This window comes from Histidinibacterium lentulum, from assembly GCF_003789055.1.
GTDB classification, from domain to species: Bacteria; Pseudomonadota; Alphaproteobacteria; order Rhodobacterales; family Rhodobacteraceae; genus Oceanicola; species Oceanicola lentulus.
The window spans coordinates 1-55,844 of sequence record NZ_ML119091.1 but is presented as its reverse complement, the minus strand read 5'-3'; the positions used below and the strand labels follow the sequence as shown (position 1 = coordinate 55,844).

The following is a 55,844-nucleotide window of genomic DNA, read 5'->3' as shown; positions in this document are numbered from 1 at the left end:
TCGAAGCCCCAGATCGTCACCTTGCCGGCGGTCTTCACCACCAGGCCCGCAAGGATGTTGATGAGCGTCGATTTCCCCGCTCCGTTCGGTCCCAGCAGGCCGAAGATCGACCCCTCCCGGATGGTCAGGTCCACGCCCTTCAGCGCCTCCTTGCCCGGGGAGCGTCCCGACGCCCGGTAGGTCTTTCTCAGCCCCTCGATCTCGATCGCATTGCCGGCCATGTCGCCCGCCCTTCCTGCCTGTGCCGCGCCTTGACAGCGTCCGCGCGGGGTGTAAGCCCGATGCCATCAGGCGGCAACCGCAGGGGATCGACCGAGATGTCAGAAGCCAAGACGCCAGAGATGCCCTACGAGGACGTGAGCCGCCTCTTCCCCGCCCCCGAGGAACAGGTGGTGACCGCCTGGCGCGTCCACTGCGACGGCGGCGAAGGCGCCCTCGGCCATCCCCGCGTCTGGATATCGATCCCCCGTGAATGGGGCTGGATCGACTGCGGCTATTGCGACAAGCGCTTCGTCCACGAGAGCGTGACCGCCAGGGGCTGAGCCCCCGGGGCCGGCGCGCCGCGCTCCCCGATCCCCGGCCGCGACAAGTCCACGCGGGGCGCGCGCCAGCCGCCCCGACCGTCAGGCGCATCCCCCCGCGGACACGCGCGTTCGTGCGTCGACCGCACGGCCGCCGCGCCGGCGGCCGGTCCCGACCGCAATCGCCCCGGGACCGCCTTCCCGCCGTGCTCCGGGCCTCTCCGGTCATCCCACCGCGCTTCCATGGACCTCCGGCCGGTAGCCGGCGCGAAGCACGGCCACCACCGGCGCGGGCGTCAGCACCGTCACCCTCCCCCGCGGCACGGCCCGCCCGTCCCCGTATCCGCCGAAGCTCCAGCGCAGCGCCCGCCCACGCCACAGCAGGAGGGCCTCCGCCCCCACCGCCACCATCGTCCCGTCCGGCAGCCCCTCCGCCTCCGCCGCATGGACCACCTGCTCCCGCGCCCGCGTGATCCGCGCGCGATGCAGCACGCCGTCGATGGTCCGCGGCATCGACAGCCCCTCCGCCGCGCCGCCATACACCGCTTCCCAGCAGGCCACGAACACCCGGTACCGCTCGCGGCGGCACTCCCCGCAAGGCCGGTGCCCCGCCGCCAGCGCCGTGGCCTCGTCGAGAAAGAACAGCTCCGTGTACCGCCCCGGCGCCATGATCTCGCGCCGGCGTCCCCGGTAGTCCAGCGCACAGGCCACCCAGTTCCGGTGCGCATGGGTCTTCCGCACGGTCTTCTCCCCGTCGTGGAGGACCCCCCGGTTTCCCATCAGCCCGCCCCGCGCCGGGACGGCATGGAACTCCCCGAAGGGATCGACCCGGTTCCGCAGGCTCATCGCGGTCTCCCCTCCGGCGCCTCGCGCGCCGTCATGACACGACCTTCCCATCCGGGACCAGATCGCGATGGCCACCCAGACGCTCCCCCGCGTCCCCGCCGTTCCGAGCTGAAACGGTCCCCGCGCGGACGAGGGACGGTTGCTCCCCCGCCAGCCCGCCGCCGGCGCCTCGTTTGACTCGACGTCGCGCCGGGTCCAGACTGACCCCGCCCAGCGACCCGTCCACAGCCGTGAAGGACCGCCACGATGCACAGGTCACAGCCCCCGTCCGCCGCCGTCGATCCCGCGCCCCGGTCCCGCCGCGGCCCGGCCGCCCGCCCGGGTGTCCTCCGACGCCGGGCGCGCCGCATGCTTCGGGCGACCGGCACGGCGGCACTCCTCGCGCTCCCCGCGGTTCCGTCCGCCGCCCAGGGCACGACCTTCACCGGATGCGACGGCCCCGATACGATCAGCTCGCTCGACCTCCAGGGAGACTGGCGCATCGACGAGGGCCACGCCGTCGTCAGCGGCGTGCCGTCCTCCGCCGGCGGGCAGGGCGTGCGCCTGCAGGCCACCGCCGGCGACCTCACCCTCGAGATCGACGGGCGCCGCATCGGCCTTCAGCAGACAGACGCCCCGCGGGAAGAGCTGCTCTGGCCAACGGGGCCCCGCGCCCCCGTTTCCGCCGAGCAACTCGAGATCGTGCTGGGATGCCGCATCGACGACCTGCCCCGGTGGGCCGAGCGGGGATCCGTCACCGCCGAAGGCCGCACCGCGGCGGTCTACTGGCGGGTCTTCGCGATCGAACCGGACTGGGTGATCCTGCAGTACGACCTCGCGGGACCGCCGTCCGCCGCCGGTTTCTTCTCCCTCGGACGATAGCCGCCACGCTCCGCGCCCCTCCGCCACTGGCCCGCCCCCGCGATCCGTGCCAGAACCGCGCGGGACCAGAGCGAGGAGGCCGGCATGGCATTCGGCAAGGGCTGTCACCTTCACCTGATCGACGGATCGGCCTTCATCTTCCGCGCCTACCACGCGCTCCCGCCGCTCACGCGCAAGTCCGACGGCCTCCCCGTGGGCGCTGTCTCGGGCTTCTGCAACATGCTCCAGCGCTACGTCGAGGGGAACGACGGCGGCGACTGCACCCATGTGGCGGTGATCTTCGACAAGGGCAGCCACACCTTCCGCAACGACCTCTACGATCTCTACAAGGCCAACCGCGACGAGATGCCCGAGGACCTGCGCCCGCAGATCCCCCTGACCCGCCGCGCGACCGAGGCCTTCAACATCGCCTGCAAGGAGATGGAGAACTACGAGGCCGACGACATGATCGCGACCCTCGCCCGCCAGGCCCGCGAGGCCGGCGGCCGCGTCACCATCATCTCCTCCGACAAGGACCTGATGCAGCTCGTCGGCGACGGCGTGGTGATGCTCGACGCGATGAAGAACAACCGCATCATCGACGCGGAGGGCGTGTTCGAGAAGTTCGGCGTCTACCCCTCCCGGGTCGTGGACGTGCAGGCCCTCGCAGGCGACAGCGTCGACAACGTCCCCGGCGCGCCCGGCATCGGCATCAAGACCGCCGCGCTCCTCATCAACGAATACGGCAGCCTCGAGGAGCTTCTCGACCGCGCCGCCGAGATAAGGCAGCCCAAACGCCGCGAGACCCTCATCGGGCACCGCGCGCAGATCGAGCTGTCCAAACGCCTCGTCACGCTCGACGACCGGGTCCCCCTCGAGTTCACCCTCGACGACCTCGAGGTCCGCGACCCCGATCCCGACACGCTGCTCGGTTTTCTCGCCGAGATGGAATTCCGCACCATCACCCGCCGCATCGCCGAACGGCTGGGGGTGGAGCCGCCGCTGGTCACGGAAACCGCCCCCGCCGCCGCCAGCCCCGGCGCGAGCGCGGGCGCAGGCACCGAGGTGCCGGAGGTCCCGGCCATCGACACGGCGCTCTACGAATGCATCACCGACGCCGCCACGCTCTCCCGCTGGATCGAGCGCATCCGCGAGTCCGGCCTCGTCGCCATCGACACCGAGACGACCGGACTCAACGAGATGACCTGCGAGCTCGTCGGCATCTCGCTGGCCACCGCGCCGGGAGAGGCCGCCTACATCCCGCTCGCCCACCGCGGCGAGGGCTCGGGCGATCTCTTCGGGGGTGACGCGCTCCTCCCCGGCCAGATGCCCCTCGACGCGGCGCTGGCGCTGCTGAAGCCCGTGCTGGCAGACCCCACGATCCTCAAGATCGGCCAGAACCTGAAATACGACCTCAAGGTCCTGTTCCGCTACGGCCTCGACGTCGCCCCCATCGACGACACGATGCTCCTGTCCTACGCGCTCAACTCGGGGCTCCACGGGCACGGCATGGATACCCTGGCCGAGCATTACCTCGGCCATGCCTGCACCCCCATCAAGTCGCTGATCGGCTCGGGCAAGAGCCAGATCACCTTCGACCGGGTGCCGATCGAGGCCGCCACCACCTACGCCGCCGAGGATGCCGAGGTGACCCTCCGCCTCTGGCAGACCTTCAAGCCGCAACTGCCCTGGAAACGCCTCGCCACCGTCTACGAGACGCTGGAGCGCCCCCTCGTCCCCGTGCTGGCGCAGATGGAGCGCGCGGGGATCGAGGTCGACCGCAATACGCTCAGCCGCATGTCCGGCGCCTTCGCCCAGAAGATGGCCGCCCTCGAGGAGGAGATCCACGCTCTCGCCGGCCGCCCCTTCAACGTGGGCTCCCCGAAACAGCTTGGCGAAATCCTCTTCGACGAGCTCTCCCTCACGATGCCCGACGGCAAGGCCCCGAAGAAAGGCAAGACCGGCGCCTACGGCACCGGCGCCGACGTGCTCGAGGATCTCGCCACGCTCCACGACCTGCCCCGCCGCATCCTCGACTGGCGCCAGGTCTCGAAGCTGAAATCGACCTATACCGACGCGCTGCAGGAACACATCAATCCCGAGACGGGCCGGGTGCACACGAGCTACTCCCAGGCCGGCGCCAACACGGGCCGCCTCGCCTCGACCGATCCGAACCTCCAGAACATCCCGGTCCGCACCGAGGAGGGCCGCCGCATCCGCGAGGCCTTCGTCGCGCCCCCGGGCCGCACCCTCGTCAGCCTCGACTATTCCCAGATCGAACTCCGCATCCTCGCCCATGTCGCCGGCATCGACGCCCTGAAACAGGCCTTCCGCGAGGGCCAGGACATCCACGCCGCCACCGCCTCGGAAATGTTCGGCGTGCCGCTGGCCGAGATGACCCCCGACATCCGCCGCCAGGCCAAGGCGATCAACTTCGGCGTGATCTACGGCATCTCGGGCTTCGGCCTCGCCCGCAACCTGCGCATCCCCCGCGACGAGGCCCAGGGCTTCATCGACCGCTATTTCGAGCGCTTCCCCGGCATCCGCGCCTACATGGACGACACGATCCGCTTCGCGAAGGATCGCCTCTATGTCGAGACCCTCTTCGGCCGCCGCATCCACACCCCCGAGATCGCCGCGAAAGGCCCCTCCGCCGGCTTCGCCCGCCGCGCCGCGATCAACGCGCCGATCCAGGGCACCGCGGCCGACGTGATCCGGCGGGCCATGATCCGCATGCCCGCCGCCATCGCGGACCTGCCCGCCACCATGCTGCTCCAGGTCCATGACGAACTCCTCTTCGAAGTGGACGAGGACGCCGCAGACACCCTCATCGCCCGCGCCCGCGAGGTGATGGAGGGCGCGGCCCTGCCCGCCGTCGCCTTCACCGTGCCCCTCGTGGTGGACGCGGGCCGCGGCCCGAACTGGGCCGCCGCGCACTGACCCCTGCCCCGGGGGCGCCTCGTGCCCCGCTTTTCTGGCCGGAAGTATCCCGGGGAGTCCCGGCCACGGGCCGGGACGGGGCGGAGCCCCTCCGCCCTTGACATCTCGCGCCCGCGACGCAATTAAGTTGCGCAAGATACCCGCCAAGCGGAACCATGTTACCCGATGGAGCGCGACATGCTCGACAACCAGCCCCGCGGCACGATCGTGATCGAGGATCTCGAGATCGGCATGACCCGCTCGCTCTCGAAAGAGGTCACCGACCGCGACATCGAGCTCTTCGCCGAGGTCTCCACCGACCGGAATCCGGTCCATCTCGACGACGACTACGCCCGCGACACGATCTTCGAGGGCCGAATCGCCCATGGCATGCTCACCGCGGGCCTCGTGTCGGCGGTGATCGGCGAGCAGCTTCCGGGCCACGGCACCGTCTATCTCGGCCAGTCCCTGAAATTCCTCGCCCCCGTCCGCCCCGGCGACCGGGTGACGGCCGAGGTGGAGGTCGTGGCCATCGACCATTCCCGCAGGCGCGTGACGCTCGACACCCGGTGCCTCGTCGACGGCAAGCCCGTCCTCAAAGGCGAGGCCCTCGTCCTCGCCCCCTCCGCCAAGTTCGACTGACCCCCGCGACGCCGCCCGAAGCCGTGACGCCGCCCGCAAGGGCGGAGGAGCGCGCCCCCGCTTGCGCTGCCCCGCGCCGCCCGCTACCCCCCGGCCCATGCGCATCGTCCGCGACATCGCCCATGTGGACCCCGCCGCGCGCGGGGCCTCGGCCGCCATCGGCAATTTCGACGGCGTGCACCTCGGCCACCGGGCGGTGATCGACACCGCCCGCGCCGCAGCCCGCGCGGCCTTCGCGCCCCTCGGCGTCATGACCTTCGAGCCCCACCCCCGCGAGGTCTTCAACCCCGGCGGCACCCCCTTCCGCCTGATGAACGCCGAGGCCCGCGCCCACCGGCTCGAGAAGCTCGGCGTCGAGGTGCTCTACGAACTCCCCTTCACCCGCGCCCTGTCGGACCTCGAGCCCGAGGCCTTCAGCCGCCGCATCCTCCACGAGGCGCTGGGTCTCGCCCATGTCGTCGTCGGCACCGATTTCTGCTTCGGCAAGGCCCGCGCCGGCACCGCCGCCGACCTGACCCGCCACGGCGACGCCCTGGGCTTCGGCGTGACCGTGGCGCCGCTTCTGTCGGTGGGGCCGGGACGCGTCTCCTCCACCGCGATCCGCGAGGCCCTGTCCGAGGGCCGCCCCCGCGACGCCGCCGCCATGCTCGGCCACTGGCACCGCATCGACGGGCCGGTGATCCAGGGCGACCAGCGCGGCCGCCTCCTCGGCTATCCCACCGCGAACCTCTCCATCGAGGGGCTGCACCCGCCGAAATTCGGCGTCTACGCGGTCAAGGCCGACGTGCTCTCCGGCCCCCACAAGGGCAGCTACGACGGCGCCGCCTCCATCGGCGTGCGCCCGACCTTCGGCGTCAACAGCGCCAATTGCGAGACCTTCCTCTTCGACTTCGCGGGCGATCTCTACGGCACGCACCTGTCGGTCGCGCTGGTGGAGTTCCTGCGCCCCGAGGAACGCTTCGACGGCGTCGAGGCGCTCATCGCCCAGATGGACGCCGACTGCCTGCGCGCCCGGGACATCCTTGCCCATGCCTAGGTCCCGCCCCCGGCCCGCGCCCGCCTTCGACCCGATCGACCGTACCGGCCTGCGCGACCGCTACTGGCGCGACACGCCGCTCTCGCGCATGTCCGGCAAGGAATGGGAGGCGCTCTGCGACGGTTGCGGCAAATGCTGCCTCAACAAGCTCGAGGACGACACCACCGGCGAGGTGGCGCTGACCCGGATCGCCTGCAAGCTCCTCGACGACACGTCCTGCCTCTGCGGCTCCTACGGCACCCGCCACAGCTTCGTGCCGGAATGCATCCGCCTGACGCCCTCCACCCTGCCCGATCACCTCTACTGGCTTCCCGCGACCTGCGCCTACCGCCTCGTCCACGAGGGCCGCGACCTCGCCTGGTGGCATCCGCTGGTATCGGGCGATCCCGAGACCGTGCACAGCTCGGGCACCTCCGTCCGCGGCCTCACCCTCTCCGAAGCCCTGGTCCCCGAAGAGGACTGGGAAGACCACATCATAGAGGACCTCTAGTGTTTTTCGCCTCCGACAATGCCGGCCCCGCCCATCCCGCGATCCTCTCGGCCATGACCGACGCCCTCGGCGGCTATGCCCTGGGGTATGGCGCCGACGACACGACCGCCGCCGTCGAGGCCCGCATCCGCGAGATCTTCGAGGCCCCCCGCGCCGCCGTGCGCCTCGTCTCCACCGGCACCGCGGCCAATGCGCTCCTCCTCGCCACGCTGGCGAACCCATGGGAGTCGATCTTCTGCACCCCCCAGGCCCATGTCTGGGAGGACGAGTGCAACGCCGTCGAGGCGATGACCGGTGGCGCCTCCATGGCCCATGTCGCGGCCGGGCCCGACGCCAGGATGACCCCCGACACGCTCCTCGACGCCATCGCGGGCCGCGGCGGCGCCGTCCACCGCGCCCAGCCCGGCCCGGTCACGATCACCTCCGTCACCGAACGCGGCACGCTCTACACGCCGGACGAGATCGCAGCGCTCTCGGATGTCGCCGCCACCCGCGGCATGAAGGTCCATCTCGACGGCGCCCGCTTCGCCAACGCGCTGGTGGCCCTGGGCTGCACGCCGGCAGAGATGACCTGGAAGGCCGGCGTCGACGCCGTCAGCTTCGGCGGCACCAAGAACGGCTGCCCGGCGGTCGAGGCCTGCATCCTCTTCGACCCCGATCCCGATTGGGAAATGCAGCTCCGGCGCAAGCGCGGCGGGCATCTCCTTTCCCGCCACCGCACCCTTTCGGGTCAGATGCAGGGCTATCTGGCAGGCGATCTCTGGCTCGACCTCGCCGCCCGCGCCAACGCCGCCGCCGCCCGCCTCGCCGCGGGCCTGCGCGCCCTCGGCCTCGGCGACACCGTCCTCGCAGAACCCGAGGCCAACATGATCTTCGTCTCCTGGCCCATGCGGCTCCATGACAGGCTCACCGCCGCCGGCGCCGTCTATTACGTCATGGGCCACAGCGACGATCCCGAGGCGCCCGTCATCGGCCGCTTCGTCTGCGACTGGGCCACCTCCGAGGAGGCCGTCGACACGTTCCTCGGGCACCTCCGCACGGCGCTCGAGACGAAAGCCGCCTGACGATCCGCGCCCGGGCCCGGTAGGCCGGGCGCGCGCCCGGCCTCTCCGCCGTCCTCAGGCCACCCCTTCGAGAACCCGGTTCGCCTGCACCGAGGGCCGCTCCTTCATGCGCTCGAAATGCGCGGCCACGTTGGGCGGCAGCTCCCAGCCCGCCACATCCACGGCCCAGTACTCGTTGTAGTAGAGCGCGGCGTCGGCGAGGGTCAGCCGCTCGCCCACCATCCATTCCCTGCCCGCGAGCTGCGCGTCCACCACCTCGAACGCCGCCATCATCGCGTCCCTGCCGCGCTGCTTCAACTGCTCCATCGCCTCGGGAATGTCGGAATAGGCATCCGGGCGGCGGTACATGCGCCAGGACAGCATGTGCACCGTCCCCACGACGTAATCGAGCGCCTCGATCGTCCGGATCATCCCCTCGGGATCGGTGGGCATCAGGTTCTTCTCGGGATGCTGCAGCGCCAGCCACATGGCGATGGCCGCGAACTCCGTCACCACGCTGCCGTCGTCGCGCACCAGCGCCGCCACCTTGCCCTTCGGGTTGAGTGCCAGGTAGTCCGGCGACTTCTGCTCCTTCTTCGAGAAATCCACGATCCGCAGATCGTACGGCGCGCCGATCTCCTCCATCAGCACATGAATGCCGATGGCACAGGTCTTCTTGGCGTAGCACAGGGTCGTCATGTCGGTTCACCTCTGGGTCGGTTTCCGGCGCTGGATGCTGCGGCGACGAAGAAGACAGGGGCTTGTCCCCGAGGGCATGGCCCGCGTCATCCCGTCGCCGGACCGGATGCCCCGGGTGCATCTCACGCGACGCGCGCCGGCCGCAAGCGTCTCCCCACAGGAAGTGAGGGGCTGATGCCCCCCGGCGCCAGGCCGGCACGGGCGCTCACTCCGCCTCCGGAAGCTCCACCTGTTCCACGTTCAGCGTGCCGTCGCCCTGCATGCAGAAGGACATCTCGGCCAATGTCCCGGTCACCCGGGCCTCGCGTCCCATGGCCTCCTGCGGGATCTCGCCGGCGAGCGACCAGACCGTGCCCTCGGCGGTGGTCAGGATCGGGCATTCGACGCCCCGCGAGATCGTCCCGGTCAGCACCCGCCCGCCATCCTCCTCCGGCGGGGCCCCGTCGTCGCCCGGAATGATCAGCTCCATGCCCGGCACGAGCTCCGGCGTCGGATCGAGGCCGTTCTCGGCGAGCAGCGCCGGAACCGACACGTCATGCAGCTCCGCGACCGACCGCACCGTGTCGCCCGGCCTCACCTCATGGCCGTTCGTCGCCGGTTCGCCGGGCCGCAAGCGCAGCACCGCGCCCGGCGACAGGCCCGAGGGGCTGGCGATCACGTTCAGCTCGTAGAGCTGCGCGAGCGGTACGCCGCAGGTGTCGGCGATATCCGCGAGCCGGTCCCCGGGCTTCACCCGGTAGGTGTCCCCGCAGACGCCCTCGGCGCCGGCGGGACCGGTCCCGATGACGAGGCACAGGCCGAGAAGGGGGGTCGCACGTCTCATGGCGGATCTCCTTTCCGGTCGAACGGCCCCGGCGCGCCCGCGTTCCGCCGCCTCAGAGCTTACCGGCCAGATGCCGGTCCAGATCGTCCAGCCGGTCGTGCCCCCAGAACCGCTGATCCGTCTCGGCCACGATGTAGAAGGGCGCGCCGAAGACTCCCCGCTCCACCGCCTCCTCCAGATTGCGCCCGTAGGCCTCCGCCCCCGCCAGCAGCCCCCGGTCCGCGAGTCCCGGATCGAACCCCGCCGCCCCGAGCACTTCCCGCACCACCGCGTCGTCCGCGATGTCCCGGTCCTCCTCCCAGACCGCCCGCAGAAAGCCCCGGACCAGTGCGCCAACGTCGCCGCCCCCCGCCGCCTGCGCCGCGATCACGGCATAGGACGACGGCGCCGGGTTCGTCGGAAAGTATGCGGGCCGGAGCTTCATCGGCACGCCGCGCTTCTTCGCGCCGCGTTCCAGCTCCTGCATCCGGTAGGCCTGCCGGTTCGGATGCCGCTCGGCCGGCGTGGTTCCCCCGGTGCGCGCGAACAGCGCCACGATGTCGAGCGGCCGATAGGTGACCTCCGCCCCGTGCCGCTCCGCGATCCGCTCCAGCTCGTCGCCGGCGAGATAGGTGAAGGGCGAGAAGGTGGAAAAGAAATAGTCGATCTGCGGCATCAGAACCCCCCTCGGCGTCGCATCCGGTGCGCCGCGGCTTGCGCGAACCTACGGTCGTGCTAGGCGGTGTCAACGGCGTCACCCCGCCGTCACACATCTCCGCTGCCGCCCCGGGAGACGCCCATGCCCAGCATCATCGAACCGAAGCTCATCTCCGGCAATGCCAACCTGCCGCTGGCACGCGCCGTCGCCCGGCGCATGTCGATGCACCGCGGCATGTCCGTGGGGCTGGTGGACGCCCGCGTCGAACGCTTCAACGACGGCGAGATCTTCGTCGAGGTCTTCGAGAACGTGCGCGGCGAGGACATGTTCATCGTCCAGCCCACGTCCCGGCCCGCCAACGACAACCTGATGGAGCTCCTGATCATCGCCGACGCGCTGCGCCGCTCCTCGGCGGCGCGCATCACTGCGGTGATTCCCTATTTCGGCTATGCCCGCCAGGACCGCCGCACCAAGGCCCGCACGCCGATCTCCGCGAAACTCGTGGCCAACCTGATCGCCGAGGCCGGGATCGAGCGGGTCCTGACCATGGATCTCCACGCCGCGCAGATCCAGGGCTTCTTCGACATCCCCGTGGACAACCTCTACGCCTCGCCGATCTTCGCCCTCGACATCCGCCACCACTTCGGGGACCTCTCCGACCTGATGATCGTCAGCCCCGACGTGGGCGGCGTCGCCCGCGCGCGGGAACTGGCCACCCGCATCCACGCCCCCCTCTCCATCGTCGACAAGCGCCGCGAGAAGCCGGGCGAGGTGGCCGAGATGACCGTGATCGGAGAGGTCGCCGGCAAGCGCTGCATCATCGTCGACGACATCTGCGACACCGCCGGAACGCTCTGCAAGGCCGCCGAGGTGCTCATGGCCGAGGGCGCGACCGAGGTGCATTCCTACATTTCCCACGGCGTGCTCTCCGGCCCCGCGGTGGACCGGATCTCGAAATCGGTCATGAAGAGCCTCGTCATCACCGATTCGATCGAACCCTCCGCGGCGGTCGTGGCCTGCCCGCAGATCCGCATCGTCCCCACCGCGCCGATGTTCGCCCAGGCGATCCTGAACATCTGGAACGGCACCTCCGTCTCGTCGCTGTTCGACCACGAGACGCTGGTGCCGATCTACGAGGGCATGTACCGGGCGGCCTGAGCACGACAGGCGCCGCCGCCCGGCGCACCGCTACATGTTTTCCGCGGCCCAGGCTTCCAGATCGGCCTCCACCTCGGCCGGGTCGAACCCGTTGGCCGCCTCGATGAACGCGTCGTTCAGGAACTCGGCGTTGTCGAACATCCGGTCGGTCTCCCCCGCGGCCATCAGGTCCTCCTGAAGGTTCGTCCAGATGTCCGAGCGCAGCTCGCCGTAGATGCCGTTGTCTGGCCGGTGCAGCGACAGGCCGAGGTCGAGCAGAAGCTGGCCCAGCTCCGGATTGACCCAGTCCTCCGGCACGGCCTGCGCCGCGATCGCCTGCACGATCTCCGGATCGGCCTCGCCCGCATAGACGCTCTTGGCCCAGGCCTCGAAGAACGCCTCCAGCAGCGGCCGCATCTCCTCGATCCGGTCCGTGCGCATGACGTAGGAGTTGGCCGGAAGATCGCCGATCTCCTCGGGCAGGATGTTGCGGATCGACAGCCCCTGCGACCTGAGCGACACGAGGTCCGACGGGCCCCCGACGATGGCGGAGACCTGCCCGCCGGCGAGCGAGTTCGACAGGAGTGGCGCGCTCTCGCCGAGCACCACGATCTGCACCTCGTCCGCCGCGACGCCGCCGATGTCGAGCGCGGTCAGCAGCAGCGCGCGGTCACTTTCGCCGACGATCCCGATGGAGGTCCCGGAAAGGTCCGCCACGCTCTGCGCCGCGCTGTCCTCGTTGACGAAGATGCCCTCGACGGCGCCGTGCATCACCTCGTAGACGACGTCTATGTCGAGCCCCCGCGCCTGCGCCTGGACCACCTGCGGCGCGTCGATGCTGGCGATGTCGACGGTGCCGTTCTCGATGAAGGAGGTCGCGGGCAGGTCGCCTCCGGGCACCAGCTCCAGGGTGATGCCCGCATCGGCGAAATAGCCCAGCGCCTCGCCGACGAGCACCGGATACCAGGACGCGGTGCGCGGCACCGGCGTCAGGACCCTGAGCGTCGTCATGTCCTGGGGCAGCGCGGGCCCCGCCACCGCGACCAGTGCCGCGGCCATCAGTCCGGTCTTCGTGATGGACATGAAATATCCTCCCTGTCCTGTTGCGCCCCCCGGTCCGGGCGGCGCCCGGCCTGCGGGAGCCTGTGCGGTCTAGTCCAGGACCGCCACGGCCTGGATCTCGATCAGCATCTCCGGCACCGCAAAGCCGGTCACGGTGATGGCCGCGCTCGCGGGAAAGTCGTCTCCGAAGATCTCGGTGCGGATCTCGGTCATCCGCGTGGTCTGGCGCACGTCGGTCAGAAAGACCGTCATCGTGACGATGTCCCGCAGCGTGCCTCCGGCCGGCGCGAGCGTCTTCTCGAGATTGCGGAAGCACTGCCGGCACTGGGCGTCGAAATCCCCCTTCAGCACCGTGCCGTCGTCGGACTTCAGGCCGCCATGCCCGGCCAGCCAGATCGTTTTCCGGGTATCGGTCGTCACCACCGCCGGCGAAAACGCCCGCCCCTGCTGCCAGTCGCCCTTTATGAAATCTCGCGCCACGTGAGTCTCCCCGCTAGGTATCCTGAAGCTAGCCGAGATTTCTCTCGACGCAAAGAAACTTTACATGGAGCGACACATGGATTCCGTGCCAGCCCGAGACTCGGTCAGCCACATCCTCGAGCAGTGGTCGGAGGTCCGCGACGACATCGACCTCCTGCCGATCGGCGTTCTGGCGCGGCTCCTGCGGCTGTCGGGCGGGCTGGTCCAGCAGGCCCGCGGCTGGCTCGACGCCGAGGGGCTGACCTGGGAATCCTTCAGCCTGATCGTGACCCTGCGCCGCCAGGGACCGCCCTTCGCCATGCGCCCGGCGGCGATCCTGGCCGAATCGCTCCTGACCTCGGGCGCCCTGACCGCCCGGATCGACCGGGTGGAGGGCCTCGGGCTCGTGCGGCGGCGCCCCGACCCGGGCGACCGACGCGGCGTCATCGTCGAGCTCACTCCCGAGGGGCTGGCCAGGGCCGATGCCGCGATCTCCCTGCACGCGGGCGAACTCCGGGCGCTCCTCGGCGGGATCGAGCCGGCCGAGCTCGAGCGGCTCGACGTCCTGCTCTCGCAGGCCCTCTCTGCGGTGGAGGCCGCGCGCGCGGCCGCGAACGGCGCCGCCACCTGACACGGCGCGGGGCGCGCGTCAGCCCGCCCCGTCCTCGCGCTCCGCTCCGGCCTGCTCCGCCGACCAGACGCCGGCCGCCTCCACCGCCACCGGCGAGGCGGTCGGCAGCACCCCGAGATAGCTCTCGGTCTCGGAGACCGGCACCGCGGCGCTCCGCGTCATGCGGTAGAGCGCATAGACCGCGATCGCCCCGAAGGTCCCGCCGAGCACCAGCCAGAAGGCGAAGGGGTCGAAGACCTGCATCCCCCAGCCCGCCATCAGCGGCCCGAGAATGGCCCCGAGCCCGAAGCAGAACACGAGCCCGCCCGAGGCCGCCGCCATGTCCTCCGCCGGCAGGTAGTCGTTCACATAGGCGAGAAAGAGCGCGTAGAGCGGCGTCGTCACCCCGCCCGCGAAGAAGGCCGCCGCCATCAGCGGCACCAGGCGGTCCCCCGCCATCCAGCCGCAAAGGCAGGAGCCCGCCCCCAGCGCCGCGGCGAGAAGGATCAGCCGCCGCCGGTCCATCTGGTCCGAGAGCCAGCCGACCGGATACTGCAGCACCAGCGCCCCCGCGAACAGCATTGCCACGAACAGCGCGATCTCCCCCGCGCTCATCCCGATCTGGCTGCCGAAGACCGCGCCCATCCCCGACTGCGTGGCGTAGACCCCGCCCAGAAGGAAGATCCCCGCCGTCCCCAGCGGCGAGGCGGCGAAAAGCGCGCCCAGCCCCATGGGCCGCGCCACCTCCACAGCGGGAACCGGCGTCACCGTCAGCAGGATGGGGGCGAAGGAGACCGAGACGAGGATCGACGCCGCGATGAACAGCACCGAGGTCCCCGCATCGCCCAGGGTCAGGAGCCCCTGCGCCCCGATGATGCCCAGCGTCTGCGCGATCATGTAGGCCGACAGCACCTTGCCCCGCGTCTCGTTGGTGGAGGCGTCGTTGAGCCAGCTCTCCGCGGTGACGTAGATCCCCGACATGCAGAATCCGACGAGGACGCGCAGCAGCGTCCAGGCCCAGGGCTCGGTCAGCAGCGGAAAGGCGATGAGCCCCGCCGACATGAAGCTGCCCAGCGCCGCGAAGACGCGCACATGCCCGACCCTGCGGATCAGCGCCGGCGAGTGGCGCGCGCCCGCGAGAAACCCCGCGAAATAGCCCGAGGTCACCACGGCAAGCTCCGCGGCCGAGAACCCCTCGATCCCCCCGCGCAGGCCGATCAGCGTGAAATGCAGGCCGTTGCCCAGCATGATCAGCACGATGCCGATGAGCAGGGCCCAGACCCCGGACAGAACCTTGACCATCCCGCACCACCCCCGCGCAGAGCCTCCCCCCGCCTCCCACGTCCGCCCCGTCGCCACCGTCGCCGCAGCGCCGCATCACCCGCCGTTTGCGACACGCGGCGCCCCGCCCCGGCCCGTCCGCCCCGGAGAGGCCGGACACTCCCTCCCCCCGCTTTTCTGGCCTGAAGTATCCTGGGGGGAGCGGCGAAAGCCCCGCTTTCGTCGCGGGGGGCAAAGCCCCCCGGATCGCCCCGGCGCAGCCGGGCGAAACCTAGGGTCGCCGCCCCAGGGTGTCCGCCATATGCGCGCGCCGCTCGCCCATGGGCCTGACCTTGCCCCGCGTCGTGTCGCGGCGGGACTGGTGCTCCATCTCCGCGTTCACAAGCGCCCCCAGAAGCACCACGAAGGCCGTCAGCCAGATGTAGAGCAGCAGGATCACCACCCCGGCGATGGCGCCGTAGGTGGGCTGGTAGCTGCCGAAGTTGCGCACGAAGGCCGAGAACAGCACCGATCCGCCCAGCCACAGCAGCGTCGCCAGCACGGCCCCCGGCGTGACCCAGCTCCAGCGCGGCGGGCGCCGGGCGGGAGCATAGCGGTAGAGCAGCCCCAGCGCGCCCACCGACAGGAGCGCCAGCACCGGCCACCGGCCCCAGGTGACGATGGTGTCGGTCCATCCCGAGAGCCCGAAGGCCCCCGCCGTCGCCGGCACCGCGACGGCAAGCGCCAGCGAGGCCAGCGCCATGGCCGTCAGCACCGCCGTGAGCCAGAGCGACACGAGGTTGCGCAGAAGGATGTTCCGCGTCTCCACCTCGGCATGGGCCATGTTGATCCCGCTCACCAGGTTGTCGATCCCCCGCGAGGCCCAGAAGAGCGACAGCGCAAGGCTGACGAGCACCGTCGCCGTGGCCTGGGCCGGCGCCTGCCCGGCGAGCGCCACCGCCTGCTCGCGCACCACCGAGAGCGGCTCCGCGGGCGCCAGCCCCTCCAGCGCGTCGAGCTGATCGACCACGAGCTCCGGCTCGAAGAACAGCCCGGCCAGCGCCGCCAGCGTCGCGATGGCCGGAAACAGCGCCAGCATCCCGAAAAAGGCCACGCCCGCCGCCACCAGCGGCACGAGATCCCGGTTCACCCGCGCCCCGGCGCGCAGCGAGATGTCCCGCCATCCGGCAAGGTCGATCCGGTGCGGCCGCCACGCCTCGCGGCCCCGACCCTCCGTCTCCAGCGTCTCCGGATCCGCAGGCGCGGCCGGATGCGCTCCCTCGGGATGGGGCGTGGCCCCCTCGCCGGGGCCGGGTCCTTCGCCGGGTCGGTCCTGCATCTCGCTCCCGCCTTGCTCGCCGTCAACGCACAGCCTCCGCTCCCGGTTCGACCGGCAGCACCCCCTGCGCCGAAACGGCCGGTTGAGCCGCACCCCCCGCCCCTGTAAGCCCGCCGCAACAACGGGGGCGCCATGTCGGCCGCACTGAAACTCGCCATCGGCAGCCTCGCCGTGGGGCTCGTCGTGCTGGGCCTGAAGACGCTGGCCTGGTGGCTGACGGGCTCCGTGGCGCTGCTGTCCGACGCCCTCGAAAGCACGGTCAACCTCGCCACCGCCTTCGCCGCCCTCGTGGCGATCCGCGTGGCGGCGCGTCCCGCCGACAGCAATCACCCCTTCGGCCACCACAAGGCGGAATTCTTCAGCGCCGCGCTCGAGGGCGCGATGATCATCGTCGCCGCCGTCTTCATCCTGCGCGAGGCCTGGGCCGGCCTCCTCGGCCCCCGCGCCCTCGAGGCGCCGCTCGAGGGCCTCCTGATCAACGGCGTGGCCACCGCGCTCAACGCCGCCTGGGCCACCGTCCTCCTGCGCCGCGGCCGCAGCCTCCGGTCCCCCGCGCTGGTGGCCGACGGCCGCCACCTCTGGACCGACGTGCTGACCTCCGTGGGCGTCGTGGCGGGCGTGCTGCTGGCCTGGGGCACCGGCTTGTGGATCCTCGATCCCCTGCTGGCCGCACTGGTGGCGCTGAACATCCTGTGGTCCGGCTGGCGCGTGATGACCTCCTCGCTCAGCGGGCTGATGGACGAGGCCGTCCCCGAGGAGACCCTCGCCCGCCTCCGCGAGATCATCGCCACCGAGGGCTCCGGCGCCGTCGAGGCCCACGACTTGCGCACCCGCCACGCGGGCTCCGCCACCTTCGTCGAATTCCACCTGGTCGTCCCCTCCGACATGACCGTCTTTCAGGCCCACGAGATCTGCGACCGCCTCGAGGCCGCCATCGCCCGCGCCATCCCCGGCGTCCGCGCGACGATCCATGTGGAGCCCGAGCACAAGTCCAAGCCCAAGGCCATCGTGGTGCTGGACTAGGATCTCGGCCGGCGCGCACCCCGCCCGACCAAAGTCACAGAGGCGCCCGGTTCCCGCCGACGCGCATCGACGGGCCGCGGACCGGCGATCCGACATCCGAGCGGCAGCGCTTTATTCCCAAAACCCGGCTCTGATGGCGCGTCGCCTCAGATAACCGAACCGGTCTTGCGGTCTCTGACGCCCTGGAGCCAAGGCTCAGATCTGACCCTCCCAGTACGTTTCCCCGCTCACCGGGTCGGTATAGGTGACGATCACGGTCCCCTTCGGATATTTCTCAAGCTCGTCCTCCCGCAGCGATCCGCCCATGCCGAACGTATCCCTCGCATCGTCCCATCTCAGCATGTATCTCCGCTCTTTCTTCTTGCGAGTGTCTTTCACACCGGGAGTGGCATCGCTGACATGCCCGGTGACGCGTGCTTCTCGCACTTCACCAAGATTTACAGCGCGGAAGGTCTTGGCGCTCTCGCGCCAGTAGTGCCAGATCATTCCGAGGAACCATACCAGCATGAGCAGACCAAGCTGGCCAAGCCAGAAGGCCGAGGTACTGCGCTTTGAGGGGTCAATTTCAACAAGGGTCGGATCATGGGCAAAATATCGGATATCAATTTCGTCACCTTCTTCCAGCCTAGAGTAAAAGGATGACCCGACTTCGGAAGTTTCCGAGATGGTTTGATCGGGAGGTGCCGAAAACTCCACTTCGACATAATAGTACCGGCTTGCATTGCCATTGGTGCCGGACCGGATGCTCCAATCCTTGGATATGACAGTGGCTGTTGTATCTACCCCGTCATTTTCCAGCAACCGGACCTCTTCGCTGGTTATCCACCAGCCGACTCCCAGTGCGATTGCAAGAATGAGAGGAAACAGCGCATGACCACCTCCACGGCGGACAAATGCACCGAGGCGGGACAGTTTCATGCGCTCTATAGCCATATCGTATCTTTCTACTGCGAAGTTCCGAGCCTGCATACAAATTGCGATAGTTGCCGGTTTAGTGTCGCCGACACCGATCCTTCTGTAAATGATTTTCAACAGACGGTCCTTCGCGAGGTCCACACGCCGCCCTCCGCGGGCTCCGAGCCGTGGCGCGCTCCGCAATAGTTCACGTGCGCTCCTGCCCCAGCCCGACGGCCGGCAAATCATGCCGCAGATACAGCACCCCCCCTCGACTCCCCGCCCTTCCTCCCTCACCTTCCCCCATGGACATCTTCCGCCTCGCAGAGCGCCTCATGGCCATGGACGACGCCACCTGGGCGCGCCATGCCAGTCCGTGGTCCGTCTGGACCCGCGCCGCGACGCCGCTGCCGCTTCTCGCCCTCGCCATCTGGTCGCGGGTCTGGATCGGCCCCTGGGCGTGGCTCGCCGTGGCCTTGGTGCTCCTCTGGATCTGGCTCAACCCGCGGCTCTTCGCGGCACCCGCCACCCTCGACGGCTGGGCCGCCCGGGGCGTGCTGGGCGAGCGGGTCTTCCTGCGCCACCCGGGCCGCATCGCCCCCCATCACCAACGCGCCTCGCGCACCCTCACGGCGCTCTCCGCCCTTGGCGTGCTGCCCTATGCCTGGGGCCTCTGGCGCCTCGACCTTTGGGCGGTGGTGGCGGGCATCCTCCTGATCTCGGGCGCCAAGCTCTGGTTCGTCGACCGGATGGCCTGGATCTGGGCCGATTTCACAGCCCGGGGCGGCAGCCTGGCCGAACTCGACACGGAGCCCCCGAAGCCCGAAACTCGAAATAGTTCTTAAATATCTTATACATAAATCCCCGTTACATCGTGTAACGCCCCCTCACCCCCGGGGCTTCGCGCGCAGCGTCGGCTGCGCCTCCCGGGGATCCTCCGGCCAGGGATGCTTCGGATACCGCCCGCGCATCTCCTTTCTGACCTCGCTGTAGGCCCCGTCCCAGAACCCCGGCAGGTCCATCGTGACCGCCACCGGCTTGCCCCCCGGCGACAGCAGCGCGATCCGCAGCGGACGCCCCCCGACGACCGGATGCCGCGCCAGCCCGAACATCTCCTGCAGCCGCAGCTCGATCGACGGATGCTCGCCCGAATAGTCGATCGCCACCTCCCGCCCCAGCGGCGTGACGAACCGCGCGGGAACCTCCCGGTCCAGCGCCTGCATCTCCTCCCAGGACAGCATCGCCCGCAGCGCCGGCAGCGCGTCGAACCCGCGCCACTCCTCCGCCGTCCTCACAGCCCCCAGATGCGGCGCGAGCCACTCCTCCAGCCCCGCCAGCAGCGCCGCGTCGCTCATCTCCGGCAGGTCCATTCCGCCGCCCCGCGCCAGCTCCACCCGCGCCCGGAACCGCTCCGCCGCCGCCGAAAGCCCCAGCCCCAGCTCCCGCACGCCCGCGCACATCGCCGCGGCCACCGCCTCCGGATCGGCCTCCCTGTCCGCCAGATCGGTCAGCACCAGCGCCCCCAGCCGCTCCCGCCGCCGCGCCAGAACCCGCCTCTCCCGCCGCGACCAGAGGCAGACCCTCTCCCAGGCGATCCGCTCGGCAAAGGTCTCCCTCAACTCCCCCTCCTCGATCCGCGCCGCAAGCCGCACGGTGGCCTCCCGCGCCTCCCCGTCGAGATCGAGCGCCACGAGAAAGCGCGCCCCCGCCAGCCCGTCGGCCGCGGAGAGCCGCGCCCCCTTGCCGCCCGAAAGAACGTAGCGCGGCTCATCGCCGGGCCTGCGCATCCCGATCCGGTCCGGATAGGCCAACGCCGCCATCTGCCCGACCGTCAGCCCCGGCCCCTCCGGCAGGCCCTTTCCCAGCCGCTTCGCCTCGGCCCTCAGCCGCTCCAGCACGGCCCGCGGCACCGCGGGTCCCCGCCCCTGCAGCGCCGCCAGCCGCAGCCCCACATCCGCCTCCGCCCCGCGCAGGGGATCGCGCTCCGACAGCACCGCCGCCAGCGACGCCGCGCCCCGCCCACCCCGCTCAAGCATGTGCCCCAGCCGCGGATGCACCGGCCGCGCCGCGAGCCTGCGCCCGTGCTCCGTGATCCGACCCGCCGCATCCAGCGCGCCCAGATCCCCCAGCAACGCCCTCGCCGCCGTCATCGCCCCCTCGGGCGGCGGCGTCAGGAACGGCAGGTTCTCCGACCCCCAGACCGCCAGCTCCAGCGCCAGCGGCGCGAGGTCCGCCGCCTCGATCTCCGCCGGCGGATAGGCGGCGAGCGCGCCCTCCTCTCCCTTCGTCCAGAGCCGGTAGCAGACCCCGGGCGCGACCCGCCCCGCACGGCCCGCCCGCTGCGCGGCCTCCGCCCGCGTCACCCGCTCGGTGACCAGCCGCGCCATGCCGGAGCCGGGATCGAACCGCGCCCGCCGGGCGCGGCCCGCATCCACCACCACCCGCACGTCCTCGATGGTCAGCGAGGTCTCGGCGATCGAGGTCGCCAGCACCACCTTGCGCCCCCCCTCATCGGGCCGGATCGCCGCCCGCTGCTCGGCAAAGGGCAGCGCGCCGAAAAGCGGCCGCACCCGGCACTCCCCGGGCAGCCGCCCCTCGAGCTGCGCCGCCACCCTCCGGATCTCCCCCTCCCCCGGCAGGAACACCAGCACGCCGCCTTCCGTCTCCGCCACCGCCCGCGCCACCAGATCGGCCGCCGCGCCCTCGATCCGCGCGCCGGGCCCGAGCGGCCGGTCGAGATACCGCAGGTCCACCGGATGGCTGCGCCCCTCCGAGGTCACCACCGGCACATCCCCCATCAGCGCCGCCACCGGTCCCGCATCCAGTGTCGCCGACATGGCCAGCAGCCACAGGTCCTCGCGCAGCGCCCCCCGGACCTCCAGCGCCAGTGCGAGACCCAGATCCGCGTTCAGGGAGCGCTCGTGGAACTCGTCGAAGATCACGCAGTCCACGCCCGGCAGCTCCGGGTCGGTCTGCAGCATCCGCGTCAGCACGCCCTCGGTGACCACCTCGATCCGCCGCCCCGGCACGCTCTCGCCCCGCATCCGGTAGCCGACCGCGCCGCCCGGCGCCTCGCCCAGCTGCTCCGCCAGCCGCTCCGCCGCCGCCCGCGCGGCAAGGCGGCGCGGCTCCAGCATCACGATCCGCCCCCGCACGGCAGGCATCAGCGCCAGCGGCACCCGCGTCGTCTTCCCCGCCCCGGGCGGCGCCTGCAGCACCGCGGCGCCGCGCCCGGCCATGGCCGCCAGAAGCTCGGGCAGAACGGCGTCGATGGGCAGGGTGTCGGCCATGGCCCGACCTGCTCCCAGCAAGCCGGCGCGCCGTCAAGCGCCCGGTCCCGCCGGCGGCCGGGTTCCGGCAAGGGCCGAATCGGCGGAAGGGCCCTGCCGGGGCGGGCAAACTCCCTCCTGCGCCGGCGGCTCGAACGTCGTTCCGTGGCAAATGGCCGTCAGAGCGCTCAAATTTTCGGCGCCCCATGCGGTGTGATCGCCTGGTGGGCAGATCCGGCGGCCCGATCTGCCGGTTTCCTTTGGGCGCCGGGCCGAATCTGCGCAGACTGATCCTGCAGGGTGCCTAGGGATCCGCCGGCCGCGTGCCGGGGCCGGACCGAGAGGTGCCGCCGGGCCGGCAGATTCCGCCCCGGTACACGGCGGGACAAAAGCCCGGGAGAGTACTGCGTCTGGTCGGCCCGGGCCGTTCGCTGCTCTCGTTGTTTCCCCGGTCGTCGACACATCATGAGACAGACACGGAGATCAACAATGACCGCATTCACCATCCCTTTCGGCCGCATTGTTGCTGCCTCGCTGCTCGCCGTGCCGTTGCCCGCCGCCGCCCAGAACGTCCTGCGCGTGCCGTTCTCGATCGACATCGGCTCGTTCGATCCCGACAACGCCTTCGAGACGCAGGCGCTGTCGGCGATCAACAATGTCTACGAGGGGCTGGTGGAGTACATCCCGGGCTCCACCGACATCGGACCCGCGCTCGCCGAGAGCTGGACGATCAGCGACGACGGCCTGACCTACATCTTCGACCTCGTCGACGGCGCCACGTTCCACGACGGAACGCCCGTGGATTCCGCCGCTGTCCTCGCCTCGATGGAGCGGCGCGGCAGCGAGACGATGATGCTCAACTACTTCCTGTGGAACGTGACGGGCATCGAGGCCCCGGACGGCGACACCGTGGTCTTCACCCTCGGAATGCCGCAGCCCTCCTTCCTCGACTACCTGTCCAGCCCCTGGGGGCCAAAGGTGATCTCGCCCGCCGCGATCGAGGGCAACCCGCCGGAATGGTTCGCCGAGAACGCCGTCGGCTCCGGTCCCTTCCGGCTGACGGAGTTCAACCGGGGCCAACAATACGTACTGGAGAAGTTCGAGGACTATCACGGCGAGGAACCCTATTTCGACGTGGTCGAGATCCCCGTGATTCCCGATATCGGCCAGCAGATCCTCCAGCTTCGGGCCGGCGATATCGACGCGGTGCCCACCAACTATCCCTGGGCCCAGCTGGCCGCCCTGCCGCCGGGGCTCGAGCTCACCGCGGCGCCGTCGATGGCGCTGCTCTTCGGCTATGTGAAGCCCGGTTCGCCCCTGGCCGAGGACGCCGACCTGCGCGCCGCGGTTATGACGGCGCTGGACCCCGACATCTGGGTCGAAGACATCTACGGCCCCTACGCCACACCTGCCCTGTCGCTGTTTCCGGCAACCATGCTCACCCCGGAAACCCCGGTGGACTTCCCCTCCGACATGGCGTCGGCCGCCGCGGCGGTCACTGCCGCGGGCGGGCTGTCGCTGACCATCGGCTATGGCTCCGAAGGCGCCGACGACGTCGACCAGGCGGCGGACATCATGGCCGCGCAACTGGCCGCCATCGGGGTCGATGCGGAGGTCGTCGTGCTGCCCGCCGGGGCCGTCTACGGCTTGCAGGAGGCGATGGATACCGCGCCCGACATCGTGCTGACCCGCAGCGTGCCCGACGCCGCCCATCCAGAGACTCAGGCCGGCGTGTTCTACACCACGGGAGCGATCCTGAACCTGATGGGGGCGTCCCTGCCCGAAGCCGACGAGATCGCGAACGGAGCGTTCGGGATCACCGATATCGCCGCGCGCGACGCCGCCTATGCCGAGGCCTCCGACCTCTGGATCGAGGCCGGCCTCTTCCTGCCCTTCGCGGACGTGCAGGATGTCGTCGTCCATGCCGAGGGGCTGACCGATCTCGGTCTGCGGCCGGTGTTCCTGCCCGGTAACATCGACTTCGGCACTGTCCGCTTCGAGGAGTGATCCGGTGACGGCCGTCCGCCGGCTCTATGTCCTGCTGTGCGGGTTCGAGATCATCCCCCGGACCGTCTCCGTCCGGGGGAGCGATCCGCGCATCATCCACGCGGTGCCCATAACCGCCTACCTGATGGACACGGATCACGGCTGGGTCCTGTTCGATGCCGGGCTCGACGAGGCCAACCTGAGGGACCCCGCCCGCCTGAAATCCCACTTCCTCGATCCCGGCTGGGACCCCCCTCCGGTCGTCCTCCCCGACCACGAACTCGGGGCGCAGCTGGCGCGGATCGGCCTCGGCTGGTCCGACATCGGCACCGTCGTCGTCAGCCACCTGCACGCGGACCATTCCGGCCACCTCAAGCGCCTGGCCCATGCGCGCAAGGTCCTGCACCGCCGCGAGCACGCCCACGCCCACGGCTCGACGGCCAGCGCGGCATGGTTCCGCGACGACTACGACATGATCGACGACTGGGAGCTGATCGACGGCGACACCCCCCTGATGCCCGGCATCGAGATCCTCGACACCGAAGGCCACAGCCCCGGCCACATCTCGCTGGCCATCGACCTGCCGAACACCGGCCCCGTCATCCTCGCCGCCGACGTCGGCGACCTGATGGAGAACTTCCGTGAGGAGAAACTGCCCGGCGAGGCCTCGAGCGACACCGCCGCCCTTGCCTCGATCCGCCGCATCAACGCCCTGGTCGCGGAGCGCGGCGCGCGGCTCATGCTCACCCATGACCCCGATCTTCTCCTGGGCCTGAAACTCGCACCGGATTTCTATGACTGAGCCGGTCGTCTCGGTCCGCGACCTTGTCGCCGATCTCGGGCGGGAGGCCGAGGCGACCCGCGTCCTCGGTGGCGTCTCCTTCGCAGTCGGTGCCGGCGAGATCGTGGCGCTGGTCGGCGAAAGCGGCTCGGGCAAGTCCACCATCGGCAAGGCGCTCCAGGGTCTCTTGCCACAGGATGCCGTCCGCCACCTTTCGGGCTCTGTCCGCATCGACGGCACCGAGGTCATCGGCGCCGACCCCCGCACTCTCCGCGACGTCCGCCGCCGTCTCGTCCGCGCGGTTCCGCAGAACCCGATGGGCGCCCTCAATCCGACCATGACCATCGGGCGGCAACTGGCCGAAAGCGGAGCGGCGCGCGACGATGCCGAAACCTGGCTCGCCCGCACCGGCCTGCCGGATCCGCGCCGCATCCTCGCCGCCTACCCGCACCGCCTCTCCGGCGGGCAGCGCCAGCGCGTGATGATCGCCATGGCGATGGTCGCCCGCCCGCGCCTGCTGATCGCCGACGAGCCCACGACCGCGCTCGATGTCACCGTCCAGGCCCAGATCCTCGACCTCGTGGCCTCGCTCCGCTCGGAGGGCACGGGCGTGCTCTTTGTCACCCACGACCTCGGGATCGCGGCCGGGCTGGCCAACCGGATTCTCGTCTGCCACCGCGGCCAGATCGTCGAGGACGGGCCGGCGGCCCAGGTGATCCGCGCGCCACGGGCGGCCTACAGCCGCGCGCTTCTGCGCGCCCGGTTCGACCTCTCGACCGACCGCTCCCGGCCGCTCCCGACCGCCGGAACCGCCGAGATCGCCCCCTGGCCGCCGGTGGCGAAAGGGAAATCCTGGGCGCTTGAGCTCTACCGGGTCGTCAAGCACTTTCCGGCCGGTCCGCGCGGCCGCTGGGGCCGACGCCAGCCGGTCCGCGTCCTCGACGGGATCGACCTGCGCATCGCCGCGGGCGAATGCGTCGCACTCGTGGGGGAAAGCGGGTCGGGCAAGTCCACCCTCCTGCGCATCGCCGCGGGCCTCGAGACCGCCGACGCGGGCGACGTTTCCCGGTCCGGTTCCGTCCCCCCGCAGGTCGTGTTCCAGGATGCCGTCGGCGCGCTCACCCCATGGCTCCCCATCGGAGCGCAGATCGGCGAAGGCCTTCCCCGCGACACCCGCGACACATGCATCGCGGAGGCGCTGCGCGAGGTCGGCCTCGATCCCGCGCTCGCCGCCGCGCTGCCGTCGGAGCTCTCCGGCGGCCAGTGCCAGCGCGCCTGCGTTGCCCGCGCCCTGATCCGAAAGCCGAGCGTGCTGCTCTGCGACGAGCCGATCAGCGCGATGGACGTCTCGCTTGCCGCGCAGGTGCTGAACCTGCTGAACGACATCCGCCGCCGCGCGGGCCTCGGCATGCTCTTCGTGACCCATGACCTCGCCGCGGCACGGCTCATCGCGGATCGGATCGCCGTTCTCGACAAGGGCCGCCTCGTCGAGGAAGGCCCCTCGGAGGAGGTCGTCACGTCGCCACGCGCCGCCTACACGGAGCAGCTTCTCGCCGCCGTTCCCCGCCTCAGCCGCGAGGGCCTCGCATGACTGTGGCGCGTCCCGACCCCGAGACGATCCCGGCCCGGACGCCGGGCCGGTTGCGCCGGCTCGCCGCGCGCATGGGCTGGCTCGAGACCGTGGCGCTGGTCTCGCTCGGCGTCATCACGCTGCTCGCGCTGATCGCGCCTTGGATCACGCCGTTCGACCCCTATCTGCGCGTCGCCCCTGCGCATCTGCCGCCCGGCTGGCCCCACCTCTTCGGGACCGACGACCTGGGCCGGGACCTGTTCAGCCGGGTCCTGCTCGGCGTCACCTACACCTGGCTGCCGGGCCTGTGCATCATCCTTGTCGCCCTTGTCGTCGGCACCGCCCTCGGTCTCGCCGCCGGCACCATGGGCGGAACGGCGGATCTCGTCATCATGCGGCTGGTGGAGCTCTTCCTCGTCCTGCCGTCGACCCTGATCGCGCTGGCCGTCGTCGCCGCCCTCGGCCCCGGACTGGTCAACACGATGATCGCGATCACGATCTTCTGGTGGCCCTGGTACACCCGCATCGTCCGCGACGAGGTCTGCCGCCTGCGCGTCCGGCCCCATGTGGAGGCGGCCCGCATCGGAGGCAGCCGCGGAACCGCTCTCGTGCTGCGCCACATCGCACCCGGCGTCGTGCCGGCGCTCCTCGTGACCGCGACGCTCGACGTGGCCAACGTGATCATGACCCTGTCGCTGATGTCCTTCCTCGGCCTCGGCCAGCCCGCGCCCGCGCCGGAACTCGGCGCGATGACGGCGCGCGGCATCGACAGCCTCACCGTCTTCTGGTGGCTGCCGATCCTGCCCGCCGTCGCCATCATGGTCATGTGCCTGATGGCGAACCTCGCGGGCGACGGGCTGCGCCGCGCGGTGCGGGGGGCCTGAGTCCGTGACCGGTTACCTCCTCCGCCGCGCACTGGGCTTCGTCCTCGTCCTCTGGATGGTGACCGTCATCGTCTTCGCCCTTCAGGCGATCATTCCCGCGGACCCGGCCCGCGCCATCACCGGACCCGCCGCGCCCGCCGAGACGGTCGAGCGCGTCCGCGGGCAGCTGGGCCTGAACGACCCGATCCCGCAGCAATACGTCCGCTTCCTCGGAAATCTCGCCCGGGGCGATCTCGGCACCTCCGTCCGCACCCGGCAGCCCGTGGCCGACGACCTCAGGCGATATCTGCCCGCCACGCTGGAACTGGTCGGCGCCGCGATGATCCTCGGCACCGCGCTCGCCCTCGTCCTCGCGCTGGCGCAGATGCTGCTCGCCCGCTCCGGCGCGGTCCGCATGACCATGCTCGCGGCGGGCTCCGTCCCGATCTTCCTGTCCGCCATGCTGCTCATCTACCTCTTCTGGTTCTCGCTCGACTGGCTGCCCGGTGCCGGCCGCATCGGGATCCGGCGGTTCGAGGGGCCGACCGGCTCCATGGTCATCGACGGCATCCTGCTGGGCCGCCCCGATGTCGTCGGCAGCGCGCTCGCTCATCTCGTTCTCCCGGCCCTCGCGCTTGCCCTGCCGCTCGCCGTCGCCGTGGGCCGCAGCCTCGCCTCCGCGCTCCACGACGTCCTGCGACAGCCCTATGCCGAGACGGCCCGCGGCAAGGGCCTGCCCGAATACCGCGTCGTTCTGAGGCACGGCCTGCGGAATGCCGCCTCGCCGCCCCTGTCGATGCTGGGCCTGCAACTGGGCCTGATGTTCGGAAATCTGCTGATCGTGGAGCGCACCTTCGCCTGGCCCGGACTCGGCCTCTACATGGTGCAGTCCCTCGCCTCCTCGGACCTCCCCGCCGTGCTCGGGGTCGCCCTCACCTTCGGCGCCGTCTACATCCTGTTCAACATGGCGGTGGAGATCGTCCAGACCCTCGCCGATCCTCGCATGAAGCTCTGACGCCGCAATTTCGCGAAGGGCCGCCGAAGAACGCGAGAAAATCCCGCAGGACCCGGCCCGAGTGCCGAAAAACCGCAGGGCCCTGCGGCCAGTGTCGGGCGACCGGTACGGAGGCAGAGATGACGCACGAGGTTTTCGCAAGGGAGGAGTCCGCGCTGGTCGCCCGTCTGGGCCGCGAGACATTGCGGATCGAGGCGCTGGGCGAGGCGATCCGCGTCCGCGCCACGCAGAATCGCGGCTTCGATCCCGGCGCGGTCTCGGGCCTCCTGCCCGACCTTCCGGAGGGTCGCCCCGACATCGTCACCGGCCCGGAGACCGCCTCCCTCTCGACCGACCGGCTGACGGTGGACCTCCGCTTCGCCGAGCGCGGCATCTTCCCCGGCCTGCTGCTGCGGTTCACCGACCGCCGCACCGGCGCCACCCTCCTCGAGGAGGAGGCGCCGCATTTCCTCTGGCCCGGCGCCCGCGCATGGACCGCGCGGGACGGCGACCTCTGGCATGTCGAGACCCGCTTCCGCGCCACGCCCGGAGAGCGCATCCACGGCCTCGGCCAGCACCAGCACGGCCGCTTCGACCAGAAGGGCTGCGTGATCGAACTCGTCCAGAAGAACACCCAGGTCGTCCTCCCCTGCCTCTGGTCCTCCGCGGGCTACGGCCTGATCTGGAACAGCCCCGGCGTCGGCCGGGTCGAACTGGCCGAGAACCACACGCGCTGGGTCATGGAGGCGGTGCCCCAGATCGACTACGTCGTCGTCCCCGGCGCCACGCCGGCCGAGGCGATCGGCACGCAGACCGCCCTGACAGGGCGCCCTCCGATGATGCCCGAATGGGCCATGGGCTTCTGGCAGTGCAAGCTGCGCTACGAGACCCAGGACGAGGTCCTGGCCGTCGCCCGCGAGCACCGGCGCCGCGGCCTGCCGCTCGACTGCCTCGTCATCGACTTCTTCCACTGGACCAAGGCCGGCGAATGGAGGTTCCGGGAAGAGGAATTCCCCGATCCCTCCGCCATGGTCGCCGAGCTGCGCGAAATGGGGATCGAGCCCATGGTCTCGGTCTGGCCCAGCGTCAACGTCAACGCCGAGACCCATGCCGAGATGGCCCGCGCCGGCTGGCTGATCGAGGCCCGCCACGGCGCCCTCGAGGGAGCGATCTTCTACGATCGCGCCCCCGACGGCCTGAATGCGCTGAAATTCTACGATGCCACGAACCCGGACGCCCGCGCCTTCCACTGGTCCCGGGTGCGCGAGGGCTATGTGCGCCACGGCATCCGCTCGTTCTGGCTCGACGCCTGCGAGCCCGAGATCTACCCGCTCCACCCGTCGAACCTGCGCTATCACGCCGGCGACGGCCGGGCGGTATCCTCGGCCTATCCCGCGTTGCATCACCGGGGCTACGCGGAGCACGCGGCCGCCGACGGCCTCGAAGGGCAGGTGCTCCTGTCGCGCTCGGCCTGGCTCGGCTCGCAGAGGTATCCGGTGCTGGTCTGGTCCGGCGACGTCGGTTCCACCTTCGGGGAGTTCGCCGCGCAGATCCGCGCCGGCCTCAACATGGCGATGAGCGGCTGGTCCTGGTGGACCACCGACATCGGCGGCTTTCACGGCGGGGATGTCCGCGACCCGGCGTTCCACGAGCTCCTGATCCGCTGGTTCCAGTGGGGCTGCTTCTGCCCGGTCATGCGCCTGCACGGCTTCCGCGAGGATGCGGCCCGCGATCCCCGCTACGGCCATGATTTCAGCTTCGGCGGGGCGGAGAACGAGGTCTGGTCCTTCGGCGACGACGTCTATGGGATCCTCTCGTCCTACATGCATCTCCGCACGCGCCTGCGCCCCTATATCGCCGCGCAGATGCGCCATGCTGCCGAGACGGGCATCCCGCCGATGCGCCCGGCCTTCTTCGACTTCCCCGACGACCCGGCGCTCCACGACGTGTCCGACGCCTATCTCTTCGGGCCGGACCTGCTGGTCGCCCCGGTGATCGACGCCGGCGCGACCACGCGCCCGGTCCGCCTGCCCGCGGGCGTGGACTGGACCTGCGCCTGGACCGGCACCCGCCATCCGGGCGGCCGGTGGATTGAGGCCGACGCCCCCCTCGACCGCATCCCGCTCTTTCTGCGGGACGGCGCCGACCTCCCGATCCGCCCATGACGCGCCGCGCGACCCGTGGGGCGGACCCGCGATGCGCAGTCTACCGCAAGACAGGAAGGGAAAAAGCATGGCAACCGTTCTGATCGCCGGCGGCGCGACGGGCATCGGCCGCGCCGCGATGCGGGCGTTCCGCGCCCGGGGCGACGACGTGCTCCTCGCCGACATCAACGCCGAAGAGGGTGGGGCCGCGGCCCTCGAGGAGGGGACCGGGCGCGCCCGCTTCAGCCATGCCGACCTCGCTGATCCCGACACACCCGCCCGCCTCGTGGCCGAGACGCTCGAGGCCTTCGGCGGCCTCGACACCCTGTTCTGCAACGCCGCGGTGATGCACGCCGCACCGCTCGCGGACTGGACCGCCGCCGACTGGGCGCGATCCCTCGCGGTCAACCTGACCGCGCCCTTCCTGCTCACCCGGGCCGCCGCCCCGGCCCTGCGCCGCTCGGACAACGCCGCGGTGATCCTCACCGCCTCCACCGGCGCGCTCCGCGGCCACGCGCGGATGCACGCCTATCACGCGACGAAAGCGGGGCTTCTCGGCCTCGGCCGGTCGCTTGCCGACGAGCTCGGCCCCGACGGTATCCGCGTCAACACGCTGCTGCCCGGCTTCATCGACACGCCCTTCAACGCGCCGTTCTGGGCCGCGCAGGACGATCCCGAGGCCGCCGAACGGGCGCTCGCGGCCTCGATCCCGATGAAGCGGCAGGGCTGCCCCGAGGATGTCGCCGGCGTCGTCACCTTCCTCGCGTCACCGGCCGCGCGCTATGTGACCGGCACGCAGATGGTCGTCGACGGCGGCTATTCGGCGGTCTGAGGCGCGAGCAGACGGTGCGCGGCGCGTTCGTAGACCCTGATGCAGTCGAGGAAATCGGCCCGCACCACATGGTCGTCCACGCCCGACGCAAGGTCAGGCTGCGGCCCGTAGCACACGGCCGGCACGCCCCTTGCCCGCCAGCGGCTGGCATCCGAGGCGGGCAGGCGGGTCACGTCCCGCGGCGCGGCGCCGCGCACCTCCGTCGCCGCCGCGCGCACCGCCTCCGCAACGGCGCCCTCGGGATCGGAGCCGTTGGGGTCCCAGCCCTTGATGACCTCCCACGACAGTCCCGGCCGCGCGGCGCAGAGCGCATCGAGGCGCGCGCCCATCTCCGCCACGGTCAGCCCGACCGGCAGGCGAAAGTCGATCTCGGCCTCCGCCGCGCTCGCCGCCTGGCTCACGAAGGCGCCGCCCGCGATGCGCCCGATGTTGGCCGACAGCCGCATCCCCTCGCGGTTGGCGTCATGGTCGAGACCGGCCTGCGGCGGCACTGCCGTCATCTCGTTCCAGCCGTCGATCTCGGCCAGCGCCCCGGCGAGCCGCGCCGTCGCGGCACTGCCCCGCGTCGTCAGCATCCCCTGCCCGACGCGGCCCCGGGCCCGCAGCCGCACCCAGAGGAGACCCTTCTCCGCCACGGCGAGATGCATCCCGCCCGGTCCCTCGCCGCAGATCAGCCAGTCGCCCAGAAGGTCCGGGCGAACCTTGAGCAGATGCGCCGCCCCGTCCGGCCCGAAGGTGCATTCGTCGGCTACCAGGGTCAGCGTCAGCGTCCCCCGCCATGCTGCGCGGTCCCGCGCCAGCCGGTCGGTGGCCAGCATCATCGCCGCCGCCGCACCCTTCATGTTGCCGGTCCCGAGCCCGTAGAGGCGGCCGTCGCGCGGGGTCAGCGCCAGCGGCTCCACGCTCCAGGCCGCGCGGTCGCCCGGCGGCACGGTGTCGAGATGGGCGTTCAGCACGAGATGCGGCCCCGCCCCGTTCTCCACCCTCACCACGAGGTTCGGCTTCTCCGGCACGGCCGCCACCGTCTCGGCCCCGAGCCCGCGCGCGGCGAGCCAGTCTTCGGCCACCGCCGCGGCGGCCACCGTTCTGCCGGGCGGATTGACGCTCTCGGCCGTCACCAGCGCGGAGAGCAGCGCCTCGGCCTCTGTGGGGATATCGTCGCGCATGGGCGGCACACTGGCCCCGGCGGGGGTGGGACACAAGCGAAGAGGAGACAGGATCATGACTGACCTGCTGGAAGGGCGCACCGCGCTGGTGACGGGGGCCGCGCGCGGCATCGGCCACGCGATCGCGGCGGCCCTGGCGCGCCATGGCGCGCGCGTGGCGCTCGCCGATCTCGACGGGGACGCGACCGCGGCCGCGGCGGCGCGGATTCCCGGCGCGCGGGCCTGCGTGCTGGACGTCACGGACGCCGACGCGACCGAGCGGGTCCTCGACGCTCTCGCCGCCGACGGCTGGACGCCCGACATCGTGGTGCCGAACGCCGGCATCCTGCTCCTGGCCCCCGCCACCGACATCGCGCCCGACGAATTCCGCAAGGTGCTCGAGGTCAACCTGACGGGCGCCTTCGTCACCGCCCGCGCCGCCGCCCGCCGCATGGGCGAGGGCGGCCGCATCGTCTTCACCTCCTCGCTCTTCGGCATCCGCGGCGGGTCGGGCAACGCCGCCTATGCCGCCAGCAAGTTCGGCATGGTCGGCCTGATGGAGAGCATGGCCGCCGATCTTGCGCCCCGCGGCATCCGCGTGAACGCCGTGGCCCCGGGCCAGATCCAGACCGAGATGATCGAGAAACTGGTCGCCACCCGCCTCGAACAGGGCCTGCCCGACCCCCGCGAGCGGCTGATCGCCCGCATCCCCATGGGCCGGATGGGCACGCCCGAGGAGGTCGCGGGGGCCTATGTCTACCTCGCCTCGTCCCTGGCGAACTACGTCACCGGCCAGACGCTCGTCGTCGATGGCGGCTGGCAGGTGGGCTAGGGCTGCGTGTCGATGGGCAGGTCGAAACCCACCTTGACCCGGTCCATCACCACGTAGGTCTCGAACCGCCGCACGTTGCGGTTTGCGAACAGGAAGCGCTCCACGAAGGCGTCATAGGCCTCCATCGACTTCGCCGTCAGGATCATCACGAAATCCGACGGCCCCGTGACATAGTAGCACTGCATGATCTCGACGCTCTCGCGCGTCGCGCGCTTGAACTCGGCGATCACGTCGGACTGCTCGCGCTCCAGCGTCACCGTCACGATCATCGTCACCCGCCGCCCCACCGCGGCGGGATCGATCACCGCGATGTCCGCGGCGATCACCCGTCCCTCGCGCAGCCGTTGCAGCCGCCGGTGACAGGCCGAGGCGGACAGGCCCACCTTGTCGGCCAGTTCCGCCGCGGTCTGGCGGTTGTTGCGCTGGATCTGCGCGAGGATCTTGCGGTCGAAGACGTCCAGCTCCATCCGGGAGAATTCTCCGCGATCGCGGCCAAGTTCGGCAGGATTTCTCGGCAAAAGCGCATTTCCGGCAAAAAGGTTCCACGCCCCCGGCGATAGCGTCCCTTGACGATTGTGGAAAGCGAGATCCGGAGGAGACCGCCCGACATGCAGATGAGCCGCGAAGACCTTGCCCGCGCCTATCGCACGATGCGCACGATCCGGGCGTTCGAACTGGCCGTGAACGCCGAGGCGCAGGCCGGGCGCGTGCCGGGCTCGACGCATCTCTACGCCGGGCAGGAGGCGGTGGCCACCGGCGTCTGCATGGCCCTGAACCGCGAGGACCACATCGTCTCGACCCACCGGGGCCACGGCCATTCCATCGCCAAGGGCTGCGAGGTCGGACCGATGATGGCCGAGATCCTCGGCCGCGGCTCCGGGACCTGCAAGGGCAAGGGCGGCTCCATGCATATCGCCGATCTCGACGTCGGGATGCTGGGCGCGAACGGCATCGTGGGCGGCGGCCCGCCCATGGCCTGCGGCGCCGCGCTCACCGCGAAGACGAAGAAGACCGGCGCCGTGGCCGTCGCGTTCTCCGGCGACGGGGCCGCGAATCAGGGCACCACCGCCGAATCGATGAACCTCGCCATGGTCTGGAACCTGCCCGTGATCTTCGTGATCGAGGACAACGGCTGGGGCGAGGCGACCTCTGCCGAATGGGCCGTCGCCGGCGACATCGTCAAGCGCGCCGAGGGCTACGGCATGGCCGCGGAGCGCGTCGACGGCCTCTCCGTCGGCGATGTCCACGAGGCCGCCCGCCGCGCCGTGACCCGCGCCCGCGAGGGCGGCGGTCCCACGCTCCTGCACATCGAGACCGAGAGGTTCTTCGGCCATTTCAACGGCGACGTGGACACCTACCGGTCGGATGCCACCAAGGAGGCGCAGCGCCGGGACCGCGACTGCCTGAACCGGTTCCGCGCCCAGGTGACCGAGGCGGGGCTGATGGAGCCCGCCGCGCTCGACGCGATCGACGCCGAGGTCGAGGCCGAGATCGAGGCCGTGGTGCGCGCCGCCCGCGACGCGGCCCCGCCGGACCCCGCCACCCTGACGACCGATGTCTATGTCTCCTACGGCTACGAGGCCTGATCCATGTCCGAGAAGACCTTCCGCGCAGCCCTGAACGAGGCCCTGCACCAGGAAATGGCGGCGAATCCCGATGTGGTCGTCTTCGGCGAGGACGTCACCGGCGGACTCGGCGGCGACGGCGAAGAGGACGCCTGGGGCGGCGCCTTCGGCGTGACCAAGGGACTGCTCGCCGCCTATGGCCGCGACCGCGTCCTCGACACGCCGATCTCCGAAAGCGCCTTCGTCGGCGCTGCGGGGGGCGCCGCGCTCACCGGCCTGCGGCCCGTGGTCGAGATCATGTTCGTCGATTTCATCGGCGTCTGCCTCGACCAGGTGATGAACCAGGCCGCGAAGTTCCGCTACATGTTCGGCGGCAAGGCCCGCACGCCGATGGTCCTGCGCGCCACCTTCGGCGCCGGGGCCCGGTCGGCCAGCCAGCACAGCCAGGCGCTCTACCCAATCTTCACCCACATCCCCGGCCTCAAGGTGGTGATCCCCGCGACCCCGCATGACGCCAAGGGCCTCCTGATCGAGGCGATCCGCGACGACGACCCGGTGATCTTCCTCGAGAACAAGATGCTCTACGACGTCACCGGCGAGGTGCCGGACCAGTCCTACACCGTCCCCTTCGGCGAGGCCCGCGTGGTCCGCGAAGGCGGCGACGCCACGATCATCGCCTTCGGCCGCATGGTCGGACGCGCCGAGGACGCGGCGAAGACCCTCGCGAAGGAGGGAATCGACGTCACCATCGTCGACCCCCGCACGACCTCGCCGCTCGACACCGAGACGATCCTCGAATTCGCCGAGGAAACCGGGCGCGTGGTGGTGGTGGACGAGGCCAACCCCCGCTGCGGCATGGCCGCCGACATCGCCGCGCTGATCGCCGAGGAGGCCTTCGACGCGCTGAAGGCGCCCATCCTGAAGGTCACGCCGCCCCACACGCCCGTTCCCTATGCGCCCGAGCTCGAGGACGCCTACCTGCCCGACGCCGCGCGCATCGCCGACGCGGTGCGTCGGGTGACCCAGCACTGAAAGGCCCCAGATGACCGACCGGATCACTCCCGTGACCATGCCGAAATGGGGCATGACGATGACCGAGGGCAAGGTCTCGGGCTGGCTCAAGTCGCCCGGCGACGCGATCGAGAAGGGCGAGGATTTCGTCGAGATCGAGACCGAGAAGATCACCAACGTGGTGGAGGCCGACACCTCCGGCACCCTGCGGCGGATCGTGGTGCCCGAAGGCCGCAGCGCGCCCTGCGGCGCCCTCATCGCGGTCATGGCCCCCGCCGCGGTCGGCGACGACGAGATCGACGCCTATCTCGGCGACTTCGCGGCCCCCGAATCCGAGGAGGCGGCCGCCTCCGCCCTGACCGGGCGGACCGTGGAGGCCGCGGGCCTGCGCCTCCGGGTCGTGACCGCCGAGGGTCCGCCCGAGGCCGTCCCCGCGGTGCTGCTGCACGGCTTCGGCTCCGACGCGGCCTCCTGGATGTTCAACCACGAGGAACTCGGCCGCGCCCGCACGGTCCATGCCGTGGAGCTGCCCTCCCACGGCGGCTCGGACGTGGACGCGGACTGCACCACGCTCGACGCTCTGGCGACGGTGCTGGGCGCCGCTCTCGGGCAGCTCGCGCCCGAGCGCGTGCATCTCGCGGGCCACTCGCTCGGCGGACGTCTCGCCCTGCGCCTTGCCGCCGAGCTGGGCGAACGCGCGGCCTCCCTCGCGCTGATCGCGCCGGCCGGGCTGGGACCGGAGGTGAACGCCGACTTCGTGGAGCAGTTCGTCGCCGCGGGCCGCAGGCGGCCGATGAAGGCGGCGCTGCAGATGCTTGTGGCCGACAAGGACGCCATCGGCTCGGACATGATCGAGCGCACGCTCTCCTACAAGCGCATCGACGGCGTGCCGGAGGCGCTGCGCGCCATCGCCGACGGCGCGCTCCTGAACGGCGCCGCCGCCGAGGGGGCGTTCGAGGACCTCGCGGCCGTGACCGCGCCCGTGCTCGTTCTCTGGGGCGAGGCCGACGAGGTGCTGCCGCCCGCCGAGCCCGAGGGCGCCGAGACGCGTATCCTCCCCGGCGTCGGCCACATGCCGCAGATGGAGGCCGCGGGAGAGGTGACATCCGCCCTCGCCCGTCACATGGAGGCCGCGGAATGACCGGCCTTCCCGGTCTGCGCGGGGCCGAGCACCTCGGCCTGACGGTCCCCGACCTCGACGCGGCGGAGCGGTTCCTCGTGGACGTGCTCGGCGCGGTCATGGTCTTCGACGGCGGCACCATCGACGACGCGGACACGATGACCCGCGTGCTCGGCGCGCCGGAGGGGACGACCTGCCGCTACCGGTTCTACAGGCTCGGCACCGGGCTCAATCTCGAGGTCTTCGAATACGCTCCTGCGGACAGGGGCGCGCCCCCCGGGAACCCCTCCGCCGGCGGACACCACATCGCTCTCTACGTCGACGACATCCACACGGCGGCGGCCCACCTCGCAGCCCACGGGGTCGAGATGTCCGGCCCGCCCGAACACATCACCGAGGGGCCCGCGGCGGGCTCCGACTGGCTCTACTTCCGCGCGCCCTGGGGGCTGCAGATGGAACTCGTGAGCTACCCGAACGGCAAGGCCTACGAGGCCGGGGCGACGACGCGGCTCTGGTCGCCCGTGAGGCCCGAGGAATGAGGAGGGACCCCATGCGCGACGACGAGGCCGCGAAGGCGCCGCTGCGCCACGTTCACAATGCCGGGGCCGGAGGCGCCATGCCCGACGGCGTGCGGCTGGCCCTGTCGCCGGTGGAGCACGAGGCGGCGGTGGCCGAGATCACCTCCTGGCCCGGCTACGCGCCCACGCCGCTCGTATCCCTGCCCGGTGCCGCCCGCGCGGCCGGCGTGGCCGCCGTTCTCTACAAGGACGAGGCGCACCGCTTCGACCTCGCCAGCTTCAAGGCGCTCGGCGGCGCCTACGCCGTGCTGCGCGTGCTGCAGGAGCGCCTGCGCGCCGAGGGACACGAGGCCACCGCCACCGACCTGATCGGTGGGGCCCACCGCGACTTCGTCTCGCGCCAGACCGTGGCCTGCGCCACTGACGGCAACCACGGCCGCTCCGTCGCCTGGGGCGCGCAGCTCTTCGGCTGCCGCTGCTTCATCTACCTGCACCAGAACGTCTCCGCCGACCGCGAGGCCGCCATCGCCGCCTTCGGGGCGACCATCGTCCGGACCCCCGGCGACTACGACGCCTCGGTGCGCCAATGCGGCCGCGACGCCGAGAGCAACGGCTGGGCTCTGGTCGCCGACACCAATTCCGGCGGCGGCCCGGACACGATCCCGCTCCTCGTCATGCAGGGTTACACCCTGATGGTCCGCGAGATGCTGGACCAGCTCGACGCGCCCGCCACGCATGTCTTCATCCCCGCGGGTGTGGGCGGGCTTGCCGCCGCCGTCTCGGGCCACTGGGCCGTCGTCGAGGGCGACCGCCGCCCGCGCATGATCGCGGTGGAGCCCCACGCCGCCGACTGCGTCTATCGCGCCATCGACACCGGCACGCCCGCGCCTCTGGGCGGCGACGTCAACAGCTTCATGGCCTGCCTGTCTGCCGGCGAGGTCTCCCCGGTTGCCTGGCCCGTGCTGCAGCACGCGCTCGACGACGTGGTGACCATCCCCGACGACCGCGCCATCGACACGATGCGCGCGCTCGCCTCCGGCCGCTGGGGCGACCCGCCGCTGGTGTCGGGCGAGAGCGGCTGCGCGGCGCTCGCCGCCCTGCTCGCCGCCCGCGACGTGCCCGCCGCATGGCAGGCGCTCGGGCTCGGGCCGGACTCGCGCGTCGTCGTCATCGGCAGCGAGGGGGCCACGGCCCCCGACATCTACGAACGGATCGTCGGTCGCCGGCCCCAGGAGGTCGCGTGACCCCACGAGCGAGAGAGCGCCGCCAAGGCGCCGGAGCGAAAGGGGCCTCCGCCCCGCAGGGAGCGGCCGCGACGGCCGCGCAAGGTAGCAAGGAGAACAAGATGACCCTCAAGACCATGATGACCGGCCTCGCCGTGGCCACCGCCGGCGCGCTCGCCGCCGGCGCCGCCTCGGCCCAGGGGCTGATCGACGAGATCCGGGACCGCGGCACCCTGCGCGTGGGCGTCGCCGAAGGCCCGCCCTACCAGTACATCGACCCCGCCACCGGCGACTGGATCGGCCTCAACATCGAGCTCGCCGAGGAAGTCGCCGAGATCATGGGCGTCGAACTCCAGATCGTGCCCGGAACCTGGGCGACGCTCGTGACCGGCCTCGACGTCGACCAGTACGACGTCGTCTTCGCCAATCTCTTCGCCACGCCGGAACGGGCGCTGTCGGTGGCCTTCACCGACCCCTACGACACCTACGGCTTTCACGTCATGGTGCGCGCGGACAGCGAGCTCACCTCGCTCGACGAGCTGAACACGTCCGATGTCAGCTTCGCGGGCGTGGCGGGGACGGTCGAGGCGCAGTACCCGCGCGAACTGTTCCCCGAGGCCAGGATCAACGAGCTGGTCACCGACCAGGCCGGGGTCGGCTTCACCTCGGTCCTGTCGGGCCAGTCCACCGCCTCCTTCGTCGACCCGGGCTTCATGCGCATCTTCCGCGCGCAGAACCCCGACGCCGCGGAGGGGCTGAAGCTGCTGAACGGCGAGGACGAGCTGCTGAAACCCGTGTCGCTGTCCTATGCCGTCGAGCATACGGACCAGGACATGCTCAACTTCCTCAACGTCTTCATCCGCGACCGCGTCGCCAACGGCGTGATCGAAGACCTCAAGGAAGAGTGGTTCGACCGGATCGCGAACCAGTGACCGGAGCGGCCCCGTCCATGACGCCGCCCGCCGGCGCGCCGATGACCGTCGGCCTTGCCGGGCTCGGCGGCATGGGCGGGGCCTTCCTGCGCAGGCTTGCCACGCCAAGGGCCGCCCTGCGCGGCCTCCGGCTCGACTGGGTGTTCGAGCCCGACCCGGACCTTCTCGCCGCCCCGGCCCTGACGCTTCCGGGGAGCGCGGCGGCGTTCCACACCATCGACGCTGCGCTCGACGCGCCCGTGGACCTGCTGATCGACTGCACCTCGTCCCATGCCCGCCTCGCGATCACGGCCGAGGCCCTGTTCCGCGGCCGCCACGTTCTCTGCGCGCCGCCGCTGGCCCGCGACTCCGACTCCGCGGCCCGGATCGCGGGCATCGCCGCCCGCGCCGAGGGCTGGCTCGCCGTCGCGCAGACCTGGCGCTTCGAGCCGGGTCTGCGCCAGCTCCGCCGTCTGGTCCGCGACGGCACGCTCGGCGCCCCGCAAGGTCTGTCGGTCCTCGTTCCCGCCGGTTCGCGTCCGGCCGGCCCCCCTCGCCGCGGCCTTCACGCCCTTCTGCGGGACCCCGGAGCCCATGCCTTCGATGCCGCTCGTGCCGTGCTCGGCAGCGACGCCTCCGGCGTCTCCTGCTCCGCTGACGCGCCCGACGGCGCCCGCGCGCATTTCGAGATGACCTGCGGCACGCTCTTCACCTTCGACTGCGGGCGGGCCGACCCTGCCGCCCATCCCTGCGGCTGCTGGCGCCTGACCTTCGAACGCGGCACGGCCCGCTGGGACGGCACCGGTCCCGCCGCCGCATGGGCCAATGCGGACCCCGGCGGGAACTGCGCGGATCCGTCCATCCCCCTGCCCCTGCCCGACACCGACGACGCGCTTCTGGCCTGCCTCGACGACGTGGTCGCCGCGATCCGCACAGGAGCCCGGCCCGAGACCCGCGTGCGCGACAACGCCTGCAGTCTCGCGATGCTCCTCGCCGCGCTCGACAGCGCCGAGACCGGCGGCCGCCGGGTCCCGGTGGCCGATCTTGCCCATGCCGGCGACGTCACCGACCGGCGCCCGCGGCGGGCCCACATCGGAGGAGCCTGAATGGAATTCCTCACCAGCCTCGATTTCTCTCCTGTCTGGCAATACCGCTGGCCGCTGTTCTGGGGGCTCGTGGAGACCCTCTGGATGGCCGCGCTGGCCTTCGCCATCGCCGTCCCGGCGGGCCTCGGCCTGGCGCTCGGGCGGATCTACGGCGGCTGGCTCGTGAACCTGCCGATCATGGCCTTCGTGGACCTGATGCGGTTCACGCCGCTTTTGGTGCAGGCGGTCTGGATCCACTTCGCCCTGCCCGCGGTCACCGGCATGAACTTCGCCGCCACCCAGAGCGCGATGATCGCGCTCTCGCTCCACGTCACCGCCTATGTCTGCGACGTGATGCGCGCGGGCATCATCGCGATCCCGAAGGGACAGGGCGAGGCCGCCCGCGCGCTCGGCATGAAGCGCCGCGCGGTGTTCTTTCACGTCACCATGCCGCAGGTCTGGCCTCTGGTGCTGCCGCCCCTCGGCAATGTGGCGGTGGCCAGCTTCAAGCTGACGACCATCCTCGGCATCCTCGCCGTGGACGACCTGATGAAGGTCACCAACCGGATCTCGACGCTCACCTTCCGCACCTTCGAGTTCTACACCACCGCCGCGGTGATCTACCTGCTCGTCGGCCTTCTGCTCACCTTCGCCGTGCACCGGGTCGAGCGCCGCTTCGGGGCCTCCCGGCTGGAGCGCAGCGCCGCCCGCGCCGACCGCGCCTCGCTGGCGGCGGCCCGCGGCGCCGTCGCCGCGGGTCCCCGCACCGTCGAGCCGCCCCCGGACCGCTGAGGAGAACCCATGGACTTCCAGTTCGACATCATCCTTCGCTATCTGCCCGACCTCCTGCAGGGCGTCCGAATGACGCTCATCGCCTTCTTCACCGCGCTCGCCATCGGCCTGCCGATCGGCATGACGCTCTGCGTCCTGCGCGTCGGAAAGAGCCGCGGCCTCGGACGTGCCGCGGCGGTCTACACCACGGTGTTCCGCACCATCCCCGAGGTCGTCCTGATCTTCTGGATGTTCTACTGCCTCCCGCCCCTCGTGGGCGGAACCGTCTCGGGCCTCTGGGCCGGCTCCCTTGCCCTCGGGCTCATATCGGGCGCGTTTCTCGCGGAGATCTTCCGCGGCGGCGTGCAGTCCATCCCCCGCGGCCAGTGGGAAGCGGCGACGGCCCTCGCCCTCCCCCGCGTCACGATCTGGCGCCGGATCATCGTGCCGCAGGCCGCGCGGCTCGCGATCCCGCCGTTCATCAACCACCTCACCGAGCTGATGAAGGGCACCACCCTGCTGGCGACCATCGGCGTCGCGGACCTCGCGCTGAAATCCTACGTCCTCGGGGCGCAGACCTTCCGCTACTTCGAGTTCCTGACCGCCATCGCCCTTCTCTACTTCATCATCATCTTCCCCGTCGCGCGCTTCGCCGAATACGTCGAACGCCGGCTTGCCGTCGCGACCCGCTGAGGAGACCGCCATGACCGACACCGACAGGCTCGCACGGCCGACCCTGCGCCTCGCTCACGCCGCCGCGCTCGAGATGGTCGCGCTTGCCGCCGCCGAGGCCGAGCGGCTGTCCGAGCCGCAATGCATCACCATCGTCGACACCGGCGGCACCGTGATCGCCCAGATCAGGATGGACGGCGCGCGCCTGAACGCGCTCGCGATCTCCGAGACCAAGGCCCGCACCTCGGCCTCCACGCGCGCGCCTTCGGGCGACGAACCGCTCTCCGTCGCGCTCGCCTGCGGCGGCCGGCAGACGGGGCTCGTCGGCGGACTGCCGATCTGGCTCGACGGCACCCATGTGGGCGGCATCGGCGTGTCCTCCGGCCCCGACGAGGCGGATCTCGCCTGCGCCCGGGCGGCCTTCGCCCTGTCGCCGCGCCTGTCGGCCAGCGCGCCATGACCGCCGCCTCCGCCACCCGCACCCCCGCGATCCGCATCGAGGGGATGTCCAAATGGTACGGCGCCTTTCAGGTCCTCGCCGACATCGACCTGACCGTCATGCCGGGCGACCGGCTGGTGGTCTGCGGCCCCTCTGGCTCGGGGAAATCCACGCTGATCCGCTGCATCAACCGGCTCGAGGAGCACCAGGAAGGCACGATCACCGTCGACGGCATCCGCCTCGACGAGAACACCCGCAACATCGACGCCGTCCGCAAGGAGGTCGGCATGGTGTTCCAGCAGTTCAACCTGTTCCCGCACCTGACGATCCTCGAGAACTGCACCCTTGCGCCCCGCACTGTCCGCCGCATGTCCAAATCCGATGCCGAGGCGCGCGCGATGCACTACCTGCACAAGGTCCGCATCCCCGAACAGGCAGGCAAGTACCCGGGACAGCTCTCGGGCGGCCAGCAGCAGCGCGTCGCCATCGCCCGCTCCCTCTGCATGGACCCGCGGATCATGCTCTTCGACGAGCCCACCTCCGCCCTCGATCCCGAGATGATCAAGGAAGTCCTCGACACGATGACCGACCTCGCGCAGGAGGGCATGACGATGGTCGTCGTCACGCACGAGATGGGCTTCGCCCGCCGCGTGGCCGATCGCGTCGTGTTCATGGACCGGGGCCGGATCGTGGAACAGAAGCCGCCCGAAGACTTCTTCAACGCCCCCGAGCACCCCCGCACGAAGCTCTTTCTCGACCAGGTTCTCGGACACTGACGACATCCCGCGCCGGGCGGGCAAGCCTGAGGGCAGATCTCGGCCGCCCCGCAGAGGCGGGGCGCATTCGCAGCCCCGCGCGGCCGTTCCGGGTCAGATCGCCGGTCGCGCGGCCCCCGTAAGGAGGTGACGCATGTCCATCCTCAACCTGACCCGAATTCCCTCTCCCCGCGACTACACGCTCGGCGGCCCCGAAGAGGCCCTTGCCCACCAGAGGGGCCTGATCGCCGGCGACTGGTATCGCACCCCTGTTCCCCGCAAGCGGATGAAGGAGCTCATGCGCCGCGAGGACGCCGCGCCGCTGCGCGACACCGCCCTCTGGATCGGCCTTCTCCTCCTCTTCGGCGCGCTCGGCATCGCCACCTGGGGCACGCTCTGGGCGATACCCGTCTTCGCCGTCTACGGCCTGCTCTATGCCACCGCCGCCGACTCGCGCTGGCACGAGATGGGGCACGGCACCGCCTTCCGCACTCGCTGGCTCAACGACGTCGTGTTCCAGTTCGCCAGCTTCCTGCTGATCGCCAACCCCGTCGTCACCCGCTGGGAACACGCGATCCACCACACCGACACCATCGTCGTCGGCCGCGACCCGGAAATCCCGGCGATGCGGCCGCCGCAACTCCTGCTAATCCTCGTGAACTTCTTCGGGATCATCGCCGCGCCGCTGAACTACTGGCGGATGCTGCGCCTCTCCGCCGGCCGTTTCAGCCGCGAGGAACGCTACTGCGTCCCCGAAGGCGAACGGCCGAGGGCCGTCCGCATCGCCCGTATCCATCTTGCCGTGCATCTCGGTGCGGCGACCGTCGCTCTGGCGACATGGTCGCTTCTGCCTCTCATGCTGATCGGACTGCCGCGGTTCTACGGCATCTGGCTGTCCTTCGTGATGGGCGTGCCGCAGCATATCGGCCTGGCCGAGGACGTGCTCGACCACCGCCTGAACACGCGGACCATCCTGATGAACCCGGTCTTCCGCTTCTTCTACTCGAACATGAACTACCACATCGAGCACCACATGTTCCCCATGGTGCCCTACTACCGCCTGCCGGCGCTGCACGAGGAGATCAGGCACGACTGTCCGCCGCCCTATCCCTCGGTCTGGGCCGCCTGGCGCGAGATCATTCCCTGTGTCCTGCGCCAGCTGAAGGATCCGCACCACTTCGTCCGCCCGGCCCTGCCCCCCGGCGCTGCCCCTGTAGCGCAGATCTCCTGAGGCGGCTGCCGACGCTCCCCTCCGGTCGCCGGTCTGCCCGGGCAGACCGGCGACCCCGGGAGGCCCGTTCGCGGTGACGGCCTCGCTGCGACGGGACCCGGCACGAAACTGAATGCGCCCCGCCGGCCTGCGGGGCGCATTCAGTTTCGTGCCGGATCATGTCAGACTGGCCCAACAGCAGGGAGGACGGACAGATGACCGACCGCGACGTCTATGTCGAGAAGATGAAGGCGAAGCTCGACGAGTGGAACGCCGAGATCGACCGGATGCAGGCGCAGGCCCGCGCCGCACAGGCCGAGAACAGGGCGAAATACGAGGAGCACCTGGCGACGATGCGCGCGCAGCGGGACGAGGCACAGGAACGGCTGAAGGAAGCCCAGTCCGCGAGCGACGCCGCGTGGGACGACATGCGCAAGGGGATGGAGCGCGCCTGGGAGGACATCTCCGGCTCCTTCCAGAAAGCCTGGAGCCGCTTCCGGTAGGCCGACACGCCCCGGGCGGTCGCGGACCGGACCGCCCTGACCCCGCCACGGCCCGCCCTCGATCCCGTCGCCGGGACCGGAACCCGCCACCTCGGCGCGGCGCAGTCGCGGCATCCCGCTCCCCGCCCCCGGGCCGCGCCGGCTCGTCGCGGTCCCGCCCCGGAGCCGGACGCCCCGCAGCAGCGCAGGCCGCTCCTGTCGCCCCGCCGCAAGTCCTCGCGCGGGGGCGACCTGCCATTGCCCCGTGGGACGACGTGCGGAACGATGCACCGGCCCACAGGCCCGCCCGCCGCGCGCATGACCTCTGCCGAGGCGCAGACCGGCAGCGGATTGCGCTCGCCCCTGGGCCGCATCTGGTCGTCGCGGTCCGGCTCCGGAACCAGGCGCCCCGCAGCAGCGCAGGCCGCTCCTGTCGCCCGACCGCAAGTCCTCGCGCGGGGGGACCTGCCTTGCCCCGTGAGACGACGTGCGGGCCGATGCACCGGCCCGACCGGCCCTACCGCCGCGCGCATGACCTCTGCCGAGGCGCAGACCGGCAGCGGATTGCGCTCGCCCCCGAGCCGCGCCGGGTCGTCGCGGTCCCGCCCCGGAGCCGGGCGCCCCGCAGCAGCGCAGGCCGCTCCCGTCACCCGACCGCAAGTCCTCTCGTGGGAGGGACCCGTGCCCAGCGCCCGGCGGGACGGCGGGCGGGGCGATGCCGCTTGCGGCGAGCGCCGTCCCCCGTCCCGCCTCACGCCAGGCTGTCCTCCACGCGGAACCCGTCCGGTACCCCGTTCTCCCCCTCGAGCACCAGCCGGGCCATGACCTCGCCCACCTTCGGCGCCATGCCGAAGCCGATCTTGAACCCTCCGTTGGCGATGAAATGTCCCTCCCGCCCGGGCCAGCGTCCCAGCATCGGCGCCCGGGTCCGCGCGCGCGGGCGCACGCCCGCCCAGCGCGCCACGACCGGGGCGCGCGCCAGGTCGGGCACCAGCCGCCGCACCCGCGCCACGATGTCCTCCAGCGCGCCGTCGGTCCGGTCCGGCGACTCGAACGCGCGCTCCGAGGTCGATCCCACCGCCACCGTGCCGTCCCCGTGCGGCACCACATGCAGCCCCTCCACATAAAGCTGCGGCCGCGCCGCGAGGTCCGCGGCAAGGGCCGCGGCCTGCCCCTTCACCCCGCCGCCCGTCTCCCGTCCCAGCGCCCGGCCCAGCGCCCCGAGCCCCTGCCAGCCCGTGGCCCAGACCACTGCCCCGTGGTCCGCGCCCTCCGTCGCGATCTCCCCGCCGCGCGCCCGGATCGCCGCGGCCAGCGCCAGGGTGGCACGGCGCGGATGGAGCCGGGCCGACAGCGTGTCCCGCACCACCGGCCCCGCGACCTGCCAGCCCCCGGCCTCCTCCGTCACCTCCCAGACCGCCGCGCCCCGCCACAGCGCGGCCGCTCCCTCTTCCCGCGCGCGCGCCCGCGCCAGCGCGGGCCCGTCGCCCGCCGGAAGTGGCTGCACCCGCCCGAGCCGCGCATAGCCCGGGTCCTCCCCCGAGACCTCCGCCACGCCGGCCCAGAACCCCTCCGCCATCAGCAGGCTCTCGAGCTGGAACTGCTTCTTCGGGTTCCACTGCTCGGGCACATGCGGGGCGAGCGCCCCCACGAGGCCGCCCGAGGCCCCGGCGCCCGGCCCGGCCGGGTCGATCACCCGCACCCTCGCGCCCCTCGCCAGGCAGGCCCAGGCCACCGACAGGCCGAAGATCCCCGCCCCCCGCACCGTCACGTCGGTCATGGACATCCCCCCGGCTTTGACGCACCCATCGCCCCGGACCTAGGGGAGCCAGAGGTGCAAGGCCAGACCGCCCGTCTCGACTGGAACGGCGACATCCCCGTCGCGACGGACTGGGGCGATCCCTACTACAGCCTCGAGAACGGCGCGGCGGAGAGCGCCCATGTCTTCCTTGCGGGGAGCGACCTGCCCGCCCGCTTCCGCCCCGGCTTCCACATCGCCGAACTGGGCTTCGGAACCGGCCTCAACGCGCTTCTCGCCTGGCACGCCTTCCGCGCCGCCTGCCCCTCGGGCACCCTGCGCTTCACCAGCTTCGAGGCCCGGCCCATGGCCCCCGCCGACCGCCTGCGCGCGCTCTCGGCCCTCTCCCCGCCCGGCGATCTCGCCGCCTTCTGCGCCGCCCTCGCCAGAAGCCCCGATCGCGTCTCCCTCCCCGGCCTCGACCTCACCGTCATTCCCGGCGACGCCCGCGCCACCCTGCCCCCCTGGCCGGAACGGGCCGACGCCTGGTTCCTCGACGGCTTCGCCCCCGCGAAGAACCCCGAGCTCTGGGAGCCCGCCCTCCTCGAGACCGTCGCCCGCCACACCGCGCCCGGGGGCACCGCCGCCACCTACACCGCCGCGGGCCACGTCCGCCGCGCCCTCGCCGCGGCCGGCTTCACCGTGACGCGCACCGAGGGCTACGGCCGCAAACGCCACATGACCCGCGCACGCCTGCCATGACGAACACCCGCCTCGGCATCGTCCTGATGCTCTGCACCACCTTCGTCTTCGCCATGCAGGACGGCATCAGCCAGCACCTCGCCCGGGAATACAACGTCCTGATGGTGGTGATGATCCGCTACTGGTTCTTCGCCGCCTTCGTGATGACCGTCACCGCCCGGCAGGCCGGCTCGCTGCGCGCCGCGGCCCGCACCACGCAGCCCCTCCTGCAGATCGGCCGCGGCGTCCTCCTGTCGCTCGAGATCTGCGTCATGGTCCTCGCCTTCGTGCATCTCGGCCTCGTCGAGAGCCACGCCGTCTTCGCCTGCTATCCCCTGATCATCGCCGCCCTCTCCGGCCCGATCCTGGGCGAAAGGGTCGGCTGGCGCCGCTGGGCCGCCATCGCGACCGGGTTCGTCGGCATCGTCGTGATCCTCGAACCCGGCTGGGGCGTCTTCGACCCCCACGCGCTCATCCCCTTCGCCTCGGCCTGCATGTTCGCGGTCTATGGCCTGCTCACCCGCTACGCCGCCCGCCGCGACGCCGCGGCCACCTCCTTCTTCTACACCGGGGTGACGGGGGGCCTCGTGATGACCTGTATCGGCCTCTGGGTCTGGGAGCCGATGACCCCGGCGGACTGGGCCTGGATGGGCCTCCTGTGCCTGACCGGGGCCGGCGGGCATTTCCTGCTGATCAAGACCTACGAGGTGGCCGAGGCCAGCGCCGTGCAGCCCTTCGCCTATTTCCAGCTCGTCTTCGGCGCGTCCCTCGGCATCCTCGTCTTCGGCGAGACGCTGGAGACCAACGTCGCCATCGGCGTGGCCATCGTGATCTCCGCCGGCCTCTTCACCTTCTGGCGCGAAGCCCGCGCCCGCCGCCGCGCCGCGCCCTGACGGACGCCGTCACCCGGGCGCGCCACTTGCCCCCGCGTGCCGACCTGCCCTCCTGTCTGGCCGGAAGTATCCCGGGGGTCGCCATCGTTGCGCCATTGGTCCGGGTGACAATGGCGACGGGGCGGAGCGCCCGGCGGCGCGGCGCACGCAGTGCGCCGAAACCGGAGCGGATCAGCCCCCCGGTCCGGTCGGCCGCGGCAACGGGCGCACCGGCGCCGGTCCGCCGATCTCCGCCGGTGCGCCGATGCCGCCCGCGACCGCCGCCCGCTCTGGCCGCGCGGGCGGCACCGGCGACACGGCAGGCGCCAGCGGGCTTCCCTCGGGCAGCGGCGCGGTGCGGCTCGAGGCCACCACCGGGTCGATGGCGCCGTCCGGCCGGGCCACGGGACGGACCACCTGCTCGCCGCCCTTCAGATAGTCGGTGAAGGCGATCTCCCCTGCCTCTCCCGCCAGCCGCGCCCGGTAGACGGGCACCGATTCCGTTACCCGCATGACGTAGTTGCGCGTCTCCTCGAAGGGGATGTGCTCGATCCAGTCCACCACGTCCACCTGCGGGCTGCGCGGGTCGCCCCGCTCGGTCATCCACGCGAGCGGCCGGCCGGGACCGGCGTTGTAGCCCGCCGCGACCAGCACCGGGCTCTCGCCGAACCGGTCGATGAGATAGTCGAGATAGGCCGTCCCGAGCCGCGCGTTGTAGGCCCAGTCCCGGGTCAGCCGCGCCCGGTCGTAGGGCTCTCCCAGCCAGCCGGAGACATCCTGTGCCGTGCCCGGCATCAGCTGCATCAGCCCCAGCGCGCCCGCGCCGGAGCCCGCGTCGATGCGGAACTCGCTTTCCCGCCGCGCGATGGCCAGCGCCAGGGCGGGCTCCACCGGCATCTCCATCTCCGCCATGTCATGGAGCGGGAAATAGATCGACGGCAGCACGATCTCGCGGTTCGCCGCGGACTTGCCCAGCAGCACCTCGTAGAATTCCTCGTCCCAGGCCTCGAGCCAGGCGCCCAGCGCCCCCAGCTCGTCGCGCTCCAGCCGCGCGCCCATCTCGGCGAAGAACAGCACCGCGAGCCCGCGCTCGCCGCCGCGCAGGAGATGCAGCCCGGCCTGGACCAGCGGCATCTCGCCCAGCCCCGCCGCCTCGAACTCCGGAAAGGTCTCGGTCCCCGCAAGCTCCGGGTCGAGCGGCATCCGCGCCTTCTCCGCGGCCAGAAGCCCGTAGAAGGAGGTCTGGTGCCGCCCCCCCTCCTCGTAGGCCGCCTGCGCCGCCGCGCTGTCGCCCAGCGCCTCCTGCGCGCGGCCGATCCAGTACCAGCCCCGGCCCTTGCTGATCGGCGTGTCGACGTTGCGCTCCATGGTCTGGAAATGCAGCAGCGCCACCGCCGGCTGATCGAGCTCGGTCAGCGCGATGTAGCCCGCGAGCCACTCGAGATCGGTAAAGGCCGTGCCCTCGGTCAGGAAATGGTTGGACGCTAGGCGATACGCCAGTTCCGGATCGCCCTCGCGCATCAGCCACCGCGCGAGCACGCGCCGGTATCCGGACCAGCGGAACGGCTCGCCCAGCGCCTCCGCCGAGGTGGAGGCCGCGGCCAGCATCTCGGCGGCCTCCTCCCATTGGCCCCGCCCCGCCAGCCAGTCGTAGCGCGCATAGCGGAAGGCCGCGCTTTCGCGCAGCGCCTCGGGGACCTGCGCGACCAGCCCGGGAAGCCCTCCCTCGCGCCGAAGGTAGCCGATCCGGGCGCGGCCGAGCGCCGCGGTGTCCGCATCGACCCGGCCCAGCATCCGCGACGCGTCGGTGGTCCGGTGCCGCCACAGGAGCCAGTCCAGCCGCCCGGCATGGTTCGGACCCAGTTCCGGCCCCCAGTCCGCCAGCAGCATCGCTTCCTCGCCCGCGGTCATGTCCATGGACAGCCAGGCGTCTGCGACCCGCGCCGCGGCCTCGCTCTCCCGTCCGAGCGCCACCAGCGCGGCGGCCCGCCGCAGGACGCCGTCCACGGTCTCCGGCTCGCGCTCCCCGAACCACGCCAGCACCGCCTCCGGCCCGAGGCCCGCGGGCATGTCCCGCTCGGCGAAGGCCCGGATCCGGTCGGTGCCCGGCCAGTCGCCATGCCGCTCGAGAAAGGCCAGCGCCTCCTCCCAACTGCCCTCGCCGTCCCTCAGCCGCATCCAGGTCACGAGATCGGCGCCGACCGCGCCCGCGGGCTCCGCCAGGTCCTCCGCCGTGCGCCAGTCGCCCCGGTCCGCCGCGGCGAAGGCCGCGGTCAGGTCGGGCACGCTCTCGGGGTCCGCGGCGGCGGGCGCCGCCAGAAGGGCCAGGATCAGGAACAGGCTGCGCATCGGATCATCCGGGTGGGGGGAGGGCGTGCAGTACCCTAAAGACCTCGCGCCACGGTTCAACTCACAAACTTGGCAAGCCCCCGCGATGGGTCTAGGGTCCGCACGATTTCGCCGACCTCATGTCCGGAGCCCTCCATGCCCTTCGACCTCAGCGCCATCCGGGGATCCATCCCGGCCCTGGTGACCCCCTTCCATCAGGGAGAGGTGGACTATCCCGCGCTGAAACGCCTCGTCGACTGGCAGATCGAGCAGGGCAGCCACGGCCTCGTGCCGGTCGGGACGACGGGCGAGAGCCCCACCCTCAGCCATGCCGAACATGACGAGGTCGTGGCGAAGGTGATCGAGCACGCCGCCGGCCGCGTGCCGGTCATCGCGGGCGCGGGCTCCAACAACACCGCCGAGACCGTCAAGCTGGTGAAGGCCGCCAAGGACGCCGGCGCCGACGCCGCCCTCGTGGTCACGCCCTACTACAACAAGCCCACCCAGGCCGGCCTCAAGGCGCATTACCTCGCCGCCGCCGACATCGGCCTGCCCATCATCATCTACAACATCCCCGGCCGCTCCGTGGTGGACATGACCCCCGAGACCATGGGCGCGCTGGCGCAGCACGAGATGATCGTCGGCGTGAAGGACGCCACCGGCGACCTCGCCCGCGTGCCGAAGACCCGCATCGCCTGCGGCCGCGACTTCATCCAGCTTTCCGGCGAGGACGCCACCGCCCTCGGCTTCAACGCCCATGGCGGCATCGGCTGCATCTCGGTCACCGCCAACGTCGCCCCCCGCCTCTGCGCCGAGTTCCAGGAGGCCACCCTCGCCTCCGACTACCGCACCGCGCTGACGCTCCTCGACCGCCTCATGCCGCTCCACATCGCCGTCTTCATGGAGCCCGGCACCGTCGGCGCGAAATACGGCCTCTCGCTCCTCGGCATGTGCCACGACGAGGTCCGCTCCCCCCATGTCACCGCCTCCGAGGGCACCCGCCTCGCCATCAAGGACGCCATGATCCACGCGGGCCTCCTGAACTGACCGCCCGCACCTACCGGTAGGCCGGGCTTCAGCCCGGCACACCCCACCCCCTCACACCGCGTCCCACGCCTCCTCCGCCACCGGGCGCCCCCACGCCCCCGCCAGCGCGAGATACCGCTCCAGTCGCGGACGATGCGCCGGCACCAGCCGCTCGAGCCCCATCACCTTCGCGGGCGCCATCAGCGCCCAGGCCGTCCCCTCCTCGCCGAACAGGAGCTCCCGCACCGCCCCCTCCCCCAGCCTGAGCACGAAGAACCACACCACGGCCCCCGGCCGGACCGCCGACTCCCCCCGGTGCCGCCACAGCACCTCCGCGCCGTCGATCCCGAGGCCCACCTCCTCCTCCACCTCCCGCCCGAGCGTCTCCCAGGGGCTCTCCGCCCCCTCTCTCCCGCCGCCCGGCAGATCCCACATGCCCGCCCACGGGACCCCCTCGTCCCTGAGCAGCACCAGCGCGCGGTCCCCCAGCAGCACCAGCCCCTTCGCCCCCTCGAACGCCACCGCTCTCACCCCCTGTCCTTCCTTCACCTCCCCCTGCCTACCCTCGCGGCCTTTCCAACGCGAGGCACCCATGACCAGCCCCCTCGACGACGCGCTCTCCCTGACCGAGCCCGCCTTCCTCCTCCTGTCGGACATCGACCCCGACGCCTTCCTCCGCGACCGCTCCGCCATGGACGAGGACGCGCTCGCGGAGCTCATGGGCTCCATCGTCGCCCACGGCCTGCGCCAGCCCGTCGAGGTGACGGAGACCGGGGCCACGCCCCCCTACGCGCTCGTCTCGGGCCGCCGGCGGTACGAGGCCATGCAGCGCACCGGCTACACGAAGATCCCCGCCCTGATCCGCCCCTCCGAGGATCCCGCCCGCATCCTCGCCGCCATCGTCGAGGAGAACGAGGTCCGCGAGGACATCTCCCCCTGGGACCGCGGCCGCGTCATCTTCGACGCCGTGGAGCAGGGCTATTTCCAGACCGTCGAAGAGGCGGTGCAGCGCCTGCACCCCGGCGCGTCCAAGCAGAAACGCGCCCGCCTGCGCCAACTCGCCGAGGTCGTGGCCCAGATGGAGCCCCACCTCCCCGACCCGGAAAGCTGGCAACAGGCCCAGCTCCTCCGCGTTGCCGCCGCCCTCTCCGCCGGTCATTTCGAGCTGATGGTCGCCGCCATCCGCGACCTCGAGCCGCCCCGGTCGCCCGTCGAGATTGGCGCCGTGCTCGACCGCATCGCCGCCGAGGCCCTCGCCGACCCGAAGCTCCTCCGCGACGACCGCCGCAAGGGCCGCCCCCGCCGCCGCGTCTCCCTGCGCCCGAAACTCACCTGCCGCCGCGAATACCTCCGGGAAGGCTGGTGCCTCCGCTTCTCCGGCCCCGACGCCACCGGCGCCCTCATGGAGGAGATCATGGACGCCATCGAGCGCGACTTCACCCCCTCCGACTGGCGCGAGGGCGACTGACGACCTCCGTAGGGTGGGTTTCCAACCCACCCCCCTCCGCACCGCCCCACACCACTCCCCCGTAGGGTGGGTTTCCAACCCACCTCCCCGGCCCGCCGCCCGCGCCGTCCCCCACCCCTCTCACCCAATACAATACGCTTTCAATGCGCGCCCTCCACCACCCGGTAGGGTGCGCACTCATGGTATCCCAGTAGATATTCACCGACTCGTTCCTACGAGCATCTAACAAAAAACTACTGTCCGGCTTGACTCCGACCATCACCTTACGTCAGATTTCTGCATCATAACTTCGGCAGGCTTCCAACGTGCGGATTCAATCGGTTTCAATCAAGAACCTGAGATCAATTAGGACCCTCAAAATTGAATTTGAGGCCGTAACAGCGCTTGTTGGCGCAAACAACGTTGGCAAGTCAACTATCCTAAGGGCCCTCTGCCTCTTTTTCGAGCCGTCACCAAAGGTTTCACAAGAAGATTTTCTTAATCGCGAAGAGCCCTCAATTGAAATAGCGATAGAATTCTCCAACATTACACCGGAAGAAGCACGGGATTTTGGATCTGCCGTCGTAGGGGGCAATATGACGGTAAAAAGGGTTATCTCTCAGGACCCCGAAGAGAATTTGCGCTATGAAGTGCTAGCCAAGAGCTATCGGGGCTTTTCCACTATACGCGCCACAACGGGCAAAGCGGAGAAACGAGCCGAATTCAACAGAGTCGCGCAAACGATTGATGGACTAGATAATGCGCGGAGCGCTGATGAAGCTGAGCTCAAGATGGCTCAGTGGGAACAGGATCATCCAGATGATCTTGAACTCTTATTCAGCCGAGACTTTTTTGGTGCCCCAAATGTTGCTTGTGGGAAGCTGAGGAAAAAGACTTCCGTGCATTTTGTGCCCGCTGTGGTGGATGCTCATGAAGAAACGTCCGACAAGAGGCGAAGCCCTATCATCTCGTTGCTGTCGGAAATTTCGCGACAGACCTTTGAAAATAAGAAGGAAGTACAAGACTTCATAGTTCAAGCGAATCAGAGATTTGAGGAGCTCGTGGACCCAGCGAACGCGCCTGACCTCCAAGACATCAGCAAGTTACTCACAGAATCTGTAGGCCGCTTCTATAAAGACTCCAAACTTCTTGCAGATTGGAACCTGAGCGAAGGTGTCTCCATTGAATACCCGAAGCCGAGCATTAAGGTCGAAGACCAAGGTTTCGAAACGACACTTGCTAACGTTGGACATGGACTTCAACGAGCCTGTCTCTTTTCAATAATACAGTTCCTAGCCGAACGCAATCTATCGACAGACGACGGCGAGGAATTCGAAGCTGCCCAGAGCGATATTGTTCTTTTAATTGAAGAGCCCGAGATTTATCAACACCCCCACAAGCAACAAATCATCTCAGATGCCTTCTATGATATCTGCAAAGACTTTAATCGCAAGTCTGGGATAAGATTCCAGATAATCTTTACGACCCATTCTGAGAAGTTTGCCGACATTCGCAATTTCCCTTCCGCTCGCATAATCCGACGCTCAGAGAATGCTGACGGCGCAATTCATCAAGCAACCTCTGTTCAATTGACCGATTGCTCTCAATATTTTGCCGATCTGCTTGGCCGCGCCAAGATGCCGGACGATGCGTTCTTGGCCAAGATGCACATATTTTCAAACGAGCTATGCGAAGGTTTTTTCGCTAACAGAGTCGTCTTAGTTGAGGGAGTAACAGACAAGGCGATACTAGAGGCCTCTTTTCGACTCAGGGGTCGCAGCCCAATCACTGAAGGCTTGGCAATTATCCAGGTCGACGGTAAGACCAAGCTCGATAAGCCACTCTATGTTTTCTCAAAACTTGGAATTCCAACCTATCCCATCTTCGACTCTGATGAGGGGAAAGCGCCCAAAAAGCAAAACATTGGATACAATAGACTTTTGCAGAAAATGTTGACTGATGAATTGCCAGTTGATTTTCCAACGGGCTGCCACGCCTCATATTGCTGCATAGGCGGTAACCTCGAGGCTTACTTAGCGTCCGCGCTAGGCGAGGAGCATTATAATGGTATATTTGAGGAAATGTGCGAGAAATTTGCGCTAACATTTGATAGCATATGCAAAACGCCACTTGCAATCACGCAAGTGCTGCAACGAGCTCAAGCTCTTGGGATTCAGTTTACACTATTTGACGAGATCATCATGTCAGTCGATGCCTTGAACGTCGCGACGGTTATGCGCTCTCCACTCAATGTGGAGAACGGATAAATTCCTAAACTTCCAACAACTTAACCCCCCGTTACATCGTGTAACGCCCCCCAACCAACCCCCTCCCCCACCCCCTCCTGGCCTGCTACACTCCCCCCATGCCAGCCCTCTGCCGCGACTGTCTGACCCAATTCGAGACCGGCGAGCGCTGCCCCTCCTGCCGGTCCCCGCGGCTGACCCGGCACCCCGACCTCTTCTCCCTCTCCATCGCCCACATGGATTGCGACGCCTTCTTCGCCGCCGTCGAGAAGCGCGACAACCCGGCCCTCGCGGGCCAGCCCGTCATCATCGGCGGCGGCCGCCGCGGCGTCGTCTCCACTGCCTGCTACATCGCCCGAATCAAGGGCGTGAAATCCGCCATGCCGATGTTCCAGGCCCTGAAGCTCTGCCCCGAAGCCGTCGTCGTGAAGCCCCGCTTCGACGCCTACGTGGAGGCCTCGAAAGCCATCCGCCAGATGATGGACGAGCTCACCCCCGTGGTCGAGCCGCTCTCCCTCGACGAGGCCTTCCTCGACCTCACCGGCACCGAGCGCCTCCACGGCGCGCCCCCGGCCATGATGCTCGCCCGCCTCGTGCGCCGCATGAAGGACGAGCTCGGCCTCACCGGCTCCATCGGCCTCAGCCACAACAAGTTCCTCGCCAAGATCGCCAGCGACCTCGACAAGCCCCGCGGCTTCTCCGTCATCGGCCGCGCCGAAACCGTGGCGTTCCTGAAGCCGAAGCCCGTCCGCATCATCTGGGGCATCGGCCCCGCCGCGCAGGAGAGCCTTGAGGCCGCCGGCATCCGCACCATCGCCGACCTCCACCGCTGGGAGAAGGACGCCCTCACCACCCGCTTCGGCGTAAGCGGCGTCTGCTGCCCACGAGGCGTTTCAGCTTGACGGCTTGAAGTTCCAGGGCAGCAGATCGTCGATGGCGGACTGAGGGTGACCGTTGGCGATCGCTTCGAGCGTGGCCTTGAGATACG

54 protein-coding genes, 1 pseudogene and 1 riboswitch (1 of these 56 running past the window's edge) are annotated in these 55,844 nt (G+C 70.5%); of the genes and pseudogenes, 38 read left to right on the top strand and 17 right to left on the bottom strand.

Going from position 1 to position 55,844, the window contains the following annotated elements; genetic code table 11:
- On the bottom strand, positions 1–221 hold the 5' portion of the coding sequence (locus EAT49_RS18155; RefSeq protein WP_123643727.1) for an ABC transporter ATP-binding protein. The gene continues 709 nt to the left of window position 1, outside the view; the window shows 221 of its 930 coding nt (coding positions 1–221); its start codon is at positions 219–221; its stop codon lies off the left edge, out of view.
- Between the two features lie 120 nt (positions 222–341).
- Here EAT49_RS18155 and EAT49_RS18150 point away from each other — a divergent pair, with 120 nt between their 5' ends.
- Positions 342–542 carry a zinc-finger domain-containing protein gene (locus EAT49_RS18150; protein ID WP_123643836.1) on the top strand — a complete coding sequence of 67 codons (201 nt, stop codon included), beginning with the start codon at positions 342–344 and terminating at the stop codon, positions 540–542.
- Between the two features lie 204 nt (positions 543–746).
- On the opposite strand, the gene EAT49_RS18145 is transcribed toward EAT49_RS18150, so the two are convergent.
- Positions 747–1,367 carry a hypothetical protein gene (locus EAT49_RS18145; protein ID WP_123643726.1) on the bottom strand — a complete coding sequence of 207 codons (621 nt, stop codon included), beginning with the start codon at positions 1,365–1,367 and terminating at the stop codon, positions 747–749.
- Between the two features lie 348 nt (positions 1,368–1,715).
- On the opposite strand from EAT49_RS18145, the gene EAT49_RS18140 reads away from it, so the two are divergent.
- The 6 genes from EAT49_RS18140 to EAT49_RS18115 all read left to right on the top strand — a co-directional run bounded on the left by EAT49_RS18140 (position 1,716) and on the right by EAT49_RS18115 (position 8,358).
- Entirely contained in the window at positions 1,716–2,228 is a 513-nt protein-coding gene (locus tag EAT49_RS18140; protein ID WP_123643725.1) for a hypothetical protein, read from the top strand.
- Between the two features lie 84 nt (positions 2,229–2,312).
- A complete protein-coding gene (gene polA / locus EAT49_RS18135; RefSeq protein WP_123643724.1) occupies positions 2,313–5,147 on the top strand; it encodes a DNA polymerase I in 2,835 nt (944 codons plus the stop codon).
- A 177-nt stretch (positions 5,148–5,324) separates the two neighbouring features.
- Complete coding sequence (locus tag EAT49_RS18130) at positions 5,325–5,768, top strand: MaoC family dehydratase (protein WP_123643723.1); 444 nt, start codon at positions 5,325–5,327, stop codon at positions 5,766–5,768.
- A 97-nt stretch (positions 5,769–5,865) separates the two neighbouring features.
- Entirely contained in the window at positions 5,866–6,804 is a 939-nt protein-coding gene (locus EAT49_RS18125) for a bifunctional riboflavin kinase/FAD synthetase (protein WP_123643722.1), read from the top strand.
- The gene (locus EAT49_RS18120; protein ID WP_123643721.1) at positions 6,797–7,294 is read left to right on the top strand and encodes a YcgN family cysteine cluster protein; all 498 of its coding nucleotides are present in this window, start codon (positions 6,797–6,799) and stop codon (positions 7,292–7,294) included. The genes EAT49_RS18125 and EAT49_RS18120 overlap by 8 nt, the downstream gene beginning before the upstream one ends.
- Complete coding sequence (locus tag EAT49_RS18115; RefSeq protein ID WP_123643720.1) at positions 7,294–8,358, top strand: threonine aldolase family protein; 1,065 nt, start codon at positions 7,294–7,296, stop codon at positions 8,356–8,358. The genes EAT49_RS18120 and EAT49_RS18115 overlap by 1 nt, the downstream gene beginning before the upstream one ends.
- Positions 8,359–8,412: 54 nt before the next feature.
- On the opposite strand, the gene EAT49_RS18110 is transcribed toward EAT49_RS18115, so the two are convergent.
- The 3 genes from EAT49_RS18110 to EAT49_RS18100 form a co-directional block, all read right to left on the bottom strand.
- Positions 8,413–9,036 carry a glutathione S-transferase family protein gene (locus tag EAT49_RS18110; protein ID WP_123643719.1) on the bottom strand — a complete coding sequence of 208 codons (624 nt, stop codon included), beginning with the start codon at positions 9,034–9,036 and terminating at the stop codon, positions 8,413–8,415.
- A 205-nt stretch (positions 9,037–9,241) separates the two neighbouring features.
- On the bottom strand, positions 9,242–9,859 hold the full coding sequence (locus EAT49_RS18105; RefSeq protein ID WP_123643718.1) for a LysM peptidoglycan-binding domain-containing protein: 618 nt from the start codon (positions 9,857–9,859) through the stop codon (positions 9,242–9,244).
- Positions 9,860–9,911: 52 nt separating this feature from the next.
- Entirely contained in the window at positions 9,912–10,514 is a 603-nt protein-coding gene (locus tag EAT49_RS18100; protein ID WP_123643717.1) for a 2-hydroxychromene-2-carboxylate isomerase, read from the bottom strand.
- A 123-nt stretch (positions 10,515–10,637) separates the two neighbouring features.
- Between EAT49_RS18100 and EAT49_RS18095 the strand changes: the two genes are divergently transcribed.
- Entirely contained in the window at positions 10,638–11,654 is a 1,017-nt protein-coding gene (locus EAT49_RS18095) for a ribose-phosphate pyrophosphokinase (RefSeq protein ID WP_123643716.1), read from the top strand.
- A gap of 30 nt (positions 11,655–11,684) precedes the next feature.
- Here EAT49_RS18095 and EAT49_RS18090 read toward each other — a convergent pair whose 3' ends face one another.
- Both EAT49_RS18090 and EAT49_RS18085 read right to left on the bottom strand, forming a co-directional pair.
- Positions 11,685–12,716: an ABC transporter substrate-binding protein gene (locus EAT49_RS18090; protein WP_123643715.1), complete on the bottom strand. Its 1,032-nt coding sequence runs from the start codon at positions 12,714–12,716 to the stop codon at positions 11,685–11,687.
- A gap of 69 nt (positions 12,717–12,785) precedes the next feature.
- Positions 12,786–13,175 carry a RidA family protein gene (locus tag EAT49_RS18085; protein ID WP_123643714.1) on the bottom strand — a complete coding sequence of 130 codons (390 nt, stop codon included), beginning with the start codon at positions 13,173–13,175 and terminating at the stop codon, positions 12,786–12,788.
- A 76-nt stretch (positions 13,176–13,251) separates the two neighbouring features.
- Here EAT49_RS18085 and EAT49_RS18080 point away from each other — a divergent pair, with 76 nt between their 5' ends.
- Positions 13,252–13,785 carry a MarR family winged helix-turn-helix transcriptional regulator gene (locus tag EAT49_RS18080; RefSeq protein WP_185020826.1) on the top strand — a complete coding sequence of 178 codons (534 nt, stop codon included), beginning with the start codon at positions 13,252–13,254 and terminating at the stop codon, positions 13,783–13,785.
- 18 nt (positions 13,786–13,803) lie between these two features.
- On the opposite strand, the gene EAT49_RS18075 is transcribed toward EAT49_RS18080, so the two are convergent.
- Together EAT49_RS18075 and EAT49_RS18070 are read right to left on the bottom strand one after the other, a co-directional pair.
- Positions 13,804–15,066, bottom strand: coding sequence for an MFS transporter (locus tag EAT49_RS18075; protein ID WP_123643712.1), 1,263 nt, complete (start codon positions 15,064–15,066; stop codon positions 13,804–13,806).
- A 250-nt stretch (positions 15,067–15,316) separates the two neighbouring features.
- A complete protein-coding gene (locus tag EAT49_RS18070) occupies positions 15,317–16,363 on the bottom strand; it encodes a YihY/virulence factor BrkB family protein (RefSeq protein ID WP_123643711.1) in 1,047 nt (348 codons plus the stop codon).
- 132 nt (positions 16,364–16,495) lie between these two features.
- On the opposite strand from EAT49_RS18070, the gene EAT49_RS18065 reads away from it, so the two are divergent.
- Entirely contained in the window at positions 16,496–17,386 is an 891-nt protein-coding gene (locus EAT49_RS18065; protein ID WP_123643710.1) for a cation diffusion facilitator family transporter, read from the top strand.
- A gap of 195 nt (positions 17,387–17,581) precedes the next feature.
- On the opposite strand, the gene EAT49_RS18060 is transcribed toward EAT49_RS18065, so the two are convergent.
- Positions 17,582–18,442: a DUF3592 domain-containing protein gene (locus tag EAT49_RS18060; protein ID WP_185020825.1), complete on the bottom strand. Its 861-nt coding sequence runs from the start codon at positions 18,440–18,442 to the stop codon at positions 17,582–17,584.
- 143 nt (positions 18,443–18,585) lie between these two features.
- Here EAT49_RS18060 and EAT49_RS18055 point away from each other — a divergent pair, with 143 nt between their 5' ends.
- Positions 18,586–19,125 carry a DUF6653 family protein gene (locus tag EAT49_RS18055; RefSeq protein WP_123643708.1) on the top strand — a complete coding sequence of 180 codons (540 nt, stop codon included), beginning with the start codon at positions 18,586–18,588 and terminating at the stop codon, positions 19,123–19,125.
- A 42-nt stretch (positions 19,126–19,167) separates the two neighbouring features.
- On the opposite strand, the gene hrpB is transcribed toward EAT49_RS18055, so the two are convergent.
- On the bottom strand, positions 19,168–21,570 hold the full coding sequence (hrpB, locus tag EAT49_RS18050) for an ATP-dependent helicase HrpB (RefSeq protein ID WP_123643707.1): 2,403 nt from the start codon (positions 21,568–21,570) through the stop codon (positions 19,168–19,170).
- A 272-nt stretch (positions 21,571–21,842) separates the two neighbouring features.
- A riboswitch (guanidine-I (ykkC/yxkD leader) is annotated at positions 21,843–21,951 on the top strand.
- 87 nt (positions 21,952–22,038) lie between these two features.
- Here hrpB and EAT49_RS18045 point away from each other — a divergent pair.
- From EAT49_RS18045 to EAT49_RS18015, 7 genes are all read left to right on the top strand, one after another.
- Positions 22,039–23,556 carry an ABC transporter substrate-binding protein gene (locus EAT49_RS18045; protein ID WP_185020824.1) on the top strand — a complete coding sequence of 506 codons (1,518 nt, stop codon included), beginning with the start codon at positions 22,039–22,041 and terminating at the stop codon, positions 23,554–23,556.
- A 4-nt stretch (positions 23,557–23,560) separates the two neighbouring features.
- Positions 23,561–24,337 carry an N-acyl homoserine lactonase family protein gene (locus tag EAT49_RS18040; RefSeq protein WP_123643705.1) on the top strand — a complete coding sequence of 259 codons (777 nt, stop codon included), beginning with the start codon at positions 23,561–23,563 and terminating at the stop codon, positions 24,335–24,337.
- The gene (locus EAT49_RS18035; protein WP_123643704.1) at positions 24,330–25,907 is read left to right on the top strand and encodes an ATP-binding cassette domain-containing protein; all 1,578 of its coding nucleotides are present in this window, start codon (positions 24,330–24,332) and stop codon (positions 25,905–25,907) included. The genes EAT49_RS18040 and EAT49_RS18035 overlap by 8 nt, the downstream gene beginning before the upstream one ends.
- On the top strand, positions 25,904–26,770 hold the full coding sequence (locus EAT49_RS18030; protein WP_123643703.1) for an ABC transporter permease: 867 nt from the start codon (positions 25,904–25,906) through the stop codon (positions 26,768–26,770). Before EAT49_RS18035 ends, EAT49_RS18030 begins: the two co-directional genes overlap by 4 nt.
- Before the next feature lie 4 nt (positions 26,771–26,774).
- Positions 26,775–27,764 (top strand): ABC transporter permease, encoded by a 990-nt coding sequence (locus EAT49_RS18025; RefSeq protein WP_123643702.1) that lies wholly within the window; start codon positions 26,775–26,777, stop codon positions 27,762–27,764.
- Positions 27,765–27,883: 119 nt separating this feature from the next.
- A complete protein-coding gene (locus tag EAT49_RS18020; protein ID WP_123643701.1) occupies positions 27,884–29,908 on the top strand; it encodes a glycoside hydrolase family 31 protein in 2,025 nt (674 codons plus the stop codon).
- Between the two features lie 67 nt (positions 29,909–29,975).
- Entirely contained in the window at positions 29,976–30,719 is a 744-nt protein-coding gene (locus EAT49_RS18015; RefSeq protein ID WP_123643700.1) for an SDR family NAD(P)-dependent oxidoreductase, read from the top strand.
- On the opposite strand, the gene EAT49_RS18010 is transcribed toward EAT49_RS18015, so the two are convergent.
- Positions 30,704–31,885, bottom strand: coding sequence for a M20 family metallopeptidase (locus tag EAT49_RS18010; protein WP_185020823.1), 1,182 nt, complete (start codon positions 31,883–31,885; stop codon positions 30,704–30,706). The two genes, EAT49_RS18015 and EAT49_RS18010, sit on opposite strands and share 16 nt — an antisense overlap.
- A 55-nt stretch (positions 31,886–31,940) precedes the next feature.
- Here EAT49_RS18010 and EAT49_RS18005 point away from each other — a divergent pair, with 55 nt between their 5' ends.
- A complete protein-coding gene (locus EAT49_RS18005) occupies positions 31,941–32,696 on the top strand; it encodes an SDR family NAD(P)-dependent oxidoreductase (protein ID WP_123643698.1) in 756 nt (251 codons plus the stop codon).
- On the opposite strand, the gene EAT49_RS18000 is transcribed toward EAT49_RS18005, so the two are convergent.
- Positions 32,693–33,163: an Lrp/AsnC family transcriptional regulator gene (locus EAT49_RS18000; RefSeq protein WP_123643697.1), complete on the bottom strand. Its 471-nt coding sequence runs from the start codon at positions 33,161–33,163 to the stop codon at positions 32,693–32,695. The genes EAT49_RS18005 and EAT49_RS18000 overlap by 4 nt on opposite strands.
- A 141-nt stretch (positions 33,164–33,304) precedes the next feature.
- Here EAT49_RS18000 and EAT49_RS17995 point away from each other — a divergent pair, with 141 nt between their 5' ends.
- The 13 genes from EAT49_RS17995 (at position 33,305) to EAT49_RS17935 (ending at position 44,479) form a co-directional block, all read left to right on the top strand.
- Positions 33,305–34,282: a thiamine pyrophosphate-dependent dehydrogenase E1 component subunit alpha gene (locus EAT49_RS17995; protein ID WP_123643696.1), complete on the top strand. Its 978-nt coding sequence runs from the start codon at positions 33,305–33,307 to the stop codon at positions 34,280–34,282.
- 3 nt (positions 34,283–34,285) lie between these two features.
- Complete coding sequence (locus EAT49_RS17990; RefSeq protein WP_123643695.1) at positions 34,286–35,293, top strand: alpha-ketoacid dehydrogenase subunit beta; 1,008 nt, start codon at positions 34,286–34,288, stop codon at positions 35,291–35,293.
- 10 nt (positions 35,294–35,303) lie between these two features.
- Complete coding sequence (locus EAT49_RS17985) at positions 35,304–36,413, top strand: acetoin dehydrogenase dihydrolipoyllysine-residue acetyltransferase subunit (protein WP_123643694.1); 1,110 nt, start codon at positions 35,304–35,306, stop codon at positions 36,411–36,413.
- Positions 36,410–36,931, top strand: coding sequence for a VOC family protein (locus tag EAT49_RS17980; protein ID WP_123643693.1), 522 nt, complete (start codon positions 36,410–36,412; stop codon positions 36,929–36,931). Before EAT49_RS17985 ends, EAT49_RS17980 begins: the two co-directional genes overlap by 4 nt.
- Positions 36,932–36,942: 11 nt before the next feature.
- Positions 36,943–38,154: a diaminopropionate ammonia-lyase gene (locus EAT49_RS17975; RefSeq protein WP_185020822.1), complete on the top strand. Its 1,212-nt coding sequence runs from the start codon at positions 36,943–36,945 to the stop codon at positions 38,152–38,154.
- A 101-nt stretch (positions 38,155–38,255) separates the two neighbouring features.
- Positions 38,256–39,065: a transporter substrate-binding domain-containing protein gene (locus EAT49_RS17970; protein ID WP_185020821.1), complete on the top strand. Its 810-nt coding sequence runs from the start codon at positions 38,256–38,258 to the stop codon at positions 39,063–39,065.
- Positions 39,066–39,082: 17 nt separating this feature from the next.
- The gene (locus EAT49_RS17965) at positions 39,083–40,150 is read left to right on the top strand and encodes a Gfo/Idh/MocA family protein (protein WP_123643690.1); all 1,068 of its coding nucleotides are present in this window, start codon (positions 39,083–39,085) and stop codon (positions 40,148–40,150) included.
- Positions 40,151–40,921 (top strand): amino acid ABC transporter permease, encoded by a 771-nt coding sequence (locus tag EAT49_RS17960; RefSeq protein WP_123643689.1) that lies wholly within the window; start codon positions 40,151–40,153, stop codon positions 40,919–40,921. It abuts the gene before it with no gap.
- Positions 40,922–40,930: 9 nt separating this feature from the next.
- Positions 40,931–41,593 carry an amino acid ABC transporter permease gene (locus tag EAT49_RS17955; RefSeq protein ID WP_123643688.1) on the top strand — a complete coding sequence of 221 codons (663 nt, stop codon included), beginning with the start codon at positions 40,931–40,933 and terminating at the stop codon, positions 41,591–41,593.
- Between the two features lie 10 nt (positions 41,594–41,603).
- Positions 41,604–42,032: a GlcG/HbpS family heme-binding protein gene (locus tag EAT49_RS17950; RefSeq protein ID WP_123643687.1), complete on the top strand. Its 429-nt coding sequence runs from the start codon at positions 41,604–41,606 to the stop codon at positions 42,030–42,032.
- The gene (locus tag EAT49_RS17945; RefSeq protein ID WP_123643686.1) at positions 42,029–42,787 is read left to right on the top strand and encodes an amino acid ABC transporter ATP-binding protein; all 759 of its coding nucleotides are present in this window, start codon (positions 42,029–42,031) and stop codon (positions 42,785–42,787) included. The genes EAT49_RS17950 and EAT49_RS17945 overlap by 4 nt, the downstream gene beginning before the upstream one ends.
- 133 nt (positions 42,788–42,920) lie before the next feature.
- Positions 42,921–43,997, top strand: a complete 1,077-nt coding sequence (locus EAT49_RS17940) for a fatty acid desaturase (protein ID WP_123643685.1) — start codon at positions 42,921–42,923, stop codon at positions 43,995–43,997.
- Positions 43,998–44,191: 194 nt separating this feature from the next.
- Positions 44,192–44,479 (top strand): sll1863 family stress response protein, encoded by a 288-nt coding sequence (locus EAT49_RS17935; protein ID WP_123643684.1) that lies wholly within the window; start codon positions 44,192–44,194, stop codon positions 44,477–44,479.
- Positions 44,480–45,209: 730 nt separating this feature from the next.
- Here EAT49_RS17935 and EAT49_RS17930 read toward each other — a convergent pair.
- Entirely contained in the window at positions 45,210–46,244 is a 1,035-nt protein-coding gene (locus EAT49_RS17930) for an NAD(P)/FAD-dependent oxidoreductase (RefSeq protein WP_123643683.1), read from the bottom strand.
- Positions 46,245–46,292: 48 nt separating this feature from the next.
- Between EAT49_RS17930 and mnmC2 the strand changes: the two genes are divergently transcribed.
- Positions 46,293–46,958, top strand: a complete 666-nt coding sequence (gene mnmC2, locus EAT49_RS17925; RefSeq protein WP_123643682.1) for a tRNA (5-methylaminomethyl-2-thiouridine)(34)-methyltransferase MnmC2 — start codon at positions 46,293–46,295, stop codon at positions 46,956–46,958.
- Complete coding sequence (locus tag EAT49_RS17920; RefSeq protein WP_123643681.1) at positions 46,955–47,830, top strand: DMT family transporter; 876 nt, start codon at positions 46,955–46,957, stop codon at positions 47,828–47,830. The genes mnmC2 and EAT49_RS17920 overlap by 4 nt, the downstream gene beginning before the upstream one ends.
- A 171-nt stretch (positions 47,831–48,001) precedes the next feature.
- Here the strand turns inward: EAT49_RS17920 and EAT49_RS17915 are convergent, their stop codons facing one another.
- Complete coding sequence (locus EAT49_RS17915; RefSeq protein ID WP_123643680.1) at positions 48,002–50,158, bottom strand: lytic transglycosylase domain-containing protein; 2,157 nt, start codon at positions 50,156–50,158, stop codon at positions 48,002–48,004.
- Positions 50,159–50,293: 135 nt separating this feature from the next.
- On the opposite strand from EAT49_RS17915, the gene dapA reads away from it, so the two are divergent.
- Positions 50,294–51,184 (top strand): 4-hydroxy-tetrahydrodipicolinate synthase, encoded by an 891-nt coding sequence (gene dapA, locus EAT49_RS17910; protein WP_123643679.1) that lies wholly within the window; start codon positions 50,294–50,296, stop codon positions 51,182–51,184.
- 51 nt (positions 51,185–51,235) lie between these two features.
- Here dapA and EAT49_RS17905 read toward each other — a convergent pair whose 3' ends face one another.
- The gene (locus tag EAT49_RS17905; protein ID WP_185020820.1) at positions 51,236–51,694 is read right to left on the bottom strand and encodes an NUDIX domain-containing protein; all 459 of its coding nucleotides are present in this window, start codon (positions 51,692–51,694) and stop codon (positions 51,236–51,238) included.
- 61 nt (positions 51,695–51,755) lie between these two features.
- On the opposite strand from EAT49_RS17905, the gene EAT49_RS17900 reads away from it, so the two are divergent.
- From EAT49_RS17900 to EAT49_RS17890, 3 genes and pseudogenes are all read left to right on the top strand, one after another.
- Positions 51,756–52,631 (top strand): ParB/RepB/Spo0J family partition protein, encoded by an 876-nt coding sequence (locus EAT49_RS17900; protein ID WP_123643677.1) that lies wholly within the window; start codon positions 51,756–51,758, stop codon positions 52,629–52,631.
- A 305-nt stretch (positions 52,632–52,936) separates the two neighbouring features.
- Positions 52,937–54,877: an AAA family ATPase gene (locus tag EAT49_RS17895; RefSeq protein ID WP_123643676.1), complete on the top strand. Its 1,941-nt coding sequence runs from the start codon at positions 52,937–52,939 to the stop codon at positions 54,875–54,877.
- A gap of 98 nt (positions 54,878–54,975) precedes the next feature.
- Positions 54,976–55,728 (top strand): annotated as a pseudogene (locus EAT49_RS17890) (DNA polymerase IV); the annotation flags it as partial.
- Positions 55,729–55,749: 21 nt separating this feature from the next.
- Here EAT49_RS17890 and EAT49_RS17885 read toward each other — a convergent pair.
- Positions 55,750–55,844 (bottom strand): transposase domain-containing protein (locus EAT49_RS17885; protein ID WP_148078750.1); only part of this gene is annotated, 95 nt, incomplete at its 5' end.

Bases quoted from the DNA above. Each gene is read 5' to 3' on its own strand.
- EAT49_RS18150 (WP_123643836.1), top strand. From the start codon at position 342: ATGCCCTACGAGGACGTGAGCCGCCTCTTCCCCGCCCCCGAGGAACAG.
- EAT49_RS18145 (WP_123643726.1), bottom strand. From the start codon at position 1,367: ATGAGCCTGCGGAACCGGGTCGATCCCTTCGGGGAGTTCCATGCCGTC.
- EAT49_RS18140 (WP_123643725.1), top strand. From the start codon at position 1,716: ATGCTTCGGGCGACCGGCACGGCGGCACTCCTCGCGCTCCCCGCGGTT.
- polA (WP_123643724.1), top strand. From the start codon at position 2,313: ATGGCATTCGGCAAGGGCTGTCACCTTCACCTGATCGACGGATCGGCC.
- EAT49_RS18130 (WP_123643723.1), top strand. From the start codon at position 5,325: ATGCTCGACAACCAGCCCCGCGGCACGATCGTGATCGAGGATCTCGAG.
- EAT49_RS18125 (WP_123643722.1), top strand. From the start codon at position 5,866: ATGCGCATCGTCCGCGACATCGCCCATGTGGACCCCGCCGCGCGCGGG.
- EAT49_RS18120 (WP_123643721.1), top strand. From the start codon at position 6,797: ATGCCTAGGTCCCGCCCCCGGCCCGCGCCCGCCTTCGACCCGATCGAC.
- EAT49_RS18110 (WP_123643719.1), bottom strand. From the start codon at position 9,036: ATGACGACCCTGTGCTACGCCAAGAAGACCTGTGCCATCGGCATTCAT.
- EAT49_RS18105 (WP_123643718.1), bottom strand. From the start codon at position 9,859: ATGAGACGTGCGACCCCCCTTCTCGGCCTGTGCCTCGTCATCGGGACC.
- EAT49_RS18100 (WP_123643717.1), bottom strand. From the start codon at position 10,514: ATGCCGCAGATCGACTATTTCTTTTCCACCTTCTCGCCCTTCACCTAT.
- EAT49_RS18095 (WP_123643716.1), top strand. From the start codon at position 10,638: ATGCCCAGCATCATCGAACCGAAGCTCATCTCCGGCAATGCCAACCTG.
- EAT49_RS18090 (WP_123643715.1), bottom strand. From the start codon at position 12,716: ATGTCCATCACGAAGACCGGACTGATGGCCGCGGCACTGGTCGCGGTG.
- EAT49_RS18080 (WP_185020826.1), top strand. From the start codon at position 13,252: ATGGATTCCGTGCCAGCCCGAGACTCGGTCAGCCACATCCTCGAGCAG.
- EAT49_RS18075 (WP_123643712.1), bottom strand. From the start codon at position 15,066: ATGGTCAAGGTTCTGTCCGGGGTCTGGGCCCTGCTCATCGGCATCGTG.
- EAT49_RS18070 (WP_123643711.1), bottom strand. From the start codon at position 16,363: ATGCAGGACCGACCCGGCGAAGGACCCGGCCCCGGCGAGGGGGCCACG.
- EAT49_RS18065 (WP_123643710.1), top strand. From the start codon at position 16,496: ATGTCGGCCGCACTGAAACTCGCCATCGGCAGCCTCGCCGTGGGGCTC.
- EAT49_RS18055 (WP_123643708.1), top strand. From the start codon at position 18,586: ATGGACATCTTCCGCCTCGCAGAGCGCCTCATGGCCATGGACGACGCC.
- hrpB (WP_123643707.1), bottom strand. From the start codon at position 21,570: ATGGCCGACACCCTGCCCATCGACGCCGTTCTGCCCGAGCTTCTGGCG.
- EAT49_RS18045 (WP_185020824.1), top strand. From the start codon at position 22,039: ATGACCGCATTCACCATCCCTTTCGGCCGCATTGTTGCTGCCTCGCTG.
- EAT49_RS18035 (WP_123643704.1), top strand. From the start codon at position 24,330: ATGACTGAGCCGGTCGTCTCGGTCCGCGACCTTGTCGCCGATCTCGGG.
- EAT49_RS18030 (WP_123643703.1), top strand. From the start codon at position 25,904: ATGACTGTGGCGCGTCCCGACCCCGAGACGATCCCGGCCCGGACGCCG.
- EAT49_RS18020 (WP_123643701.1), top strand. From the start codon at position 27,884: ATGACGCACGAGGTTTTCGCAAGGGAGGAGTCCGCGCTGGTCGCCCGT.
- EAT49_RS18015 (WP_123643700.1), top strand. From the start codon at position 29,976: ATGGCAACCGTTCTGATCGCCGGCGGCGCGACGGGCATCGGCCGCGCC.
- EAT49_RS18010 (WP_185020823.1), bottom strand. From the start codon at position 31,885: ATGCGCGACGATATCCCCACAGAGGCCGAGGCGCTGCTCTCCGCGCTG.
- EAT49_RS18005 (WP_123643698.1), top strand. From the start codon at position 31,941: ATGACTGACCTGCTGGAAGGGCGCACCGCGCTGGTGACGGGGGCCGCG.
- EAT49_RS18000 (WP_123643697.1), bottom strand. From the start codon at position 33,163: ATGGAGCTGGACGTCTTCGACCGCAAGATCCTCGCGCAGATCCAGCGC.
- EAT49_RS17995 (WP_123643696.1), top strand. From the start codon at position 33,305: ATGCAGATGAGCCGCGAAGACCTTGCCCGCGCCTATCGCACGATGCGC.
- EAT49_RS17990 (WP_123643695.1), top strand. From the start codon at position 34,286: ATGTCCGAGAAGACCTTCCGCGCAGCCCTGAACGAGGCCCTGCACCAG.
- EAT49_RS17985 (WP_123643694.1), top strand. From the start codon at position 35,304: ATGACCGACCGGATCACTCCCGTGACCATGCCGAAATGGGGCATGACG.
- EAT49_RS17980 (WP_123643693.1), top strand. From the start codon at position 36,410: ATGACCGGCCTTCCCGGTCTGCGCGGGGCCGAGCACCTCGGCCTGACG.
- EAT49_RS17975 (WP_185020822.1), top strand. From the start codon at position 36,943: ATGCGCGACGACGAGGCCGCGAAGGCGCCGCTGCGCCACGTTCACAAT.
- EAT49_RS17970 (WP_185020821.1), top strand. From the start codon at position 38,256: ATGACCCTCAAGACCATGATGACCGGCCTCGCCGTGGCCACCGCCGGC.
- EAT49_RS17965 (WP_123643690.1), top strand. From the start codon at position 39,083: ATGACGCCGCCCGCCGGCGCGCCGATGACCGTCGGCCTTGCCGGGCTC.
- EAT49_RS17960 (WP_123643689.1), top strand. From the start codon at position 40,151: ATGGAATTCCTCACCAGCCTCGATTTCTCTCCTGTCTGGCAATACCGC.
- EAT49_RS17955 (WP_123643688.1), top strand. From the start codon at position 40,931: ATGGACTTCCAGTTCGACATCATCCTTCGCTATCTGCCCGACCTCCTG.
- EAT49_RS17950 (WP_123643687.1), top strand. From the start codon at position 41,604: ATGACCGACACCGACAGGCTCGCACGGCCGACCCTGCGCCTCGCTCAC.
- EAT49_RS17945 (WP_123643686.1), top strand. From the start codon at position 42,029: ATGACCGCCGCCTCCGCCACCCGCACCCCCGCGATCCGCATCGAGGGG.
- EAT49_RS17940 (WP_123643685.1), top strand. From the start codon at position 42,921: ATGTCCATCCTCAACCTGACCCGAATTCCCTCTCCCCGCGACTACACG.
- EAT49_RS17935 (WP_123643684.1), top strand. From the start codon at position 44,192: ATGACCGACCGCGACGTCTATGTCGAGAAGATGAAGGCGAAGCTCGAC.
- EAT49_RS17930 (WP_123643683.1), bottom strand. From the start codon at position 46,244: ATGTCCATGACCGACGTGACGGTGCGGGGGGCGGGGATCTTCGGCCTG.
- EAT49_RS17920 (WP_123643681.1), top strand. From the start codon at position 46,955: ATGACGAACACCCGCCTCGGCATCGTCCTGATGCTCTGCACCACCTTC.
- EAT49_RS17915 (WP_123643680.1), bottom strand. From the start codon at position 50,158: ATGCGCAGCCTGTTCCTGATCCTGGCCCTTCTGGCGGCGCCCGCCGCC.
- dapA (WP_123643679.1), top strand. From the start codon at position 50,294: ATGCCCTTCGACCTCAGCGCCATCCGGGGATCCATCCCGGCCCTGGTG.
- EAT49_RS17900 (WP_123643677.1), top strand. From the start codon at position 51,756: ATGACCAGCCCCCTCGACGACGCGCTCTCCCTGACCGAGCCCGCCTTC.